This window comes from Cellulosimicrobium sp. GQ32 (assembly GCF_059758455.1).
This window is the reverse complement of sequence record NZ_JCAXEP010000005.1, coordinates 57672-113943: the sequence shown is the minus strand read 5'-3', so window position 1 is coordinate 113943 and position 56272 is coordinate 57672. Positions and strand designations below refer to the sequence as shown.

Sequence of the window (56272 nt, the reverse complement as noted above, 5' to 3'; positions counted from 1 at the left end):
TGCTCACCGACGCCTTCCGCGCACGCCTCGCGGTCCTGCGTCCCGACGTGGAGCTCGTCGACCCGGCCGGCACCCCGCTCGACGGCGCGCTGCACCTGGCCGCGCGCCTCGCGACCGACCCGGGCTCCGTCGCCGGGCACGAGCCGTGGCTCACGCTCGGCGGCCCCGCCGCGGCCGCGCCTCACGACCCGAGCGACACCCGGCACCGGACCGATCTGCAGAGCCCGACCCACCCGCAGCACCCGACCACCACCGAGGAGGACTGAATGGCCGCCGACGGTCTCGTCCGCATCCGCCAGTCCCTGCCGAACCTGCGCCCCGCCGAGGCGCGCATCGCCGAGGTCGTGCTCGCCGACCCGGCGGCCGTCGTCGGCAAGACGATCACCGAGCTCGCGGCGCTCGTCGGGACGTCGCAGGCGACGGTCGTGCGGTTCTGTCGCGCGGTGGGGTACGCGGGATACCCGGAGTTCCGGATCGACCTCGCGCAGGCGACGAGCCGCCGCGCGGTCGAGCAGGAGCGCGCCAACGTCGCGCACGGCGAGATCGACCCCGACGACGCGCTGCAGGACGTCGTCACCAAGATCGCGTTCCACGAGGCGCGGACCATCGAGGAGACGGCGCGCATGCTCGACCTCGACGCGCTCGAGCAGGTCGCAGACGCCGTCGCGCAGGCGCCGCGCATCGACCTGTTCGGCGTGGGGTCGAGCGGGCTCACCGCGCAGGACCTCGCCCAGAAGCTCCAGCGCATCGGGCTGCTGTGCTTCGCGTCGCCCGACCCGCACGTGCAGCTCCAGTCCGCCGCGCTCCTCGGGCCGGGGGCGGTCGCCGTCGGCGTGTCGCACAGCGGCCTGACGGTCGAGACGAACGACGCGCTGCGCATCGCGCACGACCGCGGCGCGACGACCGTCGCCGTGACGAACTTCCCCGAGTCGCCGCTCGTCGCCCACGCCGACGTCGTGCTCACGACGACGGCGCGCGAGACCCAGTTCCGGTCGGGCGCACTGTCGAGCCGCATCGCGCAGCTCGCACTGGTGGACTTCCTCTTCGTGCGCGTCGCCCAGCGACGCTACGACAGCACCACCGAGAGCCTGCGCGCGACGTACGAGGCGGTGCAGCCCCACCGCCTCGGCTACGACCGCAAGGCGCGCCCGTGAGCGCGCGCCGGCCCGCCGAGACCGGAGGATCCGGGCGTGAGACGCGCGAGTCCGGGGCGCACGTCCCCGTCTCGGCGGACCGTGACCCGGGGTTCGAGCTGCGCACCGACCTGTTGACGCGGGTCGCGCAGGCGCACGACGCGTCGCACTACCTGTTGCGGCCCGAGGTCGTCGTGCGCGCGCACGACCGGGACGGCGTCGTCGCCGCGATGCGCGAGGCGACGCGGCGGGGCCTGCCCGTGACGTTCCGCTCGGGCGGGACGAGCCTGTCCGGGCAGGCGTCGGGCGCCGGCGTGCTCGTCGACACGCGCACGCGCTTCACGCGCGTCGAGGTGCTCGACGGCGGGGCGCGGGTCCGGTGCGAGCCCGGCGCCACGCTGCGGCTCGTCAACGCGCACCTGCTGCGGCACGGCCGACGGCTCGGCCCGGACCCGGCGAGCGAGATCGCCTGCACGATCGGCGGCGTCGTCGCGAACAACTCGTCGGGCATGACGTCGGGCACGACACGCACGGCGTACCGGACCGTCGAGGCGATGACGGTCGTGCTGCCGAGCGGGACGGTCGTCGACACGGGCGCGCCTGACGCCGACGCGCGCCTGCTCGCGACCGAGCCGGAGCTGCACCGTGGCCTCGTGGGGCTACGTGACCGCGTGCGGGGCAGCGCGACGATGCGCGCCGAGATCGAGCGGCAGTTCGCGACGAAGAACACCATGGGCTACTCGGTCAACGCGTTCCTCGACCACGACGAGCCCGTGAAGGTCCTCGAGCACCTGATGATCGGCAGCGAGGGCACGCTCGGCTGGGTCGCGGACGTGACGTTCCGGACCGTCCCGCTGCTCACGCACGCCGCGACGACGCTTCTCGTGCTCGACTCGCTGGAGCACGCGACGGACGCGCTCGTGCCGCTCGTCGCGTCGGGCGCCGAGGCGATCGAGCTGCTCGACGCGGCGTCGCTCCGGGTCGCCGCCGCGGACCCCGCGGCGGACACGTCCATGCGTACCCTCGCGCGCGGGGACGGCATCCGGAACCAGACCGCGCTGCTCGTCGAGTACCGCGCGGCGACCGAGGACGGGCTCGCGCCGTTCCAGGGCGCGGCGCGCGACGTCGTCGGCTCGCTGACCGGGTCCCTCGTCGTGCCCGCCACGGTCACCACCGACCCCGCGACGCGCGAGCGCCTGTGGCGCGTGCGCAAGGGCCTGTACACCGCCGTCGCGGGAGCGCGCCCCGCGGGCAGCACCGCACTGCTGGAGGACGTCGCGGTCCCCGTCGCCGACCTCACCGCGACGGTCCGCGACCTCGGCGGCCTGTTCGCGCGCCACGGCTACGGCGACGCCGTGACGTTCGGGCACGCCAAGGACGGCAACCTGCACTTCATGATCACGCCGCGGCTCGGCGACCGCGCCGAGCTCGACCGGTACGCCGCGTTCAGCGACGATCTCGTCGACCTCGTGCTCGGGCACGGTGGCACCCTCAAGGCCGAGCACGGCACGGGCCGCATCATGGCGCCGTTCGTGCGACGGCAGTACGGCGACGACCTCTACGACGTCATGCGCGAGGTCAAGCGACTGTTCGACCCGCGCGGGCTGCTCAGCCCGGGCGTCCTGATCACCGACGACGACCACGAGCACCTGCGGAACCTCAAGGTCGAGTCCTCGGCGGGCGGGGACGACGCCCCGCTCGTCGACCGGTGCGTCGAGTGCGGGTACTGCGAGCCGGGGTGCCCGTCACGGACCGTCACCACGACCCCGCGACAGCGCATCGCGCTGCTCAAGGAGATGGCTGCCGCACCGCCCGCCGAACGGCGCGAGCTCGAGCGGCAGTACCGCTACCAGGGCGTCGAGACGTGCGCCGCAGACTCGCTGTGCGTCGAGGCGTGCCCCGTCGGCATCGACACGGGCGTCGTCATGAAGGGCCACCGCGCGCGGTCACGGCCGGGGGTCGTGCAGCGTGGGGGAGCGGCGGTCGCCGAGCGCTGGGGACCCGTGGTCACCGGGCTGCGGGGCGCGCTCCGGGTGGCCCACGCGCTCCCGACGCCGCTCGTGCACGTCGCGTCGCAGGTCGCGCGCGGGGTGGTCGGGGCCGACGTCGTGCCGCGCGTCGATGCGGACCTCCCCGGTCCGGGGGCGCGCCGCGAACGGCGAGGCGCGCCAGGGGCGGGCGGTGCGGACGGGCCGGTCCGCGCGGTGCTGTTCGCGTCGTGCATGGGCGAGCTCTTCGCACCTGCGGCCGGTGGCCTGCCCGCGGGGATGGGCGGCGGTGCGGAGGGCGACGGGAGCGGGAGCGCGCACGCCCGGGCGAACCGGCCTGTCGGCGCCGAGGCGGCGTTCCGCGCGCTGTGCGAGCGTGCCGGCGTCGGGCTCGCCGTGCCCGAGGGCGTCGGCGGCCTGTGCTGCGGCACACCGTGGACGTCCAAGGGTCTGCCCGACGGCGCGGCGGCCATGGCGCGGAAGGTCGTCGACGCGCTGTGGGCCGCGACGCGCGAGGGCGAGCTCCCCGTCGTGTGCGACGCGTCGAGCTGCACGCACGGGCTCGTCGAGACCGCCCGCCACCTGAGCGGCACGGGAGCGCGCGCCGTGGCCGAGCGAGGTTCCGGTGAGCCCGGTGCGCCCGGCTCGCCGGAAGGGCCGGACCTCGACGCCGTGGCTCGAGAGCGCTTCGCGCGGCTGCGGATCGTCGACGCGGTGACGTTCGTCCGCACCGACGTGCTCCCCGGCCTCGCCGCGCGGGGGGTCGATGTCGAGAAGGTGGGCGACGTCGTCCTGCACCCCACGTGCGCGACCGTGCACCTGGATGCCGTGGACGACCTGCGCGCGGTCGCGGAGGCCGCCGCGGACCGTGCGACCATCCCGGCCGCGTGGGGCTGCTGCGGCTTCGCCGGCGACCGCGGGATGCTGCACCCCGAGCTCACCGCCGGTGCGACGCGCGCCGAGGCGGCCGAGGTCGCTACCAGGGCCGCCGGGCTCCCGCACGACGCGTTCGACGCCTACGTGTCGAACAACCGCACGTGCGAGATGGGCATGTCCCGGGCGACCGGCCGCGACTACGTCCACGTCCTCGAGCTCCTCGAGGCCGCGACCCGCCCGACACCGACACCAGCAGCCGCGAGGTAGAACCGCATCGCCCCCTCGCTCGCACGGCACGCCGTCGCGCGCGCACGAGGCGGCGAGGGTGCGGGCCTCGGGCAGGAGGGAGTCCTGGTCCCCGACGGCGACGCGTCGGCACGGGTCGTCCTGCAGCTCGAGGTCGCCGAGCAGCCCGTACCCACCGTGCAGGAGCACGACCGCCGCCGCAGGGTCGTGGCCCGCGGGTGCGTACGACCGCACCGCGCGCCCGTCGACCCAGCGTCGCCCACGGCCGGACGGCTGTCCACGGCGGTGCGGAGAGCGACCGGGCGAGGCGCGTGCGGAGGGGCGACTCCTCACGCTCGCGGTGCGGGAGCCGTCGACCTCACGGGGCGGACGGCGCCCGCGACCGCAAGGCTCAGCACCGTGGCGGCGCAGATGACCAGGAGCATGTGGCGAGCCCCCACCTGGTCGACGAGCAGGCCCAGCAGCGGCGGCGCGGTGAGCATGGCGACGGTCGAGAACGACGTCGCGACCGCGACGCGCGGGGCGGCGTGAGCCGGGTCGTCGGACGCCGCGGCGATGGCGACGGGGTTGGCGAGCGCGGCTCCGCAGCCCCACAGCACGATGCCGACCCAGGCGAGCGGCAGGCTCGGCGAGAGGCCGAAGACGAGCAGGCCGACGAGCGCGGAGACGCCCGACGCGCGCAGCACCGACACGCGCCCGAACCGGTCGATGAGGCCCGTCCCGGCGAACCGGAACACCGTCATCGCGCCGACGAACGTGCCGTACGCGACGGCGCCGAGCGCCTCGCGCACCTCGAACCCGTCGACGACCGCGATGGAGAGCCAGTTGCCCGCGGACCCCTCGGACAACGACGACGCGAGGAGCACGAGCCCGATGAGCAGCGTGCGCGGCTCGCTCCAGGCCGCGAGCGCGGCGCGGACGCCGGCCCCGCGGCGGGGCGAGGTCGCGGCCGAGGGTGCGGCGCCGTCGTCGGCCAGGTCCGTGGTGCCCGACGGCGCGGCGGCGCCGGGCGCGACCCGGTCGGGCGCGAGCGCGGTCGCGGGGGCGATGAGCACGGCGCGCGCGACCGTGACGGCGAGCGTCACGACGAGGATCTGCGCGGTGATGCCGACGTGCGCCCACGAGAACGCGGCCGCGACGAGCGCGCCGCACGCGGCGCCGATGGAGAACGCGGCGTGGAAGTGGGGGAGGATCGCCCGCCCCACGTGCTGCTCGACGGACGCCGCGCAGATGTTGATCGGCACGTTGGTCAGGGCGCCGCACACGCCGTTGAGGAACGCCCCGACCGCGAAGAGGACGACCCCGCCCGTCCCGGTCCCGAGAGCGACGAGCCCGAACCCGACGACGTTCCCCACCGTCGCGACGACGAGCGTCGTGCGGCTGCCGAACCGTGCCACGACCGCGCCTGCGGACACCACGGACACGAGCGACCCCAGGCCGCCGACGACGAGCAGCAGGCCGAGCTGGCTGGCGCTGATCCCGAGCGCCTCCCGCACCGAGGGCAGGCGGCTCATCCAGGACGCGCCGACGACCCCGAACAGCCCGAACTGCACCATGAGCGCCCAGCGGGCGCGCGCGACCACCGCGCGGTCCGTCAGGGCGCGGTCGGAGAGAACTGGTGGGGTTGTTGACACTTGCCCCAGTCTACGGAGAGCGCGACCCGCTGAGCCCAGGAATATCGCCGGGATCGAGCGCCGGGCTCGGAGATGTCGCCGGGTCCGCGGCGGGGTCTCCTCCGGTCACCGGCGCGGGGTCAGAGCCGGACGGTCCCCGCGACGCACGTGACGCTCGCGCCGCCGACCCAGACCGTCCCCGACCCGTCGCGCTCGACGTGCACGCGGCCGGCCCGGCCGAGCGCCGCGCCCTGGGCCGCGACGTAGCGGTCCGGGAGGCGACCGTCCCGCACGAGCCACTGCCCGACGACGGCGTTGAGGCTCCCGGTGACGGGGTCCTCGGGGATGCCCATGGCGAGCGCGAACCCGCGGACCTCGACCGCCGCGCCGTCGGGACCGGCGTCGTCCCCGTACAGCCCGGCGACCCCCACGGAGAGGTCGGGGTGCTCGACGCGCAGGCGCGACCAGTCGGGTGCGAGCCCGGCGACGCGGTCGGCGGAGTCGAGCAGCACGACGCGCCAGCCCGGCCCGTTGTCGAGGACGCGGTGGTCGAGCACGGCGTCGTCCGGGACGCCCAGCGCGGCGACGATCGCGGCGAGGTCGTCGGCCGGGACCGGCTCGTCGGTGAGCAGGTCGGGCGCGGCGAACGCGAGCCTCCCGGTGTCTTCGGGCTCGTCGTCCGGCCCGGCGGCGGCGCGCACCTCGCGGCGGATCGTCACGAGGCCGACACCGCACTCCTGGACGACGGCGCCGCCCGCCCGGGGCGCGCCGCCCGCCTCGAGCCACGCGTGGCACGAGCCGAGCGTCGGGTGCCCGGCGAAGGGGAGCTCACCGCCGGGGGTGAAAATCCGCAGGCGGTAGTCGGCGCCGGCGGCGGCCCCCTCCGGGCTGGGCGGGAGGAGGAATGTCGTCTCCGAGAGGTTCGTCCAGCGGGCGAACGCGGCCATCTGCCCGTCCGTGAGCCCGTCGCCGTCGAGCACGACCGCGACGGGGTTACCGAGGGTCGGGACCTCGGTGAACACGTCGACCTGCGCGAACGGCCGGGACGCGGTGCTGTCGGCGATGTCGCCGTGGCGTGCGCTCATGCCTCCGAGCGTACGTCCGGGCAGGCCAGAGCACTTTTGTCGATTGCAAGTCGGAAGTTGTAGACACATCGATAGAACGAGGGCTAGCCTGTCCAGCGTTGTCATCGACGGAGCCAGGCAGGGGTTACGCTCCGTGGACTCGAAGTCCGACCGAGTATTAGGGAGCAACGATGCTCGAACGCACCAGCCTGCCGGTGTCCCGCCGGATCAGGTACCGACGCGGCGCGGCCGCCCTCACCCTCGGCGCCGTGGTCGTCGCGGGCTGGGCCGTCCCCGCCGCGGCCGACCTTCCCGAGCAGGAGCCCGGCGTCACGCTGCGCACCTTCCAGCTCGCGCAGAACCCCGGGGCCGTCTGCACCCTCAAGTCCGGCCAGACGCCCAACGTCGACAAGCTCATGCCGACCATCGACTGGTCGACGGCCGAGCAGTTCGGCGCGGAGGACAACTTCATCTCGCAGGTGAGCGCGAACCTGCACGTCCCCGCGGACGGCCAGTACCAGTTCCGCGTGACCAACGACGACGGCGCGCTCGTCTACATCGACGGCCAGCTCGTCCTCGAGAACGACGGCCCCAACGACTCGACCTCCGTCGAGGGCAGCGCGACGCTCACCGCGGGCGTGCACGACCTGCGGATCGACTACTACGAGGGCAGCGACAAGCAGCGCCTCACGCTCGCGTGGAAGACGCCGGGCAGCTCCTCCTTCCAGGTGATCCCGACCTCGGCGCTCAGCACCGAGGCCGGCGTCGTGCGCGTGACCGCGCCCGGCTACAAGTACTGCGAGGGCGCGACCGACACGGCCGGCGACGGCCTGCGTCTCGACACGGTCAACCCGAACTACGACCTCGTCGACCTGCGCCCTGCGGGCTTCGAGCCCAAGGTCTCGGGCCTGGCGTTCACCCCGGACGAGAAGCTCGCCGTCGTGACGACGGGCGAGGTCAGCTCCGGCGGCTGGCGCCCCGACCCGGTGTCCGGCGAGGTGTACTTCCTCGACGGCGTCACCACGGCCGACGGTCCCGAGGACGTCACGGCGACCAAGGTCGCGGACGAGCTGCTGAACCCGATGGGCATCGAGGTCGTCGAGGACTCGATCTTCGTCTCCGAGCGCTACCAGCTCACGCAGCTCACCGACCCCGACGGCGACGGCTTCTACGACACGCACACGAAGATCGCGGAGTGGCCCGACGGCGGCAACTTCCACGAGTTCGCGTTCGGCCTGATCCACGACGAGGACTACTTCTACGTCAACCTCTCCGTGGCCATCAACAACGGCGGCGCGACGACCAACCCGCAGCCTGCGGCGAACCGCGGCACGTCGATCAAGATCGACCGCGAGACCGGCGAGGTCACCTACGTCGCGGGCGGCCTCCGCACGCCCAACGGCATCGGCTTCGGCCCCGAGGGCGAGATCTTCGCGACGGACAACCAGGGCGCCTGGCTGCCGTCGAACAAGCTCATCCACATCCAGCAGGACAAGTTCTACAACCACTACACGAACCCGGCCGGGCCGTTCGACTCGAACCCCGTGGCCCCGCCGGCCGTGTGGCTCCCGCAGAACGAGATCGCCAACTCCCCGGGCAACCCGATCCTCGTCCAGGACGGCGAGTTCGCCGGCCAGATGCTGCTCGGCGACGTGACGTACGGCGGCATCCAGCGCGCGTTCCTCGAGAAGGTCGACGGCGAGTTCCAGGGTGCGGTCTTCCGCCACACCGCGGGCCTCGAGGTCGGCGTGAACCGCGTCATCTACGGCCCCGACGGCGCGCTCTACGCCGGCGGCACCGGTGAGGGCGGCAACTGGGGCGAGTCCGGCAAGCTCCGGTTCGGCCTCCAGAAGCTCGTGCCCGCGGGCGAGGACTCCTTCGACATGAAGGAGATGCGCGTGGTCGAGGGCGGCTTCGAGATCGAGTACACCGACCCGGTGTCCGACGAGGTCGTCGAGAAGCTGGCCGACGCCTACCAGGTCAAGCAGTGGCGCTACGTGCCGACGCAGCAGTACGGCGGCCCGAAGGTCGACGAGCAGCCGCTCTTCGTCACGGACGCCCAGGTGTCCGAGGACCGCACGACCGTGACGCTGAAGATCGACGGTCTCAAGCCGGGCCACGTCGTCTACATCCGCTCGCCGCGCCCGTTCGCGTCCGCGGAGGGCACCGAGCTCCTCAGCACCGAGGCCTGGTACACGCTCAACTCGCTCCCCGGCTACGTCGCTCCGGCCGACCGCGGCTGGTACGAGGCGGAGCTCGCGCAGCCCCTCGGCAGCTCGAGCATCGGCTCGGACCACAGCAACTACTCGGGCTCCGGCTTCGCCGCGGGCATGACGAACGTCGGCGCCGGCCGCACGTTCTCCGTGACCGTCCCCGAGGCGGGCACCTACCCGGTCAACGTGCGCTACGCCAACGGCATCCACCCCTACACGTCGCTGCGCGCGAAGAACGTCTCGCTGCACGTGAACGGCCAGGACCTCGGTCAGTGGAACTTCCCCACGACGGGCAGCTGGAAGGACTGGGGCGTGCAGACGCGCGACCTCGACCTCCAGGCCGGCGTGAACACCATCACGCTCGCCTACGAGGCCGGCGACGAGGGCAACATCAACATCGACGTGCTCTCGATCGGCGAGAACCCGGACATCTGCTCGCCGGGTGAGGTCGAGGACGGCTACACCGCCCTCTTCGACGGCACCCTCGCGAGCCTCCAGGAGGGCTGGCGCATGGCCGGTCCGGGTGGCTTCGGCCGCCAGGACGACTGCTCGATCCAGGGTGCCGGCGGCATGGGCCTGCTCTGGTACAACCAGGAGCTCGGGGACAGCTATAGCCTGAAGCTCGACTGGAAGCTCCTCAAGGACGACAACGGTGGCGTGTTCGTCGGGTTCCCGAACCCGGGCGACGACCCGTGGGTGGCCGTCAACAAGGGCTACGAGATCCAGATCGACGCGACCGACGCCGACGACCGCACCACCGGCGCGATCTACACGTTCCAGGGTGCCGACGAGGCAGCCCGGGACGCCGCCCTCAAGCCGGTCGGGCAGTGGAACGCGTACGACATCCGGGTCGAGGGAGACCGCATCCGCATCTACCTCAACGACGTGCTCGTCAACGACTTCACGAGCACCGACCCGGCCCGTCTGGTGAACAGCTTCGTCGGCATCCAGAACCACGGGAGCGGCGAGATGGTCAACTACCGGAACATCCGGTTCAAGGAGCTGACCGACGAGCCGGTCGAGGAGCTCGCGATCTCGACGACGGTCCAGACCCGCTGCATGGCGGGCAAGGTCTACGTCGCGGTCCGTGCCACGAACGACGACACGGTGCCGGCCGACATCACGCTGACGACGCCCTTCGGGACGAAGACGGTGACCGGCGTCCAGCCGGGTGCCTCCGCGTACCAGTCGTTCGCGACGCGTGCTACGTCGGTCGAGGCCGGCGCCGCGCAGGTGTCCGCGACGGGCGGCGACCTGACGTTCCAGGCGGACGTCGCCTACGAGGCCGCGAGCTGCGGCTGAGCTGAGACCCCGGGGCGGGCGGCGTGAGCCGTCCGCCCCGGGAGGGACCGGGCGGGGGCGGCAGCACGAGCCGTCCCCGCCCGTCCCGTCTCATCCCATCTCCGCCTCGGTGAGCCCGAGGCGCGCCCATCGCACGGGCGGAGCGTGGTCCGACGGCGCTCCCACCCTCGCGTAGGGTGCTCACCTCACGTTCCGCGCAGGGCTCGCAGGAGCGCTTGCGCGACCCGCTCTCCGCACGACATCCCTCGACGAGGAGGACAGGCCATGGCGCTCGGACGCCTCCTGCACCGCACCGGGCGGTTCGCCGCGCGCCGCCGCGCCGTCGTCCTCGGCGTCTGGGCCGTCCTCCTCGTCCTCGGTGCGGTGCTCGGCGGCGCCGTCTTCGACAAGACGACGGACGTCGAGCCCGCGCCGCCCGGCAGCGCCTCCGCGCTCGCTGCAGAGCGCCTCGACGAGCTCGAGCCCGAGGGCGAGACCGTCGTCGCCGTGCTGTCCGGGCGCGACTACTTCTCCACGGAGCTGATCGCCCAGGCGAGCGAGGTGATGCACGGCATCCGCGCGATGCCGGGCGTCGTCGAGCTGTTCGACGCCTACACGGGCGGCGGCCTGATCGCCGACGACGGCCAGGGCTCGCTCGTGATCGTCGAGCTCGACCCCGCGCTGTCGGACGACGAGGCCCTGGCCCTCGCGCACCAGGTCGCCGACGCGCTCCACACGGTCGACACCCCCGAGGTCCTCGTCGGCGGGGCGCTGCTCGCCGAGGAGGCGTTCGTCGAACAGGCGATCACCGACGCCGCCGTGGGCGAGGGCGTGGCGATCGCCGTCCTGCTGGTCGTGCTCGTCGTCGTCCTCGGCGGCCTGCGCGCCGGCCTGGTCCCGCTGCTGTCCGCGCTCGCCGCGATCGCGGTCGCGCTGCTCGTGCTCAGCGGCCTGCTGGGGATCGTGCCCGTCAACGAGTTCGCCGTGAACGTCGTGACGCTGCTCGGCCTCGGCCTCACGGTCGACTACTCCCTGCTCGTCCTCGCGCGCTTCCGCGAGGAGCGCGCCGAGAACCCGGGCCTCCCGCTCGACGAGCTCGTCGGGCGCACGCTCGCGACCGCCGGGCGTGCCGTGCTCGCGTCGGGGCTCGCCGTCGCGATCGCCCTCACCGGCCTGCTCCTGCTCGGCGACTCGCTGCTCTCGGGCATGGCCGTCGGGGGCGCCGTCGTCGTGCTCGTCGCGACCGCCGCGGGGCTCACGCTCGTGCCCGCGCTCGTCGCGACGTGGCACCGCGCCATCCCTGCCCCGGGCGCCCGCACCTGGTCCCACCCGTGGACCGGGCGCGGCGGCGCCGGCACGCTCGGCCGCCTCGCGCGCACCGCGCAGCGGCACGCCGTGCTCGTCACGCTCGGCGCGACGGCCCTCCTCCTCGCGCTCGCCGCGCCGCTCGGCTCGATGACGCTCGGCAGCTCCGAGGTCCACTCCCTGCCCGCCGACGCCGAGGCACGCCTCGCCGCCGACGCGTCCACCTCGCGCTTCGCCGACCTCGGCGTCACCCCGATCACCGTGCTCGTCGAGGCACCCCGCGGCGACGAGGCCGCCTCCGCCTACCTCGACCGCGTCGCGGCCCTGCCCGGCGTCGAGGACGCGATGCAGGACACCGACTACCCGCCCGAGGTCCTCGTCGTCGACGTCACCCCCGACGTCGGTGAGGGCGGCGACGCGACCGCCGCCGAGGCCCAGGACCTCCTGCGCGCGATCCGCGCGATCGACACCGGCGACCTCGACGTGCACGTCGCCGGCCCGGCCGCCGAGGTCGTCGACACCCAGGAGCACCTCGCGCAGCGCCTCCCGCTCGCCGCGGGCGTCGTCGTGCTCGCGACGTTCGCGCTCCTCTTCCTGCTCACCGGCTCGCTCGTCGTGCCGCTCAAGGCGCTCGTGCTCAACCTGCTCACGCTCGCCGCGACGCTCGGCGTGCTCGTCTCGGTGTTCCAGCACGGCGTGGGGGCCTCGCTGCTCGGGTTCGAGCCGTGGGGAGCGCTCGACGTCACGACGCCCCTGCTCATCGGGATGCTCGTGTTCGGCCTGTCCACCGACTACGAGGTGTTCCTCCTCGCGCGCACGTCCGAGGAGTGGCGCGCCCGCACGCCCGGGGAGGACCCGCGCGCCGCCAACGACCGGGCCGTGCTCCGCGGCATCACCGCGACCGGCCCGGTCGTCACGACGGCGGCCGTCGCCATCGGCATCGTGTTCCTCGGCTTCGCGGCGGGAGAGCTCGTCGCGATGAAGGAGGTCGGCGTCGGCATGGCCGTCGCCGTGCTGCTCGACGTGACCGTCGTCCGCGGGCTCCTGCTCCCCGCGACCATGACGCTGCTGGGGCGGTGGAACTGGTGGCCGTCGTGGCGCGACGGGGGGAGTTCGGGGCCGGGGCGGGCGAGGGCTCCGCGGGGGCGCGACGGGTCTACCATCCGCCGCTCGTCCCTCGCGGCTCCCGCCAGGCCCGCCACGACCCGCCCCACCCCCGCTCCGCCCTCGCCCTCGGCGTCCGGCTCGCCCTCCGCTCCGCCGAGGTAGAGCCCTGGTGGGCCGAGGTAGAGCCCTGGTGGGCCGAGGTAGAGCCCTGGTGGGCCGAGGTAGAGCCCTGGTGCGTCAGACGTCGCGCATGACCTCGGTGACGAAGCGGGCGGAGCGCTCGCGGAGGCCGTCGACGCGGAGCTCGACGAACAGCTCGCGCATCGACTCGTCGTCGCCGATCTCGGTGCGGGTCGGGGCGCGGCGCACGTTCTGCGAGCACAGGAACTGCGTGCAGATGAGGGTGCCGACGGTGTTGCCGCGGCGCCCGGCGGCGCCGGCGCGCCGCGCGACGTAGAGGCTGACGTCGTCCGTCACGACGACGTCCTCGCACCACGCGCAGACGGCACGCTTGCGCATGCCGCCCGTCTTGGCGTCGGTGGAGCGCAGCAGGACGCCGCGGGGCTCGCCGTCGACCACGACGACGGCGTACGCGAGCAGCGGCGCCTTGCGGTCGCGCCACCCCAGGTAGTCGAGGCGGTCCCAGTCGAGCGCGTCGAGGTCGGGGAGGGTCGCCTGTGCGGCCTCGCGCTTGGACGCGTTGACGAACGACGCGCGGATCTGCTTCTCGGTCAGGGGGATCATGGGTTCAGGGCTTCCGTGTCGGTACGGTCCCACCCTGCCCGACGGCGCGCCGCGGCGCAGACGGTCGGCTCACGACGACGCAGGGTCGCCGGGGCGCACGACGGCGCCGCTCGCTCGGGGCGGGGCGGGGATGACGGCATGCCCGCGACCGTCGTCGCCAAGACCTGCTGAGCGCGGGTCATCTGTCGTCGGGGAGATGACGACGAATGCCCAGCGCTCGACGGGGCGGGGCGCCGGGTCGGCGTCCGGCTGAAGGGCTCAGCGGGTGACGGTGCGGGAGGGGAGGGCGCCCGAGCAGGCCGCCATGGCCACCTCGCAGCCTGCGGTGCCGTGCATCCGCGTCTCCTCGTCCCGTGCGGTGCGCCGTCCGGCGCGACCTGATCCGTTGAAGTGCCCGTCCGGCACGACGAACGGCTGCCCTCGGCAACCGTCACCCTCGATGGTGCGCCTCGCTCACCGTCGCCGTCAACGTGATTCCGGTCGCGCCGGGAATGTCCGACCGCCCGACCCGGGGCTCTTCCCCAGGAAGCGCTCCGCGTGGGGAGCGACCCCGGGCTCGGCACGTGCGTCGTGCCCGGTGACCTCCGGCGACGGGGAAGGGACGAAAGGCGGCGGGTCCGGAGCGCGCTCGGGCACGAGACTCGGAGGCTCCGCCACCCGTCGTAGAGGAGGATCCTCCGTGCCCGTCGCGCCGTCACCGTCCGAGACCGCCGCACCCGTGGGGGAGCGCCTGGTGTCCGTCGAGGTGGTGGTGCCGTCCGGGGTGTTCTGGTCGGGCCCGGCGCGCAGCGTCACGGTGCCGTCGGTGTCCGGGACGCTCGGGATCCTCGCGCGGCACCAGCCCGTCGCGGCGACCCTCAAGGCGGGGCGCGTGCGGCTGCGGACCCCGGACCGTCCGACGGCGGAGCTGCGCATCGGCGGCGGCTTCCTCGTGGTCGACGACGACGAGGTGACGATCCTGGCCGACGACGCGACGTGGGTGCAGGCCCGGTAGCCCCTACGCGGGGTCGCGCACCGGACCGAGCTGCACGACGACGACCCGGTGCCCGTCGGGGTCGTTGACGTGCGCGAACCGGTCGCCGGACTCGGCGTCGGCGTCGGGGCCGACGAGCGGCTCGACCCCTACGGCGGCGAGCCGCCCGAGGGTCGCGTCGAGGTCGTCGACGTAGAGCACGAGGTTCGGCAGCCCGTGGCGCACGAGGGGCGCGCCGCCGTCGGGGAGCGGGACGAGCCACAGCCCGGGCTCGTCGACGCGGCCGGGGCCGACGTGCAGCAGCGGGAACCCCTCGGTCTCGCCGCGGAACAGCGTCCCGAACCCGAACCCGTCCGCCCAGAACGCGGCGCTCGCGTCGAGGTCACGGCAGAGCAGGACCGTGCGGCCGATCGTCGTCGTCATGCGGCGAGCCTAGGCCGTGCCGCCGACGCCACGCCCGCGCGGCGCCCGATCTCCCGGGCGCACGTGCGGCGTCGGGCATACCGTGGACGCATGGCGACCGACGGCGGCATCCGCAGGACGATCAGCGACCTCGTGGCGCAGGAGCGCGAGCTCCGCGAGCAGCTCGCGCAGGGGGAGATCACCGGGGGACAGGCGCACGAGCGGTTGCGCGCGATCGAGGTCGAGCTCGACCAGTGCTGGGACCTGCTGCGCCAGCGTGACGCGGCCCGCGAGTTCGGGAGCGACCCGGATGCGGCGACCGTGCGCGACCCCGGTACGGTGGAGAACTACCTGGACTGATCGTCGCCGACGACGACGTCCGGGCTTACGCACCGACCTCAGAAGGAGAACGCCATGACCACGACCAGCGAGCAGGCGGCCGACAGCCCCCTCCCCACCGGGACGGAAGGCCGCGACATCCCCGGGCACGCGGGCGCGCTGGCGCGGTTCGTCGTCTCGTTCGCCCTGTTCGCCGGAGGCCTGGTCCTCATGGGGTCGGGCATGTCCGGCGTCGACGGCGGAGTGTGGCTCTTCGTCGGCGGTCTCCTCGCCTCGACGCTCGCCTTCGCCCTCCCGATGGCCGGGACGGGCACGACCGAGCGCTGACCCGCGCGACGCGGAGGCCGGGTCCCGACGGGACCCGGCCTCCGGCGTGTCCGGGGTCAGCCGAGCGTGGCCCGCACGGCCTTCGCCGCCGCGACGACGTGCTCGAGCGACGGCACGGTCTCCTCGTAGCGGCGCGTCTTCAGCCCGCAGTCGGGGTTGACCCACACGACCTTCGGGTCGATCGACTTCACGGCGAGCTCCAGCAGCTCCGTGACCTCTTCGGCGGACGGCACGCGCGGGCTGTGGATGTCGTAGACGCCCGGCCCGATGCCGCGCGCGTACCCGGCGTCGCGCAGCTCCGGCACGATCTCCATGCGCGAGCGCGCCGCCTCGACCGACGTCACGTCGGCGTCGAGGCCGTCGATCGCGCCGATGACCTCGCCGAACTCCGAGTAGCACAGGTGCGTGTGGATCTGCGTCGCCGCCGCCACGCCCGACGTCGCGAGCCGGAACGAGCCGACCGACCAGTCGAGGTACGCGGGCTGGTCGGCCTTGCGCAGCGGCAGGAGCTCGCGCAGCGCGGGCTCGTCGACCTGGACGATCCCGATGCCGGCGGCCTCCAGGTCCGCGATCTCGTCGCGCAGCGCGAGGCCCACCTGGTTCGCCGTGTCGCCGAGCGGCTGGTCGTCGCGCACGAACGACCACGCGAGGATCGTCACCGGTCCGGTGAGCATGCCCTTGACGGGCTTCTCGGTGAGCGACGCCGTGTAGGCCGACCACTCGACGGTGATCGGCGCGGGCCGCGTGACGTCGCCCCACAGGATCGGCGGGCGGACGCAGCGCGACCCGTACGACTGCACCCAGCCGTTCGCCGTGACCGCGAACCCGTCGAGGTGCTCCGCGAAGTACTGCACCATGTCGTTGCGCTCCGGCTCGCCGTGCACGAGCACGTCCAGGCCCAGCTCCTCCTGGAGCGCGACGACGCGCGCGATCTCCTCGCGCATCGCGGTCGTGTAGTCCGCGTCCGAGAGCTCGCCCTTCGTCCACAGCGCGCGGGCGCGGCGGATCTCCGGCGTCTGCGGGAACGAGCCGATCGTCGTCGTGGGCAGCAGCGGCAGGTTCAGGCGCTCCTGCTGTGCCGCCGCGCGCTGGGCGTAGTCGCCGCGCGCGAAGTCCGCGTCGGTCAGGGCGGCGGCGCGCTCGCGCACCGCGGGCACGACGACGCCGCTCGCCTCCGCGCGCGACGCCACCGCCGCGCGGGACGCCTCGATCTCCGCCGCGACCGCGTCGCGACCCTCGGTGAGCGCACGGGCGAGCGTCGCGACCTCGCCGACCTTCTGGTCCGCGAACGCGAGCCAGTCGCGCAGGCGCGGGTCGAGCGTCGTGCCCGACGCCGTGCCGGGCTCGGCGAACACCTCGTCCTCGACGTCGTGCGGCACGTGCAGCAGCGACGTCGACGTGCCGACCGAGACCGCGCCGGCACCCAGTCCCTCGACGGCGTCGACGACCTCGAGCTTCGCCGCAAGGTCCGCGCGCCACACGTTGTGCCCGTCGATCACGCCCGCGACGAGCGTCTTGCCGGCGAGGCCGGGGATGCCGCGTTCGGCCGCGGCAGGGACCGCGCCCTTGACGAGGTCGATCGCGATCGCGTCGACGTCGGTGCCGGCGAGGAGCGCAAGCCCGTCCCGGGCCGCCTCAGCGGCGGTCTCGGCACCGGCCTGGAGCGCGCCGAACGGCGCGGCGACGAGGATCGCGGGCCGCGCGTCCTGCGCCGAACCCGGGGTTCCGGGCGATGCGGAGGCCAACGTGGCGTCCAACCCCGGGTTCGGCACGGGGCGGAGGTCGGTCGCGAGGGCGCGGTACGCAGACTCCACCGCGGCGGCGAGGTCGGCGAACGGCACGTCGACCGAGTCGGTGACGAGGATCGGCTCGTCGAGCTGGACCCACGGCGCGCCGGCGGCGGCGAGCGCGCGCAGCAGGTCGGTGTAGGCGGCGACGACGTCGTCCAGGCGGTCGAGCGGCGAGTACCCCGCGGGTGCGTCGTCCGCGGCCTTGGACAGCGCGAGGAACGTCACCGGCCCGACGACGACGGGCCGCGTCACGACGCCCGCCTCCTTGGCCTCGACGAACTCGCGCACGACGCGGTCGTCGACGAACCGGATCGGGGTGTCCGGGCCGATCTCGGGCACGAGGTAGTGGTAGTTCGTGTCGAACCACTTGGTCATCTCGAGCGGGGCGTCGTCACCCTGACCGCGCGCCACGGTGAAGTAGCCCGCGAGGTCGAGGCGGCCGGCGGCGTCGGTGAGCGACGCGAACCGCGACGGGACCGCCCCGAGGGCCGCGGCGACGTCGAGCACCTGGTCGTAGAAGGAGAACGAGCCGGGGACCGAGGCGTCGTCGGCGCCGAGGCCGAGGTGGACGAGCCGGCGGACGGTCGCGAGGCGCAGCTCGCGGGCCGTGGCCTCGAGCTCGTCGGTGCTCGTGCGCCCGGCCCAGAACGCCTCGACGGCCTTCTTGAGCTCGCGACGGCGCCCGATGCGCGGGTAGCCGAGCACGGTGCCGGCGGGAAAGCCGGCCTGAATCTGGGTAGGGGAGGGTACGGAAGTGGCCATGATCGAAACCTCTTGCTGGTCCGGAGGACCGGTCAGACGGGCGTGCCGTGCGTGGCGGTGCTCGTCGTGGGCAGGGAGGTGCCGGTGACCCACGGCCCGCTGGCCAGGTCCGGGACGAGCGGGGCGGCGGCAGCGCTGGCGCTGCTTCCCGTCCCGGCCGACCCGCCGCCGAGGTGGACACCCTCGAGCAGGTCAAGAGCGGCGCGGTGCTTGTTGAACGTGTACACGTGCAGACCGGGCGTGCCCGCGTCGAGGACGCGCTGCGCGAGGTCCACGGTGTACGCGATCCCGTAGGCGTGCTGCGCCTCCGGGTCGGGGAGGGCGTCCAGCGCGTCCAGCAGGTGCTGGGGCGCGCGCACGCCCGTGAGCTCCTCGACGCGACGGAGCCGCGCAGGCTCCGTCGTGGGCAGCAGCCCGGCGAGGATGGGGATCGTCACGCCGGCCGCGCGGGCCTCGGCGACGAAGTCGGTGTACGACGACGCGTCGTAGAAGAGCTGCGTGATCGCGAAGCTCGCGCCGGCCTGCTGCTTCTGCCACAGGCGGCGCACCTCCTGGGTGCGCGTGGTGCCGGCGGCGGGGTTGCCGTCGCAGAACGTCGCGACGGCGATCGTCAGCGGCCGGGCCGCGCCGCGCAGCGCGACGGCCGGGTCGGACGCGCAGCGCGACGCCTCGACCTCGCGCAGCAGGGCGACGAGCTCGGTCGACGACCGGACGCCGTCCGGCGCGGGCTGCCAGTCCGGCTGATCGCGCGGCGGGTCGCCCCGCAGCGCGAGGAAGCTCCGCACGCCCTCGTCGAGGAAGTCGGTGATGACCGACTCCACGTCCTCGCGCGACGCCCCGACGCACGTGAGGTGCGCGATCGGCAGCACGGGCGTGCCCTGGAGCAGGCGCCCCACGACCTGGCGCGCGGTCGCGCGGTCGGTCCCGGCGGCGCCGTACGTCACGGACACGAAGTCGGGGTGCGTCGCGACGAGGCGCCGCGCCGTCTCCCAGAACTTGGGCGCCGCATCCGGGCGCCGCGGGGGCATGAGCTCGAACGAGACCGTGGGGCGTGCGGCCCCACCGTGGGCCTGCCCGACGGCGTCCGCGACGCTCACGACGTCGCCCCGGACGGGGTGCGTGCGTGCGCGACCGCCGTCGGGCACGTGCTGCCCGGACGGTGCGCGAAGGGTGCCTCTGAGACCATTAGTCGCTCCATCGACCCTGGCGTTAGCACCTTTGTCCTCGGGAGGCTTCCGTCGGCGGGTTGCTGCGGTGTCGTCGAGCCAGGACTCTCGACCGCTCTGGATGGTTGGCACGATCCTACGACCCATCCGACATGCGGTCGAGCGTGCCCGTCAGGTGAGACGCCCGGGAGGTGGGGGGTGTCTCGCCGGTGGCCCCCGGGGGTGCGTCGCGACCCTTCGACCGAAGCCGAGCACGGGGCCCGCCGTGTCCGCGACTCCGACCCGCCCGACCGGTGGCTCGCGCTGTGGGACGGCGGCCACGCCGCCTCGCACCGTCGTCAGCGGCGTCGGAGCTCCGGGACGTGCAGGCGCCGCAGGAACCGGTCGGTGCGCAGCGGCGGGCCGTGGCGGTCGAGGAGCGACACGACGACGACGGTCGCCGTCGCGAGCGGGATGGTCCAGGCCGCGGGCTGGGCGAGCAGGGCGCGCACGACGCCGGGAAGGCCGTCCGCCGTCGCGCCTGACGAGCCCGTCCCGTAGCCCGCCGCCACGAGCGCGGACGAGGCGAGCAGCGCCGTCGCGCACAGGACGGAGCCCACGACCATGCCCGCCACCGCGCCGCGCGCGGTGAGGCGGCGCCACCACACGCCGAGCAGGATCACGGGCGACAGCGCGGAGGCGGCGAAGACGAACACCGTCCCGACGCTCGTCACGAGCCCCTGCGGGATGGTGACGAGCGCGAACGCGAGCGGGATGAGCGTGCACGCGACGGCCGACCACCGGAACGACCGGACGGTCCCGCCGAACAGGTCCTGGCTCACGACGCCCGCCAGCGCGACCACGAGCCCCGACGACGTCCCGAGGAACGCCGCGAACGCCCCGGCGACGACGAGCGCGGCGAGGAGCTCGCCGCCGAGTCCGGGCACGAGGCGGGTCGGCAGGGTGAGGACCACGGTGTCCGCGACCCCGGGCTCCGCGAGGTCGGGCGCGACGACCCGCGCCACGAGCCCGAGCGTGCTCGACACCATGTAGAACACGCTGATCATGACGAGCACGACGACGGTCGTGCGGCGGGCCGAGCCGCCGTCGGGCGAGGTGTAGAAGCGCACGAGGACGTGCGGCAGGCCGGTCGTGCCGAGCAGGAGGGCGAGCAGGAGCGAGACGGTCGCGTACGCGTCGAGGCCGCCCGGCCCGGCCTCGTGGGGGAACACTGCGGCGGGGTCGAACGTGACGACGGCACCGCCGGGCTCGAACGCCCCGCCGAGCGCCATGAGCACGAAGACGAGCGGCACCGCGAGGGCGGTGAGCTTGACCCAGAACTGGAACGCCTGGACGAACGTGATGGAGCGCATGCCGCCCGCGGCGACCACGGCGCTCACGACGACCGCGATCCCGACCGAGCCGACCCACGGCGGGACGGGCGCGACGCTCGTGATGACGAGCGCCGCGCCGTGGAGCTGCGGCACCACGTAGAGCCACCCGATGACGAGCACGAGGACGCTCGTGACGCGGCGCGCGACGACGGAGTCGAGCCGGGCGTGGACGAAGTCGGGGATGGTGTACGCGCCGCTGCGCCGCAGGGGGCCCGCGACGAACAGCAGGACGAGCAGGTAGCCCGCCGCGTACCCCACGGGGAACCAGAACGCCTCCGCGCCGGACAGCAGCACGAGGCCGGAGAGCCCGAGGAACGTGCCCGCGGACAGGTACTCGCCGCTGATCGCCGACGCGTTCCAGACCGGCCGCACGGTGCGCGACGCGACGAAGAAGTCGCTCGTGGTGCGCGAGATCCGCAGGCCGTAGAACCCGATGAGCCCGGTCGCGAGCAGGAGCAGCGCGATCGCGACGAGGGGCAGCGCGCTGGTCACGGCCCACCGCCGTCGTCGGGGCCGGGCTCGTCGGTCGCGCCCGCGCCCTCGGCGAGCGCGCGGTACCGGCGCTCGTTGCGCGCCGCTGCGACCGCGAAGACGACCGCGAACGCGACGATCACCGGGTAGAAGCCGTACGCGTGCACGAGCCATGGCAGCGGCACGCCGAGCAGCACGACGTCGTCCAGGGCGGGCACGCCGCTCATCGTCACCGTGAGCAGCGTGACGACGGCGAGGAACGACACCACGCACGCCAGCCCGAGCCGGAGCTGGGCCCGCACGAGCCCGCGCGTGTAGTGGGCCGCGTCGTCCTCCGGCTCCTCGGGGCGATCTCGCGAGGTGTCCGACGGCGGCCCGCCGCTCGGGGCGACGGCGGCACCACCGGTGTCGGGCCGCGCGTCCGTCGACCGGACGCGCACGCGCCCCGGTCCGAGCGCTGCGTCCGCGGCCGAGTGCTGCGTCCCTGGACGCAGCGCTGGAGCGGGAACGCACCCGTCGCCGGACGAGGTCGGGTCCGACGAGGGTGCCGGGTCGCTCACGACGGACCCCGGTGGGGGCCGAGCAGCGCCTCGCGCACCGCCGGGACCATGCGGCGGCTCACCGGGACCTCGTGGCCCGCGACGACGAGCGCGGGCTGCGCGCCCCCGAACCGCGCCGCGGTCACGGCCGCGCGGTCCACGAGGTACGACCGGTGGACGCGCAGGAACCCGGCCGGGGCCCACCGCTCCTCCAGGTCGGACAACGGCTCGCGCACGAGGAACTGCTCGGTGTCCGTCACGAGGCGCGAGTAGTCGCCCTGGGCCTGGACCCACCGGACGGCGCTGCGCCGGACGAGGCGCGTCGTCGTCCCGACGGTCACGACGAGCGTCTCGTCCTCCGGCGCCTCGGGGCCCGGCCGGGAGGAGGCGTCCGTCGGGGCCCCGCCCGTCGGCGGTGTCGACGCGCCGTCCGGTACGGCGCCGGGAGCGCCGCCCCGCCCGGCGCGGTCCGCGACGCGCTCCACGACACGGTCGACAGCACGCGCCAGGCGCTCGCGGCGCACGGGCTTGAGCACGTAGTCGACCGCCTCGACGTCGAACGCCTCGAGTGCGCGGGCCTCGTCGGCGGTGACGAAGACGACGGCGGGCCGGTCGGCAAAGCGCGAGAGCGCGCGCGCGAGGTCGAGGCCGGTGAGGCCGGGCATGTGGATGTCGAGGAACGCCGCGTCGACCGTGCGCGAGGAGAGCTCGCGCAGCGCCTCCGAGCCGGTCGCGACCCCGAGCACGGTCCGCACGCGCGGGTCGCGCCGCAGCAGGGCGACGAGCTCGTCGAGCACGGGCCGCTCGTCGTCGGCGACGAGCACGTCGAGCCCGACGTCGGCCGGGTCCTCCTCGGTCACGGCACGCTCACCTCCGTCTCGTGCAGCGGCTGCGACCGTGGGACGCGCAGGCGCACGAGCGTGCCCGAGCCGGGCGCGGTCTCGATGTCGAGCGCGTGGTCGTCGCCGTAGAGCTGGCGCACGCGGGTGTCGACGTTGCGCAGGCCCACGTGCGTCGTGTCGCGCGACGTGAGGAGCTCGCGCACGACGGCCGGGTCCATGCCGACGCCGTCGTCCTCGACCGTGATCTCCGTCTGGGTGCCCTCGTCGCGCGCCGTGATGACGATCGTCCCGCCGTGCTCGCGCGGCTCCAGGCCGTGGCGCACCGCGTTCTCGACGAGGGGCTGCACGGAGAGGAAGGGGATGACGGCCGTCAGCGACTCCGGCGCGATCTGCAGGGTGACGGCGAGGCGCTCGCCGAACCGGGCGCGCTCGAGCTCGACGTACGAGTGGATCGAGCGCAGCTCGTCGGCGAGGGTCGTGAAGTCGCCGCGCCCCCGGAACGAGTAGCGCGTGAAGTCGGCGAAGTCGAGCACGAGGTCGCGCGCCCGCTCGGGGTCCGTGCTGATGAACGACGCGATGGCGCCGAGCGCGTTGTAGACGAAGTGCGGGCTGATCTGGGCGCGCAGCGCGCGCAGCTCGGCCCGCGCGAGCGCGGTGCGCGACGCCTCCAGCTCGCTGAGCTCGAGCTGCGCCGAGCACCACTGCGCGACCTCGCCCGTCGCGCGCACGAGCGGCGGGCGGACCGTGCCCGCGAACGCGACGACGACGCCCGCGACACGACCGCCCGCGACGACCGGGGCCCCGACGGCGTCCGCGACGTCGCCACCCTCGTGCCCGGTGGCCGCGCTCTCGACGTGCCGCCGACCGGTGGCGAGCACCCGCTCGGCGACCCGGCGCGCGTCGGGCTCGAGGGTCGTGCTGCCGTCGAGCGCGACCGCGCCCTCGGCGGTGACCACCGCGAGCGCGTCCGCGCCGAGGAGCTGGCGCAGCGAACGGGCAGCCCGGCCGACGTCGTCGCCGTCGAGCCCGCCCCGCAGGTGCGTCGCGGCGCGCGACGCGAGGTGCAGGGTCCGGAACGTGGCGCGGTCCGAGTCGCTCCCGAGCTCGCGCGACCCGCGCGCGAGCCGCCAGGCGAGCACGAGCCCGAGGGTGAGCAGCACGCCCACGACGAGACCGGCGACGGCGCCGGCGAACACGGGCCCGGACATGCAGCGATCGTAACCAGCGTCACGTCGTCCTCCACCTTCGCCGCCAGGTAAGGTGAGGCAAACCTACTCGTGATGAAGGAAGCCCCTGTGCCGATCTCCCGGACCGCATCGTCCAGCCTCCGCGTGCGCCGCGGCGCCCTCGCTGGTGCGCTCGTGCTCGCCTCCGCCCTGCTCGCCGCCTGCTCGTCCGGGCCGGCTGAGCCGGCGCCGACCGCGACGGCGGACGCCGCCGCCGCGGGGTACGCCGTCGAGCACGCGCGGGGGACCGCCGAGCTCGACGCGGCGCCGCAGCGCGTCGTCACGCTCGAGCCCGTCGAGACGGACACCGCGGTCGCGCTGGGCGTCGTCCCGGTCGGCGCGGCCGTGCTGAGCGTCGAGGCCGGCGTGCCGGCGTACCTCGGGGAGGACGCGCAGGCGATCGAGGTCGTGGGCACGGTGCCCGAGCCGAGCCTCGAGGCCATCGCCGCCCTCGAGCCGGACCTCATCCTCGGCACGGAGTCGCGCCACGCCGACCTGTACGACCAGCTCGCGGGGATCGCGCCGACCGTCTTTATTGCGACGCAGACCGACCCCTGGCAGGAGAACGTGCTGCTCGTGGGTCGCGCGCTCGGCCGTGAGACCGACGCGCAGGCACTGCTGGACGCCTACGACGAGCGGTGCGCCCAGCTCCAGGAGGACTACGACGTCACCGGGACGGCGCAGCTCCTGCGCCCTCGCGACGGCATCGTGTCCGCCTACGGCCCGCGGTCGTTCGCGGGCAGCACGCTCGAGTGCGTCGGGTTCACGACGCCGGAGCAGGACTGGGGCGAGGACATCTCGGTCGACCTGTCGCCCGAGCGCGTGACCGAGGCTGCCGCCGACCTCGTCCTCGTCTCGGCCGCCGACCCCGCCGACGCGTCCGCGGTCCCCGCGGAGATCCCGCTCAACGCCGCGTCGTTCCCCGACGTGCGCGTCGTCGACCAGTCGTACTGGATCAGCGGCGTCGGGCCGCTCGGCGGGCAGGCCGTGCTCGACGACGTCGAGCAGTTCCTCCAGGACCGTGCCGGGTCCTGACCGTCCGGCCGGGCGCTCGGCCACGGTCGGGAGCGCGGCCGGGAGTGCGGCCGGGTGCCGGTTCCACCGGTCGCCCAACGTGCTCTTCCCGACGACGGTCGCGCGCGTGCACGACGTCGGCCCGCGCCTCGTGCGCGTGACCCTCGCCGGCCCGGACCTGGCGGGGTGCGCCGACGTCGGGCTCGACCAGCGCGTGAAGATCCTGCTCCCCGGCCCGGGGGCGGACGAGCTCGCCCGGCGTGCGGGGCTCGCGGTCGAGAGCGCGTGGCGGCGCGAGTGGTCCGCGCTCGACGACGACGTGCGGCCGGTGATGCGTTCGTACACGCCCGTGGCTGTGCGGCCGGAGGCCGCCGAGGTCGACCTCGACCTGTACCTGCACGAGCCCGCGGGCCCGGCGAGCGCCTGGGCGCGGCGGGCAACGGTCGGGGACCGCGTCCTGCTGTCCGCGCCGCATGCGCGGTTCGGCGTCACCGACCACGGCACGCAGTGGGACCCGGGGCCCGCCCTCGGGCACGTGCTCCTCGTCGCCGACGAGACCTCCGCGCCCGCGGTGCGCGGGATCCTCGCGAACCTGCGCCCCGACGTCCGGGTGCACGTGCTCGTGGAGGCCGACGACCCGGCGGACGCGCCGGTCGGGGACGTGCCCGGGACCGTGCGCGTCGAGCACGTGCCCCGCGCACGACGCCGCGGTGCCGAGCGGGCGGTGCTGGGCGCCGTCCGCGGCTGGGTCGCGGAGCACGGCCGGTCCGCGGCCTCTGCGGGCGACGGCTTCTACGCGTGGTGCGCGACGGAGAGCGCCACGGTCGCGCGTGCACGCTCAGGGCTACTGGCACGACCGCGCCCGACCGGACGCGACGGTCAGACGAGGAACGCGACCATGACGACGAACGCGACCAGGAAGAACAGCAGCACCCCGAGCCCGACGAGCAGGCCCAGCGCGACCGGGTGCGCCTGACGCCACGGCACGAGCCGGGGGTCCATCGCCCGCAGCTGCACGGGCGTGACCGGCTGGTGGATCGGGTTGAGCGGGACGCCGCGGTGCGCGAGGTCGAGCGCGACGGCCGAGAGCTGGTCGCGGTCCCACATCTGCCCGACGAGCAGGGCGAGGCGCTTCGTCGGCCCTACGACGATGAGGTGGTGCGTCGGCGTCATGCCCCCGAACCCCATGCTGTCGACGGTGACGACGCGCTCCATCTCGGCCACCGTGAACCGTCGCGGCCGCCCCCAGCCCTGGACCGTCACGGACCCGTCGCCGAACGTGACGCGGGAGCGGTCGGTGAAGCGGCGCGCGAGCACGTACGTCAGCGGGACCATCGCGAGCACGACGCAGGCGTAGCCCAGCGCGAGGGCGAGGTTGCGCGTGCTGATCCCCACGGAGAGCGCCGTCAGCCCGAGGATCGGCACGAGGACCGCGGCGAACGTGAGGTTGGCGCGCACCACGCGGCGCTTGGCGTCGTCGTGCAAGGTCAGCTCCGTCACGGGCGGCATCGTCCCACGGCACCCCACCCTCGCGTCGGGTGGCCCGCCCGGCCGGTGCAAGGTTCGCCCACCGGGCGACACGATCGAGACATGACCCGACGACGTCCCCTGCGCAGGACGACTGCCCTCCCGGTGCTCGCGGTGGCGCTCCTCGCCTCGTGCGCCGGGCCGGGCGCCGACGCGGCCCTCCGCCCGGGGGAGACGGCCGGGCCGGCGCCGACGACGGCCGCACCCTTGCCCGACGGCACGGCGCCCGCCACCACGGGCGACCTGGTCGGCCGCTGGCAGCCCGGCACCGACTATGCGACCGACCCGCACGTCGTCCTCGCGGAGGACGGCTCGTGGACCGGGACCGACGGGTGCAACGTCGCGGACGGCACCTGGCGAGTCGGCGCCGAGGGGCGCCTGATCGTCACCGCGGGCGGGCACACCGAGATCGGCTGCGAGGGCGAGCCGGTGCCGGATCTCCTGGCCCGCTCCTCCCGCGCCGGGCTCGACGGTGCCGTGCTCGTGCTGGTCGACCACGACGGCGTCGAGCTCGCGCGGCTCGAACGGGGATGACTCTGGTACCGCCCGTCCTGGGCTATCGGTAGGCGTCGGCGCGGTAGGCCATCCGCATCACGGTGACCAGACGCTGGTCGTCGTCGATGCGGACCAGGACGCGGAACCCGATCCCGACGTACCCGGCACGCTGGCCGGCGAGCTCGGCCCCGAGCGCCTTCGTCACCCGGTAGGGGTTCGACGCGAGTGGTTCGTCGCAGAAGCGGATCACGGCGTCGGCCAGGCGTGGGGGGAGCTGGTAGAGCGTGCGCGCGGCCGGTGGGCTCAGGCGCACCTCCCACCCACCGTCGACGTCGGTCACCGTCGCGAGGCCAGCTGCTCGCGCACCTCGGCGAGGCTCAGGGTGCGGCCCTGCGCCACCGCCTCCTCGGCCTCGGCCATCTCGGCCCCGTGGTCAGGGTCGGACAGCCATGCCAGCGTCTCCATGAGCGTCGCCAGGTCTTCCGGCGCGATCAGCACCGCCGCCGCCTTCCCGTGACGGGTGATCGTCACCGGTTGGTGGGTGCTCTCCACCTCGTCGACCAGTGCGGACAGGTTGGTCTTCGCTTCGCTCATGGGATAGGTCTGCACCCCATGATTCTAGTCTCTATTCAGAGTCGAATTCTAGTCTGAAGATGAGGCGCTTCGCCGTGTCCATCTAGTCGGTGCGGGTGCTCAGGAGCCGCGGAACAGGCGCTTGCGCGACCGCGGGTCGCCGGGGGAGCCGGCGGGCAGGTCGTAGGCGCTCGTCCACACCGGGATGTCCTCGGGCGGGAGCGCCCCGGCGCGGACCGCGGCCTCGTGCAGGTGCCGCGCGACGGCGCCGAAGCTCTCGCGGCAGGAGAGCTGGCCCTCGACGAGGGAGAGCGTGACGACGGTACGGTGTGCGGCGCCGTCGGGCTGGATCGTCGCGACGCCCCGCCCGTGGGAGAAGAACGCCGCCGTACGCGGGGTGACGAGGCGGAGCACGTCGAGGTCGTCGAGGAAGAACGCGCGGGCCGCGCCCCCGACCTCCCACAACGACGCGCCCTCGCGGTGCGCGGTGTCGGACGCCCGCCGCTTCCAGCGCAGCGCGCCGAACGCGGCGGCGACCCACCCCGCCGCCGTCTCGGGGTCGGCGGCGAGCACGAGGGTGCACGCGGAGAACGTCCCCCGCGGCGGGTCGGACGTGATGGGGGCGGGAGGGCGGGCCACGCCCGTCACCGGAGCCCGCGGGGGTCGAGCCCCTCACCGAGGCCGGCGAGCGCCCGCAGCAGCACGTCGTGACCGGACCGGGCGGCCTCGGGCAGCCACGCGGCGAAGACGGCGCCGAACGCGAGCGGGAGGAGCGCGACGAGCCACGCGACCCCGTTCTGGTAGACGGCGCCGAGCGTCGCGATCCCGGCGGCGGCGGCGAGCCAGATCGCCACCAGCACGAGGTCCAGCCCGCTCGGCGCGACCGCACCGCGCACGCGGACGCCGTCGGGCTCCTCGGTGAGCCGGGCGCGCAGCACGCTGTGCCCGCTCGCGTGCGCGCCGGGAGCCCAGCGGCGCGCGACGAGCACGTCGTCGCGCACGCGGACCCGGACCTCCTGCCCGCGGCGGGGCAGCTCCGCGGCGCGCTGCCGGACGTCGGCGGTCGAGACCCGCGGCAGGAGCAGGTCGAAGGGGACGCGGAGCACGGCGCCGAGCCTAGGCCGTCAGCAGCAGCGCGACCCCGGGTTGGCGTCCTGCTCGGCGTGCCGCACGCGCCAGAACTCGCGCTCGGTCATGACGACGCCGCCCGGGTGCGCCGCGCGCTGGTGTGCCGCATAGGTCGCGTACGCGTCGTCGCCCATCACCTGCCGCACGTACCAGCGGACGTGGGTCGCGCCGTCGTGCACGCGGGCCGCGGCGGCGCGGAGCCCCGCCACGACGGTCGCGCGGACCGTCGTGGCGGGACCCTGCGTCCCCTGCCGCACCGTCACCGGTGCCCCGTCGCGGCAGGACGCTTCTCGGGCGGCAGGGCCGCCCACTCCTTCTGGATCTCCTTCTCGGCCTTCGTCGCGAACAGGTCGGCCGGGGCGAAGCGGCGCGACGCCACGGGCGGGTCCTCGTGGTTCGTGCCGCCGCCGACGCGCAGCGCCTTCGCGGTCACGAGGACCGAGGCGACGATGACGACGATCGCGAGCACGACGAACACGATCGAGAGCGTGCCCTGGACGAACGTGTTGCGGACGACCGCCTCCATCGCCTCGACCGAGCCGGCCGTGCCGAACGACGTCTCGCCGGCGGCGAGCGCGTCCTTGAACGCGTTGTGGTTGGCCCAGTACCCGACCGCGGGGACGGGGGAGAAGATCTTCTCGATCGACGCCCAGATGGTGATGACCGCGGTGAACGCGAGCGGTGCCGCGACGATCCACAGCCAACGCTGGTAGCTGCGCCCGCGCTTGGCGACGATCGCCAGCACGACGGCGAGCGCGATGGCCGCGAGGAGCTGGTTCGCGATGCCGAACAGCGGGAAGAACGTGTTGATGCCGCCGAGCGGGTCGGTCACGCCGAGGTAGAGGATCGATCCCCACCCGGCGACCATGATCGCGGTGCACAGCCACACGCCCGGCCGCCACGTCACGTCCCGGAACTTGGGCACCACGTTGCCGAGGGTGTCCTGGAGCATGAACCGCGCGACGCGCGTGCCGGCATCGACGGCGGTGAGGATGAACAGCGCCTCGAACATGATGGCGAAGTGGTACCAGAAGCCCATCATCGCGGTGCCGCCCACGAGCTGCTGCATGATGTGCGCGAGCCCCAGGGCGAGCGTCGGGGCGCCGCCCGTGCGGGACACGATCGACGGCTCGCCGACGGCCTCGGCGGTCGACGTGAGCATGTCCGGCGTGAGGTTGACCCCCATGAGGCCGAGCCCGTTGACGAACGCGACCGCGCCCTCGACCGTGCCGCCCGTGGCGGCGGCGGACGAGTTCATCGCGAAGTAGATGCCACGGTCGATGGAGATCGCGGCGACGAGCGCCATGATCGCGACGAACGACTCCATGAGCATGCCGCCGTAGCCGATGAAGCGCGTCTGGCGCTCCTTCTCGACGAGCTTCGGCGTCGTACCCGAGGCGATGAGGGCGTGGAACCCGGACAGCGCGCCGCACGCGATGGTGACGAAGAGGAACGGGAACAACGCCCCGGACACGACCGGGCCCGTCTCGCCGCTCGCGAACTCGCTGATCGCGGGCACCGTGATCTCGGGCCGCACGACGATCACCGCGACCGCGAGGACGACGATGACGCCGACCTTCATGAACGTCGAGAGGTAGTCGCGGGGTGCGAGCAGGAGCCACACGGGCAGGACGGCGGCGACGAAGCCGTAGACGATCACGCCGACCGCGATGGTCGTCCGGTCGAGGTGGAAGAGCTCGGCGCCCCACGACGTGTCCGCGATCCAGCCGCCCGCGACGATCGCGGCCAGGAGCAGGACGAACCCGATGATCGAGACCTCGGTGATCTTCCCGGGGCGGATGTAGCGGAGGTAGACGCCCATGAAGAGCGCGATCGGGATCGTCATCGAGACGGAGAAGACGCCCCACGGGCTCTCGCCGAGCGCGTTGACGACCACGAGCGCGAGGATCGCGACGATGATGATCATGATGAGCAGCGACGCGACGATCGCGGCGGTGCCGCCCACGCGGCCCAGCTCCTGACGCGCCATCTGGCCGATCGTCCGGCCGCCGCGGCGCATGGAGAAGAACAGGACGAGGTAGTCCTGCACCGCGCCCGCGAGCACGACGCCGACGATGATCCAGATCGTGCCGGGCAGGTAGCCCATCTGCGCGGCGAGCACAGGCCCGACGAGCGGGCCCGCGCCGGCGATGGCGGCGAAGTGGTGGCCGAACAGCACGTGGCGGTCGGTCGGGACGTAGTCCTTGCCGTCCTCGCGCACCTCGGCCGGGGTCGCCCGGCGGTCGTCGGGGCGCGTGATGTAGCGCTCGATGACCTTGGAGTAGAAGCGGTACCCGATGAGGTAGGTGCAGACGGCCGCGAACACGAACCAGATCGCGTTGACGGTCTCGCCGCGGACGACCGCGAGCATGACCCAGGCGACGCCACCGAGCAGCGAGATCGCGGCCCAGAGGGCGATCTTCTGCGGCGTCCAGCGGGTCCGCGTCTGCGCTCCGGGGACGGAGTCGGGCACTGCGGTGGGGGGCAGCGACGGGTCCGGCACGATCTCCGGCTCGTCGGGGGCGGCGTTCCGCGCCGCGCGGGTGTCTGTCGTCATCGAGCCTCTCCAGGGTCGCGTCGTTGCGGTCCGACCACGGAAGGCTAGGGAGGCCGCGAGGGGGTGATCCAGGTCACGTCGACCGGCGGTCGAGGTGTGCGACGAGCGGTGGTCCGTGTGCGACGAACGGCACCGCGCCGGACCGTCGCCGCGACGGAGTCCTGCGCGCGCTGCGACGGCGCCGCGCGTGACGACGCGGGCTGACGCGGGCTGACCGCCCCGAGGCCCGGGTGCCGCGGTCGCCGCGCGCGACGGCGGCACCCGGGCTACGGTCCTGCCGTGGCCGACGAGGAAGCGGACAGCAAGGGCGGACGGTCGTGGCGCGAGACCGTGACCGTGGTGCTGCTCGCGGTGACGGCCGTCCTCACGGCGTGGAGCGGGTTCGAGGCGAGCAAGTGGGGCGGCGAGATGTCGATCGCCTTCTCGCGCGCGTCGACCCAGCGCATCGAGGCGTCCACGGAGCGTGCGCACGCCGACACCGCCCGGTCGATCGACCTCCAGGTGTTCAGCCTGTGGCTCGAGGCGTACGCGACCGGCGACACGGAGCTGGAGGAGTTCACGCGCGCGCGGTTCACGCCCCACTTCCAGCCCGCGTTCGAGGAGTGGCTCGCCTCGCGCCCGCTGCAGAACCCCGACGCCGCCCCGAGCCCGTTCGCGCTCGACGCCTACGTCCCGCCGGGTGCGGTCGAGGCGGTCGAGGCCGACGAGCGGGCCGACGCCCTCTTCGCGCAGGCTCTCGTCAACAACCAGCGGGGCGACAACTACACGCTGACCACCGTGCTCTTCGCGCTCGTGCTGTTCTTCGGCGCGTTCGCCGGTCGGTTCCGCTCGGAGCGCGCCTCGTGGGCCATGGTCGGCCTCGCGTGCGTGGTCCTCGCGGTCGGCATCGTCTTCCTGGCGACCTTCCCCAAGATCATCTGACGCCGCGGTCCCCAGGCACCTGCGGGCCTCGTAGCCTGGGGCGATGCAGACCTTGACGACACCGCGGCTCACCCTCCGCCCGTGGCAGCCCGGCGACGCCGACGCCGTCCTCGACATCTACTCGCGCTGGGACGTCATGCGATTCATCGGCGCGACGCCGCGCGTCCTGGAGCACCGCGACGAGGCGCTGGAGCGGGTCGAGCGCTGGGCCGCCGCCGACGACGGCACGCACGGGGTGTGGGCCGTCGTCCCGCGTGAGGGCGAGGGCCTCCCCGACGCCGCGCCCGTGGGGACGATCCTGCTCAAGCTCATCCCGGCGTCGGGCACGGGCGACCCGCTGCAGCCCTCGGACGACACGGAGATCGGGTGGCACTTCCACCCCGACGTGTGGGGCCGCGGGTATGCGACCGAGGCGGCCGCCGCGGTGCTCGCGCACGCGTTCGGGCGCGGGCTCGACCGCGTCGTCGCGGTGACGCATCCCGACAACGCGGCGTCCCAGGCGGTGTGCCGTCGGATCGGCATGACCCACCGCGGCACGACCGACGCGTACTACGACACGACGTGCGAGCTGTTCGACGTGACCGCGCCCTGACGCGAGCGCCCCGTCAGGGCACCCGCGTGAGGCGCCGGACCGCGCCGAGGACGTCGACGTCGTCGTGCGGCTCGGTGTCGAGCGCGCGGTGGATGGTCATGCCCTCGATGAACGCGTCGAGCACGCGGCACGTCGCGGGGTCGAAGTGGCGCCCGAGGGCGTCCCGGCTGCGGCGCATCCAGTCGTTCGTGAGCGTCCGGTACGCGGGGTCGCGCGCCGCGAGCGTGTAGAGCTCGTGCGACAGGACGAGGTCGCGCTGGGTCGCGAACACGTCGTGCGTGATGAGCGTCGTGACGGCCTGCACGGCCTCCTCGGGCGTGCGCGCGTCGCTCATGCGGCGCTCGAACTGCGCGGCGGCGTCGCGCGTGAACCGGCCGAACGCCTCGCGCAGCAGCTCGTCCATCCCGGCGAAGTGGTAGGTCATCGACCCGAGCGGGACGTCGGCCGCGACCGCGACGCGCCGGTGCGACGTGCCCGCCACGCCGTGCTCGGCGACGACGTCGAGGCACGCGTCGATGATGCGGTCGCGCCGCTCCGGGTCGTGGCGGCGGGCGCGGGGCGGCGGCCCGCTCGGGGCCTCGGGGACGCTCATGGTCAGATGTTCTCGCGGATCACCCGGGCCGGGTTGCCCACCGCCACGACGTTCGCGGGCAGGTCGCGTGTCACGACGGAGCCCGCGCCCACCACCGTGTTGTCGCCGATCGTCACGCCCGGGCACACGATCACGCCGCCGCCGAGCCACACGTTGTCGCCCAGCGTGATGGGCTCGGCCGCCTCGAGCTTGTCGCGCCGGGGCTGCGGGTCGACGGGATGGGTCGGGGTGAGGAGCTGGACGTTCGGCCCGAGGAGGCAGTCGTCGCCGATCGTGATCGCCGCGACGTCGAGCGCGGTGAGCCCGGAGTTGACGAACGTCCGGTCGCCGAGGTGCACGTTGCTGCCGAAGTCCACCGCGAGCGGGGGCTTGACCCACGACTCCTCGCCGAGCGACCCGAGCAGGTCGGCGAGGATCTCGCGGGCGTGCGTGTCGTCGCCGTCCCCGTCGAGGACGGCGCGGTGGAACGCGTCGACGAGGCGCATGCCCCGGTGGACGCCGCGGGTGATCTCGGGGTCGTCGGCGACGTACAGGTCGCCTGCGGCCATGCGCTCGTAGCTCGTGCGGTCGTCGCCGGCGAAGTAGTCGGTGGTCATGCGGTGGCCTCCTCGGGGGCGGGGGTCGTGCGACGGTCGCGATCATCGTTCCGGTCGGCGGAGTCCGGCCGGCCCGCGGGCCGACGCGGGGCGAGCACGCCGGCCAGGAGCACGACGACGAGGCCCGCGAGCGGCAGGACGAGCAGCCCGGCGCGCAGGCTCGTGGCGTCCGCGACGAGGCCGACGATGGGCGGGGACAGGAGGAACCCGAGCCGCATGAGCCACGACACGAGCGTGAGGCCGGTCCCCGCGCGCAGGCCCGGGAGCTCGTCGGCCTGCTGCATCGCTGCCGGGACGAGGGTCGCGACGCCGAACCCGGCCGCGGCGAACCCGGCGATCGTGCCGGGGACGGACGGGAACGCGAGCGCGAGCCCGGTGCCGACCAGCACGAGCGCGCCACCGGTCCGGGCGACGGCGCGCTGTCCGAACCGGTCGACGAGCCGGTCGCCCACGAGGCGCCCGACGAACTGCGCGCCCACGAGCGCGACGAACCCCGCCGCGGCGATCGTCGCCGGGGCGCCGAGCGAGCCGGAGAGGTAGACCGCCGCCCACGTGCTGCCGGCGTCCTCGACGAGGGTCCCAGCGACGGCGACCAGGACGAGCGCGGCGAGGACGGCGGCCGTGCGCGCGCGGGAGGTGAGTGCCGGAGCTGCGGCGCCGGCTCCCACGAGGGCTGGGCCGGCGGAGGCGCCGGGTGAGGCGCTCGCCTCGGCCTCCGCCGCGGCGGCGTCGGACACCTCGCCGTCGAGCCCCGGCAGGCACCAGCGCAGCGCGACGAGCGCGACGACCGCGAACAGGCTGCCCGTGATCGCCAGGTGCACGCCGAGCGGCAGGTCGAGCGCGATCGCGGCGGCGGCCATGCCGCCGCCGACCACGGCGCCGACCGACCACAGCGCGTGGAACCCGTTGATGATCGAGCGGCCGTAGCGGCGCTGCACCCGCAGGCCGTGCGCGTTCTGCGCGACGTCGGTGAACGCGTCCATCGCGCCCGCCGCGAACAGCGCGACGACGAGCAGCGGCAGGGCGGGCGCGAGGCCCGCGAGCAGCAGCCCGGCCGCGGTGAGCACGGTGCCGGCGACCGCGACGCGCGCCGACCCGAACCGGCGCACGAGCGCCGCGGCGGCGAGCCCCGCGGTGATGGCCCCCGCGGGGAACGCCGCGACGGCGAGCCCGTACGTGGCGTTGCCGAGGTCGAGCCCGGCCTTGATCTCCGGATAGCGCGGCACGAGGTTCGCGAACAGCGCGCCGTTGGTGAGGAACAGCACGGCGACGGCGACCCGGGCACGCCGGACGTCCGGCGCCGGGCGCGCGAGGGTGGGGGACGACATGCGGACGATCGTACACAGGATGTGTACGGCCGTACACATCGCGGGTCAGCGCCCGGCGAGGAGCCTCTCGGCGAAGGCGTCCCACTCGGCGACCAGGTCCACCGTCGTGGGGGAGCGCAGCCAGCGGAGCTGGAGCCCGTCCATCGCGGCGAGCGTCTCGCGGGCCGTCGTCACGACGGCGGCGCCCGGGGCGCGGTCGGTGCGGGCCGCGCGGGAGAACAGGTCCATGACCCATTCCTCGCGCTGCTGGAAGTAGGCGTAGGCCGGGTGCGATTCGTCGAGGGACTCGCCCTGGAGCACCGTGTAGAGGCGCACGATCTCCGGTTGGGTGGCGTTGCGGGCGACGAGCGCGGCGCACAGGTCGCGGAGCCCGACGGGCAGCGGGTCGTCGTCGATGGCGGTCACGGGGATCGCGAGGCGCTCGGCGAGCGCGGCCATGTCGACCGCGTCGCGGTGCTCGAGCACCGCGACCAGCAGGCCGTCCTTCGACCCCGCGTGGTGCAGGACCCCGGCCTCGGTGATGCCGCAGTCGAGCGCGACGTCGCGCAGGGTGAGGCCCCAGAACCCGCGCTCGGCGATGAGCCGGCTCGCGGACGCGAGGATCTGCGCGCGGCGGTCTGCCGCGGCCATGCGCGTGCGGGGTCGTGCGCTCCAGGGGACTGTGGTCATCGCTCCTCGTCGGGTCGTCGTCCGCCACTCTACGCCGGGGCGTCGCGGCAGGTCAGGCGAGTGGGAGAGCCCGCGGCGGTGGGCCGGATCGCGCCCGGGACGAAGGGCCCCTTGCCCGGGCGGCTGCCACGATCTATCTTACCTAACACCTACTAGGTACTCAGTAACACTCACGACTCACGGACGAGGTGTGCAGGATGACGAGCGACGACGCCGCCGGGACGACGACCGTCCCGACCGACACGGGGGCCTTCGGCCTCGCGACCGACGAGGTGCGCGCAGGCGCGGACCCCGTCGCCCAGGCCCAGGGCCTGTACGACCGACTCACGGAGGACGAGCGGCTCTGGCTCCTCGACGGGGACCTGGAGTTCTGGAAGGGGATGCGCTCGTTCGTCGAGGACGGCTACAACGTCTTCCCCTACGTGATGGGCGCCGTGGACCGCCTCGGCATCCCCGGGATCCGGTTCGTCGACGGACCGCGCGGGTGCGTCGTCGGCCGTTCGACGGCGTTTCCGGTCTCCATGGCGCGCGGTGCCACGTGGGACGTCGAGCTCGAGGAGCGAGTGGGGCGCGCGATCGGGGCGGAGATCCGCGAGCAGGGAGGTAACTTCTTCGGCGGAGTGTGCATCAACCTGCCACGCCACCCGGCGTGGGGCCGCTCGCAGGAGACGTACTCCGACCAGCCCGTGCTGCTCGGCGCGCTCGGGGCCGCGCTCACGCGCGGCGTCCAGCACCACGCCATGGCGTGCATGAAGCACTACGCGCTCAACTCGATGGAGAACGCGCGCTTCACCGTCGACGTCACCGTCGACGAGGCCACGCTCCACGAGGTCTTCCTCCCGCACTTCAAGCAGGTGTCGGACGCGGGCGTGGCCGCCGTCATGAGCTCCTACAACTCGGTGAACGGCGAGTGGGGCGGGCAGAACCCGTACACCCTCACCACGGTCCTGCGCGAGGACTGGGGCTTCGAGGGCACCGTCGTCACGGACTTCATCTGGGGCATGCGCGACGGGGCGAAGGCGCTCGCCGCCGGGCTCGACGTCGAGGCGCCGTTCCACCAGCAGCGCGGCGCGTGGCTGCGCGACGCCCTCGACGACGGCCACGCCACCTGGGCGGACGTCGAGCGCGCGGGCGTGCGCATCCTCGCGACACAGCTCCGCCACCACGCCGGGCGTGACGCCGCCGAGCCCCGCGGCACCGTGGTGAGCGCCGAGCACGTCGACCTGGCGCGCGAGGCGGCGCGGCGCGCCGTCGTGCTCCTCAAGAACGACGAGGCGTCCGGTGCGCCCGTGCTCCCGCTCGACCCGGCCGCCCTGCGTCGCCTGGCCGTCGTCGGCCGTCTCGCGGACGTCGCCAACACCGGGGACCACGGGTCGTCCGACGTGCGGGCGCCGTACGTCGTCACCGCGGTCGAGGGCCTGCGCGCCGCGATCCCCGGGGCCGAGATCGTCACGGCGGACCCGCAGCGGGGTGCCCCGGCGGCTGCGGAAGCGGCCCGCGGTGCCGACGCGGCCGTCGTCGTCGTCGGGTACACCGCCGCCGACGAGGGCGAGTTCGTCGACGGCTCCGTCGCGACGCGCGAGGACCTGCTACGCCTCTACCCGGACCCCGTCGACGACGCCCAGCGCGCCGATCGCGACGCCGTCATGGCCGCGATGGGCCAAGGCCTGAGCGTCGTGGGCAGCGGGACCGCCGGCGGCGACCGCCGCGACCTGCACCTGCGGCCCGAGGACGTCGAGACGGTCCGCGCCGTCGCGGCGGCCAACCCGCGCACCGTCGTCGTCGTGGTCAGCGCCGGTGCCGTGCTCATGGAGGACTGGGTCGACGACGTCCCGGCCGTCCTGCTCGGCTGGTACGCCGGCATGGAGGGCGGCAACGCGCTCGCCGACGTGCTGCTCGGCGCCCACAACCCGTCCGGGCGTCTGCCCTACCCGATCCCGGCGTCCGCGGACCACCTGCCGCCCCTCGACATCGACGCGACCGCGATCACGTACGACCGCTGGTACGGGCAGCGGCTGCTGCAGCGCGACGGCGTCGACGCCCTCTTCCCCCTGGGCCACGGGCTGGCGTACACGACGTACGAGGTGACGCGGATCGACGTCGGCACGGTCGACCGCGCCGCGGGCCGCGCCGAGGTGCGCGCGACCGTGCGCAACACGGGCGACCGCGACGGCCGCCACGTCGTCCAGGTGTACGGCTCGCGGGCCGACGGCGACCGTGCGGGCGAGCGCGAGCTGCTGGGCTTCGCCGTGGCGGACGTCCCGGCGGGGTCGAGCGTCACGGTGCCGGTGGCGCTCGACCTCACGCCCTTCGGGCGTTGGGACGAGCGCACCCGAGCGGTCGTCGTCGCGGCGGGCCCGGTCGTGCTCGAGGCGGCGTCGTGCTGGGGCGACGCGGGCGCGGCACGGGCGGAGGCGGAGCTGTGACCGCGACCGGACCCGGCGCCGTCGCGCCCGAGGTCGTCAGCGAGTGGTCCGGCACCGTCGAGGACGGTCAGCAGCCGCGCCGGCCGCTGCGCGTCGGCGTCGCCCTCGCGCTGGGCGTGGTGCTGTGGCTCGGCCCCTACCTGGGCGTCAACGCCGTCCTGCTCCCCGCGCGCGTCGCAGAGATCGCTCCGGCGAACAAGGAGGCGGTCGTCGCGCTCCTCGCCACGAGCGCGATGGTGGTCGCCACGATCGCGAACATCCTGTTCGGCGCGCTCTCCGACCTCACACGCTCGCGCTGGGGGCGGCGCACGCCGTGGATCGTCGTCGGGTCGGTCGCGTCCGCGGCGATGCTGCTCGTCGTGGGCTCGGTGCGCAGCGTCGGGCTGCTGGTCGTCGCGTGGTGCGTCTACCAGTTCTTCCTCAACGCGATCGTCGCGCCGCTCATCGCCGTGATCTCCGACCGTGTCGCCCCGCGTCACCGCGGCACGATCTCGTCCGTCTACGCCCTCGGGTACTCCGCGGGCCTCTACGGCGGGCAGATCGTGGGCGCGCAGTTCCTCGGCTCGCTCACCGGCGGTTTCACGGTCCTGGCCGCCCTGACCCTGCTCTCGGGCCCGGTCGCCGCCCTGCTCATGCGCGAGGGCTCGAGCCTGGGTATGGCCCGGCGCCGTCTCGACAAGCGGATGCTGCTGGACAACTTCTCGTTCCCCCGGCGCGGTGCGCGCGACTACTACCTCGCGCTGTTCGGGAAGTTCCTCATCATCGCCGCGACGTTCGCGATCTCCGGCTACCAGCTCTACATCCTCACGGACTACATGCGTCTCGGCGAGGACGAGACCTCGCGGTACGTATCGCTGGTGTCCTTGTTCCTCATGATCACGGCGCTCGTGATGTCGGCCGTGGCGGGCCCGGTCTCGGACCGCCTGCGGCGACGGCGGCTGCCCGTCGTCGTGGCGGCCGTGCTCGTCGCGATCGGCGCGTTCGTGCCGTTCGTGTCCGCCGAGCCCTGGACGATGCTCGTCTACGGGCTCGTCGCCGGCATCGGCATGGGCGCCTTCAACGCCGTCGACCAGGCGCTCAACGTCGAGGTGCTGCCCAATCCGGAGACTGCCGCGAAGGACCTGGGCATCCTCAACCTCGCCAACACGGGCGGGCAGATCCTCGGACCGGTCCTCGCGGCCGCCGCGATCACGGCGCTGGGCTACCACGCGATGTTCCCCGTCGCGGCCGCGCTGGCCCTCGTCGGGGCGGTGCTCATCCTCCTCATCCGCTCGGTCCGCTGAGCGGGGCAGCCTGACGGCCCGGGTCGTGCGCCGCGTGCGGTGGCACGTGACGCACGGCCCCGGGGTGCGGCGGCGGCGCGTCGTGGTCTGCGCCTAGGCTGGCGGGCATGGACACCGAGGAGCGCCTGGCCGTCTTCATCGACTACGAGAACCTCGCCCTGGGGGCGCGCGAGCACCTGGGCGGCATGACGTTCGACTTCGGCCCGATCGCCGACGCGCTCGCCGTGCGCGGGCGCGTGGTCGTGCGGCGCGCGTACGCGGACTGGTCGTACTTCGACGAGGACCGGCGCTCGCTCACGCGGCACCAGGTCGAGCTCATCGAGATGCCGCAGCGCATGGGCGCGTCGCGCAAGAACGCGGCCGACATCAAGATGGTCGTCGACGCGATCGAGATGGCGTTCGAGCGCGACTACATCTCGACGTTCGTCATGTGCACGGGGGACAGCGACTTCTCCCCGCTCGTCCACAAGCTGCGCGAGCTGAACAAGCGCGTCATCGGCGTGGGCGTCGAGAAGTCGACGTCCCGCCTCCTGCCGCCCGCGTGCGACGAGTTCCTCTTCTACGACAGGCTCGAGGGCGTCGACGTCCCGGACGAGCCGGAGCCCCGCTCGGTCCGCGGCTCGCGCACGTCCGGTGCGACGGCGTCGGGCGGGGCCAAGGCGAAGCGTTCCGGCGGGCGCACGTCCGGACGTCGCAAGGCGACCGAGATCGCCGAGCCGGAGGTCGAGACCCCGGCCGCGGCGGCGCTCGCGGAGCTCGGCGAGGCCGTCGGGCGCTCGTCCCGGCGGGGCGAGCCCGTCGTGACCGAGAACGCCGAGGTCGACGGCGAGACGACGCCCGTCGAGCAGCCGGCCGACGAGCCCGCGCTCGCCGCGACGACCCCCGAGGGCGACGACGACGCGCCGTCGGGCGAGGACGTCCCCATGGAGGTGCGCGTCGCGCAGACGCTCGCGGACCTCGAGGCGTCCACGAGCGGACCCGTCACCGCGTCGGTGCTCAAGCGCACGCTCCTGCGCAAGGACCCGACGTTCAGCGAGGCCGACTACGGGTTCCGCAACTTCGGCGAGTTCCTGCGGTTCCTCGCCGACCGGAGCTTCGTGGAGCTCGCGCCGGGACCCGCGACGGGCGACCCGGAGGTGTCGCTGCCCGCGCAGGGCGACACCGACCAGGCGTTCGCGCTCGTGCGCGACGTGGTCCGGGAGGAGGGCGGCTCGACCGTCCTGTCCGGCCTGAAGAACGCGATCCGCAAGAAGCGCCCCGACTTCAGCGAGAAGGCGCTCGGGTACCGCGGCTTCCTCCAGTTCTGCAAGGCGGCGCAGGCCGCCGGCGCCGTCGACCTGGCCTGGGACGACGACGCCGACGACTACCGCGTGTCGGTCGCCTGACGCTGAGCCCGACGACGGCCCGGGCGCCGGTCTCCCGGCGCCCGGGCCGCGAGGGCCGCCGCGGTGATCAGCGCCCGACGAAGGCGAGCAGCGCCTCGTTGACCTCGGCCGCGTGGGTGACGAGCAGGCCGTGGGGCGCGCCCTCGACCTCGACGTACTCGGCGTCCGGCACGAGCTCGCGGAAGCGGCGCCCGGTCGCGTCGATCGGGAGGATGTTGTCCTTCGTGCCATGCAGGATGAGCGTCGGCTTGCCGGCCGCGCGGACCGCCTCGACGTCGGCCCGGAAGTCCTCGATCCACGTGGGCACGACGGCGTACGCGGCGACGGGGGCGGACCCGATCGCGGTGATCCAGCTCGCGCGGACGGTGTCCTCGCTGATGCGCTTCCCGAGGTTCTCGTCGAGGTTGTAGAAGTCCTTGTAGAACTGCGTGTACCAGGCGTACCGGTCGGCGCGGGCCGCCTCGGCGATCCCGTCGAACACGGACTGCGGGACGCCCTCGGGGTTGTCGTCGCGCTGGACGAGGAACGGCTCGAGCGACGCGAGGAACGCGAGCTTGGCGACGCGCTCGTGCCCGTGGTTGTGGACGTAGCGGGCGAGCTCGCCCGTGCCCATGGAGAACCCGACGAGGATCACGTCGCGCAGGTCGAGCGTCTCGAGGACCGTGTTCAGGTCGGCCGCGAACGTGTCGTAGTCGTACCCGCTGCCGACCTTGCTCGACGCGCCGAACCCGCGGCGGTCGTAGGTGATCACGCGGTAGCCGGCGTCGAGGAGCTCGCGCTTCTGGAGCTCCCAGCTGTGCCCGTCGAGGGGGTAGCCGTGGATGAGGACGACCGGCTGCCCGGCGCCCTGGTCCTCGTAGTAGAGCTCGATGTCGGTGGAGTTCTCCTGCCCGACGGTGATGTACCCCATGGTCGTGCTCCCTTCGCGGAAGTCGGGAGAACGAGCGTTCTCCCGTTGGTCGCTACACTAGAGAACGATGGTTCTCAGCGCAAGTGGCGCGACGTGAACAGGAGATGACGATGCTCGACGACGTGAGCGCACGCACGGCGGTCATGGCCGCCGCAGACCGGCTGTTCTACGCGCGGGGCGTCCAGTCCGTGGGGATGGACGCGGTCCGCACCGAGGCCGGGGTGTCGCTCAAGCGCATCTACTCGCTGTTCCCGTCCAAGGACGACCTCGTGGTCGCCGTGCTGGCGCGCCGCACCGAGCAGTGGGACGCGGGGATCGCCCGCGCGGCGGCCGGCGCGACCACACCACGCGACCGGTTGCTCGCCGTGTTCGACTTCCTCGACGCGTGGTTCCGCGAGGACGGGTTCCGCGGGTGCGCGTTCATCAACTCGTTCGGCGAGCTCGGCGCGACGTCGCCCGCCGTCGCCGCGGCCGTGCGCGAGCACAAGGAGTCGTTCCAGCGGTACGCGCGCGACGTCGTGCGCGAGGCGGGGCTGCCCGACGACGTCGCGCTCCAGGTCGTGCTGCTCGCCGAGGGCGCGCAGACGACGGCGGCGATCACGCAGGACGTCGACGTCGCGTGCCAGGCCCGCCGGGCGGCGGAGGCGATCCTCGACGCGGCGGTCCCGGCGACGGCCTGACGCTCCCGGCGCTCTCGCCGACCGCCGTCGGCGCGCAGGGCCCCGCTGTCGGCCCGCGTCAAAGTGGGAGCGATCCCACGACACGCCGAGAGAGCGCTTGCTCGGCGTCTTCCCGCCACCGTAGGGTCGCGGACGGAGGGCCGAGGAACGGCCCCCGCCCGGTGCAGAGTCGCGCCGAGAGCACGTCGCGCACCGTGGCGAGACGCAGGCGGCACCGCCGCCGGACTGGAGGATCGATGGACCTCGCACGTCAGCGCTCCCTGCCCACCACCCCGCCCGTCGACCCACCCCGGACCCGGGACCGCACCACTCCTCGCGCGCGCCGCAGGGTCGCGGGCGCCGTCGTCGCCGCGCTCACCGCTGCCGCTGCGGCGCTCGCCGTGGCCGTCCCGGCGACGTCGGCCGCCGCCGCGCCGGGCGACATCATCTGGTCGGACGAGTTCGACGGCGCCGCCGGCTCGGCCCCGAGCCCCGCTCGCTGGAACCACGAGACGGGCGCCGGCGGCTGGGGCAACGCCGAGCTCCAGAACTACACGACCTCCCGCGCGAACTCGGCTCTCGACGGTCAGGGCCACCTCGTCATCACCGCACGTCGCGAGGCCGACGGGTCGTACACGTCCGCGCGCATGACGACCCAGGGGAAGTACCAGCCGCAGTACGGGCGCGTCGAGGCACGCATCCAGATCCCGCGGGGCCAGGGCATCTGGCCGGCGTTCTGGATGCTCGGCGGCAACCTCCCCGGGGTGGGCTGGCCGACGTCGGGCGAGATCGACGTCATGGAGAACGTCGGCTTCGAGCCGCACCGCGTGCACGGCACGGTGCACGGGCCGGGGTACTCCGGCGGCGCCGGCATCACGGGCATGTACCAGCACCCGCAGGGCTGGTCGTTCGCCGACGACTTCCACACCTTCGCCGTGGACTGGAAGCCCGGTGAGATCACCTGGTTCGTGGACGGCCAGCAGTTCCACCGCGTGACGCGCGCGAGCGTCGGCGCGAACGCGTGGGTGTTCGACCAGCCGTTCTTCCTCATCCTCAACGTCGCCGTCGGCGGGCAGTGGCCCGGGTACCCCGACGGCACGACCTCGTTCCCCCAGCAGATGAAGGTGGACTACGTCCGGGTCTACGACAACGGCTCGGGAACCTCGAACCCGCCGAACCCCGGGGGCGGCCTCCCGACCGGGACCGGGACGATCCGGATCGCGAACGGGTACTGCCTCGACGTCCCCTGGGGCCAGACGCACGACGGCAACCGCGTGCAGATCGTCCCGTGCAACGGCAACGTCGCGCAGTCGTGGACGCGGGGGAGCGACGGGACGATCAGGGCGCTCGGCAAGTGCCTCGACGTGAGCGGCAGCGGCACGGCGAACGGGACGGCGGTCCAGCTCTGGACCTGCAACGGCACGAACGCGCAGAGATGGGCCTACGACGCGGGGTCGAAGACGCTGCGCAACCCACAGTCGGGCCGGTGCCTGGACGCCGAGGGCGGCAACCCGCTCCACGAGGGCCAGCGGTTCGTGATCTGGGACTGCCACGGGTCGACCAACCAGCAGTGGACCTTCTGACCCGTCCGCAGCCGAGCGATGCGTCCGTGTCCGAGCGCTGCGTCCCCGGACGCATCTCTCGCCCGCGGACGCATCGCTCGCCCGGCGAGTCATCCGCCGGCGCGTTCCTCCGTCGGCGGGGGTGCGGACTCGCCGGCCTCCGGGGGGCGTGGGCCCAGCCGGCTCGCGACCATCGGGAGCACGATCACCGAGAGCACGCCCGCGCCCACGAGCGCCGCGCCGACGCGCGACGTCATCGCGCCCTGCTCGACCGCGATCTCCGTGAGCGCGACGAGCAGCGGCAGGGCGGTCGCGGCGTACAGCGCGGTCTGGACGCGCTCGACCGACGGCAGCTCGCGCCGGAACCACAGCAGCACGGGCCCGCCCCGCACGACCACCATGAGCATGAAGAACGTCAGCGGCAGCAGCGGCGACGCGACGATGGAGTCGATGTCCAGGCCCATGCCGGAGCTGACGAAGAACACCGGCACGAACACGCCCCACGCGACCGCGTCGAGCTTCTTCTCCAGCGCCTCGACGTCGCCCGGCGCCCAGCGCCGCAGCACCATGCCGCCGACGAACGCGCCCAGGACCGCGTCGAACCCGAGCCCCGCGGCGAGCGCGAGCAGCGTGACGAGCAGCAGCACCGTGAGGCGCAGCGTGCTCTGGCCCGTCCCGTGCTCCGCGGCGCTGAAGAGCCGGTCGCCGCCGAGCGCCTTGAGGCGCCCCAGCCGGCCCGGGAGCGCGGACAGCGCGATCGCGACGACGGCGAACAGGACGAGCAGGATCGCCGCGACGCCGCTCTCGCGCGTCCCGAGCAGCACCGCCATGGCGACGATCGGACCGAGCTCGCCCACCGCCCCGACCACGAGCACCGCGCGACCGAGCCGCGAGCCGAGCTGACCGCCGTCGCGCAGGATCGGCAGCACGACCCCGAGGGCGGTGGTCGTGAGCGCGATCGCCCCCGCTGCGACGGCGTGCGGCGAGTCGTGACCCACGACCACGAGGACGAGCAGCGCCCCGACGACGAGCGACGTCAACCACGCGGCTCCCGCCCGCCGCCCGACGCGCTCGCGCAGCAGGCTCGGCTCGAGCTCGTACCCGGCGAGGAGGAACAGGAAGCCCATGCCGAGGTCGGACAGGAGCGTGACGTCGTCGGGCGTCGCGAGGTCGAGCGCGGACGGCCCGATGAGGATGCCCCCGAGGAGCAGCACGACGACCTGCGGCACGCGCGACCGCACCGGCATGAGGCCCGCGAGCAGGGGTGCGAGCAGCGCGACCACGAACACCGGGACGAGCGGGGCGTAGACGTTCACGGGCGGGTCTCCGGGTGTCGGCGGGCGGCGGGTCCCAGGATCCCGCAGCGCCGCAGGTCGCGCGCGGCGGAGGTCCGCGTCGTCGTCCGCCGGGGTTGACGGTCCCTCGCGGCCCGGCCTACGGTCGGCCCAGCCGCGGTTCCCGCGGCACCTGGATCGGCAGACAGGACCACTGAGCCGGCGCACCGTGGCGCCGGAGCCGCGCCTCGGTGAGCACGAGCCACCAGGAGGCACCATGACCAGCACCCGCACCTGGGTCCGTGACCCGCTCGGCGTCTTCACCGCGGACGACTCCCCGGACGCGCCGGACGCGCGCGGCGGGGTCGTCGTCGAGGACGGGGTGATCGCCGAGGTCGTCGCGGCGGGCGCGCAGCCGTCCGCCCCCGTCGACGCGACGTTCGACGCCTCGCAGCACGTGCTCACGCCCGGGCTGATCAACACGCACCACCACTTCTACCAGACGCTCACGCGCGCCTGGGGGCCGGTCGCCGACGCCCCGCTCTTCCCCTGGCTCCAGCGCCTCTACCCGGTGTGGGCGCGCCTGACCCCGCGCGACCACGAGCTCGCGACGACGGTCGCGCTCGCCGAGCTGCTGCTCTCCGGCTGCACGACGGCAGCCGACCATCACTACGTCTTCCCGGCCGGTCTCGACGACGCGATCGACCTCCAGGTCGCCGCGGTCAAGCGCCTCGGGATGCGCGCGACGCTCACGCGCGGGTCCATGACGCTCGGCCAGGACGACGGCGGTCTGCCGCCGCAGTCGGTCGTGCAGAGCCTGGACGTGATCCTCGCCGACTCGCAGCGCCTCGTGGAGCGCTACCACGAGCGGGGCGCCGGGGCGCAGGTCCAGATCGCTCTCGCGCCGTGCTCGCCGTTCTCGGTGACCACCGACGCGATGCGCGAGAGCGCGGCGCTCGCGGAGGACCTCGACGTCCGCCTGCACACGCACCTCGCCGAGACGATCGACGAGGAGGACTTCTGCCGCGAGCGCTTCGGGATGCGCACGGTCGACTACCTGGAGTCGGTCGGCTGGCTCACGGACCGCGCGTGGCTCGGCCACGGCATCCACTTCGACGACGAGGAGGTGCGCCGCCTCGGGGCGGCGGGCACCGGCGTCGCGCACTGCCCGACGTCGAACATGCGCCTCGCGTCCGGGATCGCGCGGGCCGTGGAGCTCGAGGACGCGGGCGCGCCCGTCGGGCTCGGGGTCGACGGCTCGGCGTCGAACGACGCCTCGACGATGATCCTCGAGGCGCGCCAGGCGCTCTACCTCCAGCGCCTCAGGTACGGCGCCGACATCCCCGTGACCCGCGCGCTCGGCTGGGGCACGCGCGGGTCGGCGCGCGTCCTGGGCCGGGACGACGTCGGCGTGCTCGCCGTCGGCAAGCAGGCGGACCTCGCGCTGTGGCGCCTCGACGAGCTGCGCTTCTCCGGCTCCCACGACCCGGTCGCGGCGCTCCTGCTGTGCGGGGCCGACCGCGCGGACCGCGTCATGATCGGGGGCGAGTGGCGCGTGGTTGACGGCGCGATCCCGGGCCTCGACCTCGGCGCCCTGGTCGCGGAGCACTCGGCGGCGGCCCGCCGCCTCGTCGCGGGCTGACCCACCCACGAGGTGTCAGCGCCCGGTCGTGCCACAGGCCCGTGGGGTGCTGAGACCTTCGCGACAGCCTGAGCCGTGACCGTTCGGGCTGGCCACGCGCGAGTTGCCGGGAGGGACTTGACACACGTCACACATGGCGTTCGAATAGTGGAAGTAGTTTTCCGCCAAGCGGAACGATAGCTGACGAGGAGGTCCGCTATGAACGCGCGAGCCACGAGGGCCACGGACGGCGCCGAACGTCGTCCGGTACGCCCCGAGGACGAGCGGCTGCCCATCGGGTCGACGTTCGGGTACGGGTTCCAGCACGTGCTCACGATGTACGGCGGCATCATCGCCCCGCCGCTCATCGTGGGCGGCGCCGCCGGGCTGACCGGCGCCGAGATCGGGACGCTCGTCGCGGCGTCCCTCTTCATGGGCGGCCTCGCGACGATCCTCCAGACGCTCGGCATCCCGTTCTTCGGGTCGCAGCTCCCGCTCGTGCAGGGCGTGTCGTTCGCGGGCGTGTCCACGATGGTCGCGATCGTCAACGGCGGGGGAGGGATCCCGGGGGTGCTGGGCGCGGTGCTCGTCGCGTCGGCGGTCGGCCTGCTCATCACGCCGTTCTTCGCGCAGATCATCCGGTTCTTCCCGCCGGTCGTCACGGGCGTCGTCATCACGACGATCGGCCTGACGCTCATGCCCGTCGCGGCGAACTGGGCGATGGGCGGCAACGCGAGCGCGCCCGACTACGGCTCGGTGAGCAACATCGGCCTCGCCGCGCTGACGTTCGCGATCGTGATCCTGCTGTCGAAGGTGGGCAGCGGCACGATCTCGCGCCTGTCGATCCTCATCGCGATCGTCGTCGGCACGCTCATCGCGCTCGCGCTCGGCAAGGCGGACTTCTCCGGCGTGGGCGACGGTCCGGTCGCCGCGTTCCCGTCGTTCCTCGGCTTCGGCGCCCCGACGTTCGAGATCGCCGCGATCATCTCGATGCTCATCGTCATCCTCGTGACCCTCACCGAGACGACGGCGGACATCATCGCCGTGGGCGAGATCGTCGGTACCAAGGTGGACCGCAAGCGCATCGCCAACGGCCTGCGCGCCGACATGGCGTCGTCCGTCGTCTCGCCGTTCTTCGGCTCGTTCACGCAGTCGGCGTTCGCGCAGAACGTCGGGCTCGTGGCCATCACGGGCGTGAAGTCGCGGTTCGTCGTCGCGGCGGGCGGCGCGATCCTCGTGGTCCTCGGCCTGCTGCCGGTCCTGGGCCGCGTCGTGGCCGCGGTGCCGACGCCGGTCCTCGGCGGTGCGGGCGTCGTGCTGTTCGGCTCGGTCGCCGCGTCGGGCATCCGCACGCTCGCGAAGGTCGACTACTCGCGGCCGATGAACCTCATCATCGTGGCGGCGTCGATCTCCTTCGGCATGATCCCCATCGCCAAGCCCGACTTCTACGACCAGTTCCCCACGTGGTTCGGCATCATCTTCCACTCGGGCATCAGCTCCGCCGCCGTCATGGCGATCCTGCTCAACCTGCTGTTCAACCACGTCAGGCTCGGCAACCCGCCCGACCCGTCCGTGTTCGCCGCGGGCGCGGAGCACGGCGCGAGCTCCGTGGACGAGGACGACCTCGACGACCTCGAGGACGACGGCGTCATCAACGGCTCGACCCGACGCCCCGTGGCCGGCGACGCGACGCCTCCCGAGCCGGTGGCCCCGGCCGCCCCGGGCGACGGCCAGGACCGTGACGGCCGACCGGCCGACGGCAGCACCGGCGCCACGCCACAGCCCGCACCGCCCGCCGGGGCGACCGGCGGTGAGAGCACCACGCCGCGGCACCACGCCGTCGCGCCGCTCCCGCGGACCGCGACCCCGTAGTCGCAGGCACAGCGTCGTGCCCGACGCCGCCCCGCACCCGAGCGATCCCTCGCGCCGGCTGCGGGGCGCCGTCGTGCCCGGGCGGAACATCCGGGCCGGAGCGTCCCCGGAACGGGACTCCGCGGGCGGAGGGCGGCGACGGGCCGTGTAGCGTCGTGGGTCGGCGTCGAGCACGGCGACCGGGACTCCGACCGCAGGACCGCACCATGAGCACCCCCATGCCCGAACCCTCGGCACCGACCGGGCACCCGTCCCCGTCGGAGCGACCGCCGGCGTCCGACGGCGCGACCGGGTCCGCGACCTCCGCCGACCACCTGGGCACCGGGCTGCGGACGCGGCACCTGACGATGATGGGGCTCGGCTCCGCGATCGGCGCGGGCCTGTTCCTCGGCTCGGGCGTCGGGATCGCGACCGCCGGCCCCGCCGTGCTCGTGTCCTACGCGATCGCGGGCGTCGTCGTCATCCTCGTCATGCGGATGCTCGCCGAGATGGCGAGCGCGCGGCCCGCGAGCGGGTCGTTCTCCGTGTACGCGGAGGAGGCGCTCGGGCCGTGGGCCGGGTTCCTGCTGGGCTGGCTCTACTGGTTCATGCTGGTCATGGTCCTCGGCGCGGAGATCACCGGCGCGGCGCGCATCGTCACCGGCTGGTACCCGGACGTGCCGCAGTGGGGCGTCGCGCTCGCCGTGGTCGTCGTCTTCGCGGTGATCAACCTGTGGGGCGTGCGGCAGTTCGGCGAGCTCGAGTTCTGGTTCGCGTTCGTCAAGGTCGCGGCGATCGTCGGCTTCCTCGTGGTCGGCGTCCTGCTGGTCCTCGGGCTGCTGCCGGGGACCGACCCCGTCGGCACCTCGAACCTCCTGGGCCACGGCGGCTTCGCGCCCGAGGGCTGGGGCGGGATCGCCGCGGGGCTGCTCGTCGTCGTCTTCGCGTTCGGCGGCATCGAGATCGTCACGATCGCCGCGGCCGAGGCGCGCGAGCCGCGCACGGCCGTCGCGCGCGCGACCCGCAGCATCGTGTGGCGGATCCTCGTGTTCTACCTGGGATCGGTCGCGATCATGGTGCTCGTCCTGCCGTGGGACTCGCCGCTGCTCGCCGAGAGCCCGTTCGTCGCGGTGCTGGACCTCGCCGGGCTCCAGGGCGCCGCGCGCGTCATGGAGGTCGTCGTGGTGGTCGCGCTGCTGTCCGCCTTCAACGCGAACGTCTACGGCACGTCCCGCATGGCGTACTCGCTCGCCGGGCGCGGTGACGGGCCGCGAGCCCTACGGCGCGTGTCGCGCCGTGACGTGCCGTGGGTCTCGGTGCTCGTGTCGGTGTTCTTCGCGCTCGTCGCGGTCGGGCTCAACGGGCTCCTGCCCGAGGCGCTGCTCGGCATCCTGCTCAACGCGGTGGGCGCGGCGCTGCTCGTCGTGTGGGTGCTCGTGGCGGTGTCGCAGCTCCGGCTGCGCCGTCGGATCGAGGCGCAGGCGCGCGCGTCGGGCGAGCCCATGACCCTGCGCATGTGGGGCTTCCCGTGGCTCACGTGGGCCGTGCTCGCCGGGCTCGCGGCGCTGGCGGTCCTCATGCTGACAGACGACGCCGCGCGCGCCCAGCTCCTGTCCACGGCCGGTCTGGTGGTCGTCATCCTGGCCCTCTACGCGGTCACGCGCGGGGGCCGTGCACGTCGCGTCGCGTCGACGGAGGCGCGCCGGGACGCGTGAACCGGAGGTGACGCCGGACGACCTGCGAGGACACCGGGGGCGAACGCCGCGTGCACGGACGTGCGCCGACGAGAGTGCACAATGAACGAATGACCTATCGCGTCCTGAGGCTCATCCTGTCGCTGCTCGCCTACGTGCTGCTGCGGCCACAGGTGACCGGACGCAACAACATCCCGCGCAACGGGGCGGTCATCCTCGCGAGCAACCACCTGTCGTTCATCGACTCGATCCTCATCCCGATCGTCGCGCCGCGGCACGTCACGTTCCTCGCCAAGGCCGAGTACTTCACCGGCCGCGGTCTCAAGGGCCGCCTGTCGCGCTGGTTCTTCACGACGATCGGCATGATCCCCGTCCAGCGCGACGACCCGCGCGCCGGTCAGCGCTCGCTCGAGGACGCCCTCGAGGTGCTCCAGCGCGGCGGCGCGTTCGGCATCTACCCCGAGGGCACGCGCTCGCGCGACGGCAAGCTGCACGCGGGCCGTACGGGCGTGGCGTGGCTCGCGCTCGCCGGGCACGCCCCGGTGGTCCCCGTCGCGGTGCGCGGCACGGACAAGGTCCAGCCCATCGGCAAGCGGATCCCGCGCCTGCACCGCGTCGAGGTGCACTTCGGCAAGCCCATCGACCCGCAGCGTCAGATCACGGCCGGCACCAAGCCCGCGCAGGCGCGGCGCGAGCTCACGGACGAGGTCATGGCGTCGATCCACCGCATGAGCGGCCAGGACCTCGCCGCCTGACGCTCAGAGCGAGCTCAGCCCGAACGCCGTCGCGAAGCCCAGCACCGTGACGAGCCCGGTGACCGGGCCGCCGAACTCCGTCGCCTCGGGGATCATCGTGTCGACGAGCATGGTGAGCAGCGCCCCGGCGGCGAACGCCTGCGTAATCGCCACGACCGCGGGCGACGCGCCGTCGAGCGCGACGTAGCCGATCCCGGCCGCGAGCGCCGAGACCAGGGTCGTCGACCCCCACAGCACCCAGAGCCGAGAGGGCTTCGTGCCCGCTTTGAGCAGCCCGGACGTCGCGGACATCGCCTCGGGCAGGTTCGAGACGAACACGGCGGCGAGCATCGCGACGCTCACCCCGCCGCCGCCGATGAGGGTCGCGCCGAGCACGACCGACTCGGGGATGCCGTCGAGCACCGTGCCGAGCGCGATCGCCGCACCCCCGGTCCCGCCCGCCGCCTGGACGGACTCCGCCTGCACGCCCGTGGACCGCTTGCGGCCCCCGCCGCCCATCCGGTCGATGATGCGGTCGCCGACGAAGAACGTCAGCGCACCGCCCGCGAGGCCCGCGAGCAGCACGAGCCCGCTCGCGTGCGTGGACGCGTCCTCCACGAGGTCGTACGCGACCGCGCTGATGAGGACGCCCGAGCCGAACGCCATGATGAGCCCGACGAGCCGCTGGCCCGGCGGTCGCCAGAAGACCAGCGCCGCGCCGAGGAGCAGCGACGACGCGCCGACGAGGCCCCACCAGAAGCCGACCATGCGCCCATTGGACCAGCGCTCGCGCGGGACCGCGCGGGCACGTGCGGCGGGAGCCGAGCGCGGGCGTGACCGGGGTTGCGGATCCCCCGGCCGGGGGAGGCGCGCCCTGCCCGGTCCCGCGAGACTGGGGCCATGACGCCCGACGACGCCCGACCGTCCCGCGCGGCGACCGCGCCGGGGCGGAGCGGGTGGGACCGGGCCGTCGCGCCGCTGCGCAGCGCGGCCACCGTCCGGGCCGGGGTCTACCTCGTGGTCGGCGGGGTGGTCGCCGGAGCGTACGTGACGCTGGTCGCCGGGTTCGTGCAGATGTTCGCCTCGCTGCAGACGCCGCGCGTCGCGACACTCGTCCTCGCGCTCGTCTCCGCGGTCCTCGTGAGCACGCCGCCGTTCCTCGCCCCCGTCCGCGCGCTCGAGATCGCGGCCGCGCGGACGTTCCTCGACGTCGACGTGCCCGTGCCGGCGGGTGCCTCGCCCCCGGGTGCGGCCACCCGATGGCGCGCCGCTGCCTGGTACGGGCTGCACCTCGCGCTCGGCGCCGCGGTGCTCGTCGTGGTGCTGTTCCTCGTCCCGGTCGCGACGCAGCTCGTGCTCTCCGCGACGGGGGTCGAGCCGGTGCTCCTCACCGACTGGCGGCCGTGGGAGGCGCTGCCCGCGTGGACGTGGCTGGTCACCGCGGTGCTCGCGCTGCTCGCCGTCCCGTACGCCGTCGCGCTCGCGCGCGCGGTGCTCCGGCAGGCGGCCCTCCCGCTCCTCGGCCCCGACCAGTCGGAGCGCATCGCGGAGCTCGAGGCGGCGGCCGACCGCGACGCCGAGCGGGGCCGGCTCGCGCGCGAGCTGCACGACTCGGTGGGGCACGCGCTGACCGTCACGACCCTCCAGGCCGCCGCGGCCGCCCGCCTCCTCGATCGAGACCCGGTCGCCGCACGAGCCGCGCTCGCCGCGATCGAGGAGACGGGCCGTACCGCGATGGCGGACCTCGACCACGTCCTCGGGCTGCTCCGCGCGGAGGCGTCGCCGGCCGAGGCTGGCGGACCGCGCGCGCCCGTGCGCAGCCCGGCGCGCACGCTCGCCGACCTCGACGCCCTGCTCGACGACGCGCGCCGCACGGGCGTCGACGTGCACCTTGCGCAGGGCGACGACATGCTGCCGGACGTGCCGCGCGCGGTGTCCCGGGAGGCGTACCGAGTCGTCCAGGAGGCGCTCACGAACGCGCTCCGCCACGCCCCGGGCGAGGCGGTCGCCGCCGCTGTGGCGCGGGGTCCGGGCGGCGCGCTCGTCGTCGAGGTGCGCAACTCGCTCGGGCCAGGCACGCGTCGTCGGGCACCCGACGGTCCCGGCCGTGAGGGGCACGGCCTCGCGGGCATGCGGGAGCGGGCCCAGCTGCTGCGCGGTGAGGTATCGGCGGGTCCCGTGCCCGACGGCGGCGCGTGGGTCGTGCGCGCGACGTTCCCGCTGGCAGGATCGGGCGGATGAGCGGCGGGACGACGCGTGTGGTGCTGGTGGACGACGAGCCGCTCGTGCGCGCGGGGCTGCGCGTCATCCTCGACGCGGAGCCGGACCTCGAGGTCGTCGGCGAGGCGGGGGACGGCGCGGAGGTGCCGGGGGTCGTCGCGCGGGCGCTCCCCGACGTCGTGCTCATGGACGTGCGCATGCCGCGGGTCGACGGCATCGCCGCGACGCGCGCGCTCCTCGCGCGCGCCGACGCACCGCGCGTGCTCGTCCTCACGACGTTCGAGAACGACGACCACGTGCTCGACGCGCTCCGCGCGGGCGCGCACGGGTTCCTGCTCAAGCGCGCGCGGCCCGAGGAGGTCGCACAGGCCGTGCGGGTCGTCGCGCGGGGCGAGTCGCTCCTGTTCCCCGACGCCGTCCGCCGGCTCGCGACGGCACGACCCCCCGCGGGCGACGAGCTGCGCGCCGCGCGGCTCACCGAGCGCGAGGGCGAGGTGCTGCGCCTCGTCGCGCGGGGGCTCTCGAACGCGGAGATCGCGGGCGAGCTCTATCTCGGTGTCGAGACGGTGCGCACGCACGTGGGCAACGTGCTCGCCAAGCTCGGCGTGCGCGACCGCACCCAGGCCGTCGTCCGCGCGTACGAGTCCGGGTTCGTGCGGGCCGGCTGACGGGCGGGCCGGCACGCAACGCTGCGGGTGTCCCGGCCCGGTGCGACGATCGCGCCATGGACCTCTCCGTGCTCACCCGCCCCGCACCGCCCGTCCCGCCCGTCGCGACGCTCGCTCGGGTCGCGCTCGGGCTCGCCCTCGTGGGTGCGGGCGTCAGCCACCTCACGGTCGCGCGGGAGGAGTTCCAGGCCCAGGTGCCGTCGTGGTTCCCGGTCGACGAGGACGTCACGGTGCTCGCCTCGGGGGCCGTCGAGATCGCGCTGGGTGGCGCGCTCGTCGTGCTGTCCCGCTGGCGGGTCGCGGTGGGCCTGGTCGCCGCCGCGTTCTTCGTCGTCATCTTCCCGGGGAACGTCGGCCAGTGGCTCGAGGGCAAGGACGGGTTCGGCCTCGACACGGACGCCAAGCGGTTCGTGCGCCTGTTCTTCCAGCCCGTCCTCGTGGCGTGGGCGCTGTGGTCCACGGGCGCGCTCCGGGCTCTGCGTCGCGGGCCCGCGCGCGACTGATCCCCCGCGCGGGGGAGCGTCGTCGTCGCCGCGGGGGATCCGGCGCGGCCTGCCGGACGCGAGGGTCGAGTCATGAGCACACGAACCCCGCCCCCGTCCTCTGCTGCACCGTCCGGCCCGCGCACGGTCGCCGTCGGGTCCCTCGCCGGAGCGCCGCCCGGTCCCGGGACGCACGCCGCCCGTGGTCGGTGGATCGCCCCGACCGCCGCGGCGTGGTGGGCGGTCGGGGGAGTCGCGGCCCTCGTCGTCACCCTGACCGGCGGCACGCTTGCGGTGGGCGACGCGAACGACCTGTCGTTCGGCGCCCTGAGCGGGGTCGCGGGCGCGACGCTCACGCCGTGGGTCGCGGTCCTCGCCCTCGTCGGCGCGGCGACCGCGCTGCGGGCGTGGCTCGGGGCCCGGCACGGCCCCGTCGCCCGGGCCGACCGCGCGCTGACCGTCGCGGCGACCGCGGTCGTCTCGGCCGGGGTGCTCGCGCTCACCGACGCGTCGATCCTGGCGCGGCTCGGGTACCTGCCGGTCACGCTCGTCATGGCGCCGTTCGACCCCGTGATCCGGGCGGCGTTCGAGGACTTCCTGGGCCCAGGCCCGCTGACCCAGCTCGCGCTCCTGGCCGGCGCGGCCCTGCTCGTCGCCTCGACGTGGCGGTTCGTGCGCCGCGGGGCCGGGGCGTGCGCGTCCTGCGGGCGCCGCCACGACGGGCACGACCCCGCGTGGACCGCGCCCGCCGCCGCGGCGCGCTGGGGCCGGACGGCCGCGCTCGTCGCCGCCGCGATCCCGACGTTCTACGCGGTGACGCGCATCGCCTGGGTCCTCGGCATCCCGCTCGGCTTCTCGCCCGACGACGTCGCGCAGCTCGCCGGGGACGACGGCTGGGTCGCGGCGCTCGGGCTGGGCGGGTTCGCGCTCGTCGGTGCCGTGCTCACGCTCGGCCTCTTCCAGCGCTGGGGCGAGGTCTTCCCCCGGTGGATGGTCGGGCTCGCGGGGCGCAGGGTCCCCGTCGGGCTGGCGGTCGTCCCCGCGACGATCGTCGCGGTCGCGGTGCTCCCCGCGGGGCTCTCGCTCATCGTCCTCGGGTTCGGCGAGAGCCGGCTGGCCCTGACCGCGGACTCGTGGGGCGCCGTCGGGCCGACGCTCCTGTGGCCGGTCTGGTCGCTCGCGCTCGGCGCCGCGACCTACGCCTACTGGCTCCGGCGCCGTGGCACGTGCCGGGTGTGCGGGCGCGGGTGAGCCGGGCGGTGTTGGCCTGGAGCGCGCACCAGGACCCAGAATCAGGGGCGGGTACCGATCGCGCAGAGAGAGGCTCCTCATGTCCGACACGCTCACGCCGCAGGCGGCCGCCGCCCGAGCAGGCGTCAGCCTCGACACCCTCCGCTACTACGAGCGGGAGGGGCTCATCGGGCCGATCGCCCGGACGGTCGGCGGCCACCGGGCCTACGACGGCGACGACCTGTTCTGGATCGGGCTGGTCACGTGCCTCCGGGACGCCGGGCTGGGGATCTCCGAGCTGCGCGAGTTCACGTCGCTCCTGCGCCGCGAGGGGAGCCCCGCGGACCGCGTCGCGTTCCTCCAAAGCCATCGGCGGGAGCTGCACGAGCGCAGGGCGCGGATCGACCTCGCGCTCGGCGTGCTCGACGAGAAGATCGCGTACTACCGCGAGCAGGCCGGAGCGAGCCCGGGCCCGGGTGACGAGGGGGAGTCGGCTCCGTC

General features: G+C 74.3%; 51 protein-coding genes and 1 riboswitch (2 of these 52 only partly in view). Of the genes, 27 read left to right on the top strand and 24 right to left on the bottom strand.

The annotated features are described in order from the left end of the window. The 3 genes in view from AC6CH9_RS10140 to AC6CH9_RS10130 are tightly spaced (each overlapping or abutting the next) and all read left to right on the top strand, a layout consistent with a single transcriptional unit that may run on beyond the window. On the top strand, positions 1–266 hold the 3' portion of the coding sequence (locus tag AC6CH9_RS10140; protein ID WP_498154770.1) for an N-acetylglucosamine kinase. 838 nt of this gene lie to the left of the window's left edge; only the last 266 of its 1104 coding nucleotides appear in the window; its start codon lies off the left edge, out of view; it ends in the stop codon at positions 264–266. Then, complete coding sequence (locus tag AC6CH9_RS10135; protein ID WP_498154769.1) at positions 267–1154, top strand: MurR/RpiR family transcriptional regulator; 888 nt, start codon at positions 267–269, stop codon at positions 1152–1154. Continuing rightward, positions 1151–4264 (top strand): FAD-binding and (Fe-S)-binding domain-containing protein, encoded by a 3114-nt coding sequence (locus tag AC6CH9_RS10130; protein WP_498154768.1) that lies wholly within the window; start codon positions 1151–1153, stop codon positions 4262–4264. The genes AC6CH9_RS10135 and AC6CH9_RS10130 overlap by 4 nt, the downstream gene beginning before the upstream one ends. 308 nt (positions 4265–4572) lie before the next feature. Here the strand turns inward: AC6CH9_RS10130 and AC6CH9_RS10125 are convergent, their stop codons facing one another. Next, complete coding sequence (locus tag AC6CH9_RS10125) at positions 4573–5877, bottom strand: MFS transporter (RefSeq protein ID WP_498154767.1); 1305 nt, start codon at positions 5875–5877, stop codon at positions 4573–4575. A gap of 119 nt (positions 5878–5996) precedes the next feature. After that, positions 5997–6941, bottom strand: a complete 945-nt coding sequence (locus tag AC6CH9_RS10120) for a PhzF family phenazine biosynthesis protein (RefSeq protein ID WP_498154766.1) — start codon at positions 6939–6941, stop codon at positions 5997–5999. 170 nt (positions 6942–7111) lie between these two features. On the opposite strand from AC6CH9_RS10120, the gene AC6CH9_RS10115 reads away from it, so the two are divergent. Both AC6CH9_RS10115 and AC6CH9_RS10110 read left to right on the top strand, forming a co-directional pair. Beyond that, entirely contained in the window at positions 7112–10435 is a 3324-nt protein-coding gene (locus tag AC6CH9_RS10115) for a 3-keto-alpha-glucoside-1,2-lyase-like domain-containing protein (protein ID WP_498154765.1), read from the top strand. A 264-nt stretch (positions 10436–10699) separates the two neighbouring features. Beyond that, positions 10700–12988 carry an MMPL family transporter gene (locus AC6CH9_RS10110; protein WP_498154764.1) on the top strand — a complete coding sequence of 763 codons (2289 nt, stop codon included), beginning with the start codon at positions 10700–10702 and terminating at the stop codon, positions 12986–12988. Positions 12989–13063: 75 nt separating this feature from the next. Here the strand turns inward: AC6CH9_RS10110 and AC6CH9_RS10105 are convergent, their stop codons facing one another. Next, positions 13064–13570 (bottom strand): FBP domain-containing protein, encoded by a 507-nt coding sequence (locus AC6CH9_RS10105; RefSeq protein ID WP_389274127.1) that lies wholly within the window; start codon positions 13568–13570, stop codon positions 13064–13066. Between the two features lie 679 nt (positions 13571–14249). On the opposite strand from AC6CH9_RS10105, the gene atpC reads away from it, so the two are divergent. After that, positions 14250–14564 carry an ATP synthase F1 subunit epsilon gene (atpC, locus tag AC6CH9_RS10100; protein WP_172820027.1) on the top strand — a complete coding sequence of 105 codons (315 nt, stop codon included), beginning with the start codon at positions 14250–14252 and terminating at the stop codon, positions 14562–14564. Between the two features lie 3 nt (positions 14565–14567). On the opposite strand, the gene AC6CH9_RS10095 is transcribed toward atpC, so the two are convergent. Continuing rightward, on the bottom strand, positions 14568–14966 hold the full coding sequence (locus tag AC6CH9_RS10095) for a VOC family protein (RefSeq protein ID WP_498154763.1): 399 nt from the start codon (positions 14964–14966) through the stop codon (positions 14568–14570). Positions 14967–15056: 90 nt separating this feature from the next. Here AC6CH9_RS10095 and AC6CH9_RS10090 point away from each other — a divergent pair, with 90 nt between their 5' ends. Both AC6CH9_RS10090 and AC6CH9_RS10085 read left to right on the top strand, forming a co-directional pair. Then, positions 15057–15305: a DUF2630 family protein gene (locus tag AC6CH9_RS10090; RefSeq protein WP_313662280.1), complete on the top strand. Its 249-nt coding sequence runs from the start codon at positions 15057–15059 to the stop codon at positions 15303–15305. Between the two features lie 54 nt (positions 15306–15359). Further along, a complete protein-coding gene (locus tag AC6CH9_RS10085; protein ID WP_498154762.1) occupies positions 15360–15611 on the top strand; it encodes a hypothetical protein in 252 nt (83 codons plus the stop codon). Positions 15612–15667: 56 nt separating this feature from the next. On the opposite strand, the gene metE is transcribed toward AC6CH9_RS10085, so the two are convergent. The 6 genes from metE to AC6CH9_RS10055 all read right to left on the bottom strand — a co-directional run bounded on the left by metE (position 15668) and on the right by AC6CH9_RS10055 (position 23762). After that, positions 15668–18163 carry a 5-methyltetrahydropteroyltriglutamate--homocysteine S-methyltransferase gene (metE, locus tag AC6CH9_RS10080; protein WP_498154761.1) on the bottom strand — a complete coding sequence of 832 codons (2496 nt, stop codon included), beginning with the start codon at positions 18161–18163 and terminating at the stop codon, positions 15668–15670. A 32-nt stretch (positions 18164–18195) separates the two neighbouring features. After that, positions 18196–19191, bottom strand: a complete 996-nt coding sequence (locus tag AC6CH9_RS10075; RefSeq protein ID WP_498154945.1) for a methylenetetrahydrofolate reductase — start codon at positions 19189–19191, stop codon at positions 18196–18198. Positions 19192–19354: 163 nt separating this feature from the next. Continuing rightward, positions 19355–19457: riboswitch (SAM riboswitch) on the bottom strand. Positions 19458–19667: 210 nt separating this feature from the next. Further along, complete coding sequence (locus AC6CH9_RS10070; protein ID WP_498154760.1) at positions 19668–21194, bottom strand: sodium/solute symporter; 1527 nt, start codon at positions 21192–21194, stop codon at positions 19668–19670. Further along, on the bottom strand, positions 21191–21733 hold the full coding sequence (locus tag AC6CH9_RS10065) for a hypothetical protein (RefSeq protein ID WP_498154759.1): 543 nt from the start codon (positions 21731–21733) through the stop codon (positions 21191–21193). The genes AC6CH9_RS10070 and AC6CH9_RS10065 overlap by 4 nt, the downstream gene beginning before the upstream one ends. Next, positions 21730–22572: a LytR/AlgR family response regulator transcription factor gene (locus tag AC6CH9_RS10060; protein ID WP_498154758.1), complete on the bottom strand. Its 843-nt coding sequence runs from the start codon at positions 22570–22572 to the stop codon at positions 21730–21732. Before AC6CH9_RS10060 ends, AC6CH9_RS10065 begins: the two co-directional genes overlap by 4 nt. Continuing rightward, a complete protein-coding gene (locus AC6CH9_RS10055; RefSeq protein ID WP_498154757.1) occupies positions 22569–23762 on the bottom strand; it encodes a sensor histidine kinase in 1194 nt (397 codons plus the stop codon). Before AC6CH9_RS10055 ends, AC6CH9_RS10060 begins: the two co-directional genes overlap by 4 nt. Before the next feature lie 72 nt (positions 23763–23834). Between AC6CH9_RS10055 and AC6CH9_RS10050 the strand changes: the two genes are divergently transcribed. After that, positions 23835–24815 carry an ABC transporter substrate-binding protein gene (locus AC6CH9_RS10050; protein WP_498154756.1) on the top strand — a complete coding sequence of 327 codons (981 nt, stop codon included), beginning with the start codon at positions 23835–23837 and terminating at the stop codon, positions 24813–24815. A 79-nt stretch (positions 24816–24894) separates the two neighbouring features. After that, positions 24895–25770: a siderophore-interacting protein gene (locus tag AC6CH9_RS10045; protein ID WP_498154755.1), complete on the top strand. Its 876-nt coding sequence runs from the start codon at positions 24895–24897 to the stop codon at positions 25768–25770. On the opposite strand, the gene AC6CH9_RS10040 is transcribed toward AC6CH9_RS10045, so the two are convergent. Beyond that, positions 25674–26294: a hypothetical protein gene (locus tag AC6CH9_RS10040; RefSeq protein WP_498154754.1), complete on the bottom strand. Its 621-nt coding sequence runs from the start codon at positions 26292–26294 to the stop codon at positions 25674–25676. The two genes, AC6CH9_RS10045 and AC6CH9_RS10040, sit on opposite strands and share 97 nt — an antisense overlap. A gap of 90 nt (positions 26295–26384) precedes the next feature. On the opposite strand from AC6CH9_RS10040, the gene AC6CH9_RS10035 reads away from it, so the two are divergent. Then, the gene (locus AC6CH9_RS10035; RefSeq protein ID WP_498154753.1) at positions 26385–26855 is read left to right on the top strand and encodes an META domain-containing protein; all 471 of its coding nucleotides are present in this window, start codon (positions 26385–26387) and stop codon (positions 26853–26855) included. Positions 26856–26877: 22 nt separating this feature from the next. Here AC6CH9_RS10035 and AC6CH9_RS10030 read toward each other — a convergent pair whose 3' ends face one another. The 6 genes from AC6CH9_RS10030 to AC6CH9_RS10005 form a co-directional block, all read right to left on the bottom strand. After that, the gene (locus AC6CH9_RS10030) at positions 26878–27156 is read right to left on the bottom strand and encodes a type II toxin-antitoxin system RelE family toxin (protein ID WP_021483657.1); all 279 of its coding nucleotides are present in this window, start codon (positions 27154–27156) and stop codon (positions 26878–26880) included. Next, positions 27153–27425 (bottom strand): type II toxin-antitoxin system Phd/YefM family antitoxin, encoded by a 273-nt coding sequence (locus tag AC6CH9_RS10025; protein WP_498154752.1) that lies wholly within the window; start codon positions 27423–27425, stop codon positions 27153–27155. The genes AC6CH9_RS10030 and AC6CH9_RS10025 overlap by 4 nt, the downstream gene beginning before the upstream one ends. 84 nt (positions 27426–27509) lie before the next feature. Next, complete coding sequence (locus AC6CH9_RS10020) at positions 27510–28028, bottom strand: hypothetical protein (protein WP_498154751.1); 519 nt, start codon at positions 28026–28028, stop codon at positions 27510–27512. A 5-nt stretch (positions 28029–28033) separates the two neighbouring features. Continuing rightward, on the bottom strand, positions 28034–28495 hold the full coding sequence (locus AC6CH9_RS10015) for a hypothetical protein (protein ID WP_498154750.1): 462 nt from the start codon (positions 28493–28495) through the stop codon (positions 28034–28036). 18 nt (positions 28496–28513) lie between these two features. Continuing rightward, entirely contained in the window at positions 28514–28780 is a 267-nt protein-coding gene (locus tag AC6CH9_RS10010) for a YbdD/YjiX family protein (protein ID WP_498154749.1), read from the bottom strand. After that, positions 28777–31074 (bottom strand): carbon starvation CstA family protein, encoded by a 2298-nt coding sequence (locus AC6CH9_RS10005; protein ID WP_498154748.1) that lies wholly within the window; start codon positions 31072–31074, stop codon positions 28777–28779. Before AC6CH9_RS10005 ends, AC6CH9_RS10010 begins: the two co-directional genes overlap by 4 nt. Before the next feature lie 279 nt (positions 31075–31353). On the opposite strand from AC6CH9_RS10005, the gene AC6CH9_RS10000 reads away from it, so the two are divergent. After that, complete coding sequence (locus AC6CH9_RS10000; protein WP_498154747.1) at positions 31354–31995, top strand: hypothetical protein; 642 nt, start codon at positions 31354–31356, stop codon at positions 31993–31995. Between the two features lie 43 nt (positions 31996–32038). After that, positions 32039–32587 carry a GNAT family N-acetyltransferase gene (locus tag AC6CH9_RS09995; protein WP_498154746.1) on the top strand — a complete coding sequence of 183 codons (549 nt, stop codon included), beginning with the start codon at positions 32039–32041 and terminating at the stop codon, positions 32585–32587. A gap of 13 nt (positions 32588–32600) precedes the next feature. Here the strand turns inward: AC6CH9_RS09995 and AC6CH9_RS09990 are convergent, their stop codons facing one another. The 4 genes from AC6CH9_RS09990 to AC6CH9_RS09975 are packed head-to-tail and all read right to left on the bottom strand — an operon-like array spanning position 32601 to position 35772. Further along, positions 32601–33179 (bottom strand): TetR/AcrR family transcriptional regulator, encoded by a 579-nt coding sequence (locus AC6CH9_RS09990; RefSeq protein ID WP_498154745.1) that lies wholly within the window; start codon positions 33177–33179, stop codon positions 32601–32603. Between the two features lie 2 nt (positions 33180–33181). After that, the gene (locus AC6CH9_RS09985) at positions 33182–33775 is read right to left on the bottom strand and encodes a sugar O-acetyltransferase (RefSeq protein ID WP_498154744.1); all 594 of its coding nucleotides are present in this window, start codon (positions 33773–33775) and stop codon (positions 33182–33184) included. Next, positions 33772–35103 carry an MFS transporter gene (locus AC6CH9_RS09980; RefSeq protein ID WP_498154743.1) on the bottom strand — a complete coding sequence of 444 codons (1332 nt, stop codon included), beginning with the start codon at positions 35101–35103 and terminating at the stop codon, positions 33772–33774. The genes AC6CH9_RS09985 and AC6CH9_RS09980 overlap by 4 nt, the downstream gene beginning before the upstream one ends. 45 nt (positions 35104–35148) lie before the next feature. Next, complete coding sequence (locus tag AC6CH9_RS09975; RefSeq protein ID WP_498154742.1) at positions 35149–35772, bottom strand: TetR/AcrR family transcriptional regulator; 624 nt, start codon at positions 35770–35772, stop codon at positions 35149–35151. A gap of 197 nt (positions 35773–35969) precedes the next feature. On the opposite strand from AC6CH9_RS09975, the gene AC6CH9_RS09970 reads away from it, so the two are divergent. The 3 genes from AC6CH9_RS09970 (at position 35970) to AC6CH9_RS09960 (ending at position 40866) form a co-directional block, all read left to right on the top strand. After that, on the top strand, positions 35970–38198 hold the full coding sequence (locus AC6CH9_RS09970; RefSeq protein ID WP_498154741.1) for a glycoside hydrolase family 3 protein: 2229 nt from the start codon (positions 35970–35972) through the stop codon (positions 38196–38198). Continuing rightward, positions 38195–39481 (top strand): MFS transporter, encoded by a 1287-nt coding sequence (locus AC6CH9_RS09965; protein ID WP_498154740.1) that lies wholly within the window; start codon positions 38195–38197, stop codon positions 39479–39481. The genes AC6CH9_RS09970 and AC6CH9_RS09965 overlap by 4 nt, the downstream gene beginning before the upstream one ends. A gap of 107 nt (positions 39482–39588) precedes the next feature. Continuing rightward, positions 39589–40866 carry an NYN domain-containing protein gene (locus AC6CH9_RS09960; RefSeq protein WP_375823365.1) on the top strand — a complete coding sequence of 426 codons (1278 nt, stop codon included), beginning with the start codon at positions 39589–39591 and terminating at the stop codon, positions 40864–40866. Positions 40867–40933: 67 nt separating this feature from the next. Here the strand turns inward: AC6CH9_RS09960 and AC6CH9_RS09955 are convergent, their stop codons facing one another. Then, the gene (locus AC6CH9_RS09955; RefSeq protein ID WP_498154739.1) at positions 40934–41776 is read right to left on the bottom strand and encodes an alpha/beta fold hydrolase; all 843 of its coding nucleotides are present in this window, start codon (positions 41774–41776) and stop codon (positions 40934–40936) included. Positions 41777–41886: 110 nt separating this feature from the next. Here AC6CH9_RS09955 and AC6CH9_RS09950 point away from each other — a divergent pair, with 110 nt between their 5' ends. After that, entirely contained in the window at positions 41887–42456 is a 570-nt protein-coding gene (locus AC6CH9_RS09950; RefSeq protein WP_498154944.1) for a TetR/AcrR family transcriptional regulator, read from the top strand. 236 nt (positions 42457–42692) lie between these two features. Further along, entirely contained in the window at positions 42693–44018 is a 1326-nt protein-coding gene (locus tag AC6CH9_RS09945) for a ricin-type beta-trefoil lectin domain protein (protein ID WP_498154738.1), read from the top strand. A gap of 89 nt (positions 44019–44107) precedes the next feature. Here AC6CH9_RS09945 and AC6CH9_RS09940 read toward each other — a convergent pair whose 3' ends face one another. Further along, a complete protein-coding gene (locus AC6CH9_RS09940; protein ID WP_498154737.1) occupies positions 44108–45313 on the bottom strand; it encodes a cation:proton antiporter in 1206 nt (401 codons plus the stop codon). 235 nt (positions 45314–45548) lie between these two features. Between AC6CH9_RS09940 and AC6CH9_RS09935 the strand changes: the two genes are divergently transcribed. The 4 genes from AC6CH9_RS09935 (at position 45549) to AC6CH9_RS09920 (ending at position 51192) form a co-directional block, all read left to right on the top strand. After that, positions 45549–46913, top strand: a complete 1365-nt coding sequence (locus tag AC6CH9_RS09935; protein ID WP_498154736.1) for an 8-oxoguanine deaminase — start codon at positions 45549–45551, stop codon at positions 46911–46913. 198 nt (positions 46914–47111) lie between these two features. Continuing rightward, positions 47112–48764 (top strand): nucleobase:cation symporter-2 family protein, encoded by a 1653-nt coding sequence (locus AC6CH9_RS09930; protein WP_498154735.1) that lies wholly within the window; start codon positions 47112–47114, stop codon positions 48762–48764. A 206-nt stretch (positions 48765–48970) separates the two neighbouring features. Continuing rightward, on the top strand, positions 48971–50458 hold the full coding sequence (locus AC6CH9_RS09925) for an amino acid permease (protein WP_498154734.1): 1488 nt from the start codon (positions 48971–48973) through the stop codon (positions 50456–50458). Between the two features lie 89 nt (positions 50459–50547). Continuing rightward, positions 50548–51192 carry a lysophospholipid acyltransferase family protein gene (locus tag AC6CH9_RS09920; RefSeq protein ID WP_047230993.1) on the top strand — a complete coding sequence of 215 codons (645 nt, stop codon included), beginning with the start codon at positions 50548–50550 and terminating at the stop codon, positions 51190–51192. 3 nt (positions 51193–51195) lie between these two features. Here AC6CH9_RS09920 and AC6CH9_RS09915 read toward each other — a convergent pair whose 3' ends face one another. After that, on the bottom strand, positions 51196–51939 hold the full coding sequence (locus AC6CH9_RS09915; RefSeq protein WP_498154733.1) for a ZIP family metal transporter: 744 nt from the start codon (positions 51937–51939) through the stop codon (positions 51196–51198). Positions 51940–52071: 132 nt separating this feature from the next. Between AC6CH9_RS09915 and AC6CH9_RS09910 the strand changes: the two genes are divergently transcribed. The 5 genes from AC6CH9_RS09910 to AC6CH9_RS09890 form a co-directional block, all read left to right on the top strand. Then, positions 52072–53412, top strand: a complete 1341-nt coding sequence (locus AC6CH9_RS09910; protein ID WP_498154732.1) for a sensor histidine kinase — start codon at positions 52072–52074, stop codon at positions 53410–53412. Next, entirely contained in the window at positions 53409–54059 is a 651-nt protein-coding gene (locus tag AC6CH9_RS09905; protein ID WP_498154731.1) for a response regulator, read from the top strand. Before AC6CH9_RS09910 ends, AC6CH9_RS09905 begins: the two co-directional genes overlap by 4 nt. 56 nt (positions 54060–54115) lie before the next feature. After that, positions 54116–54562, top strand: a complete 447-nt coding sequence (locus AC6CH9_RS09900) for a DoxX family protein (protein WP_498154730.1) — start codon at positions 54116–54118, stop codon at positions 54560–54562. A gap of 72 nt (positions 54563–54634) precedes the next feature. Beyond that, on the top strand, positions 54635–55792 hold the full coding sequence (locus AC6CH9_RS09895) for a hypothetical protein (protein ID WP_498154729.1): 1158 nt from the start codon (positions 54635–54637) through the stop codon (positions 55790–55792). 79 nt (positions 55793–55871) lie between these two features. After that, positions 55872–56272: the 5' portion of a MerR family transcriptional regulator gene (locus tag AC6CH9_RS09890; protein WP_498154728.1), read on the top strand. It continues 16 nt past the right edge of the window; the window shows 401 of its 417 coding nt (coding positions 1–401); it begins with the start codon at positions 55872–55874; the stop codon falls past the right edge of the window.

Bases quoted from the DNA above. Each gene is read 5' to 3' on its own strand.
- AC6CH9_RS10135 (WP_498154769.1), top strand. From the start codon at position 267: ATGGCCGCCGACGGTCTCGTCCGCATCCGCCAGTCCCTGCCGAACCTG.
- AC6CH9_RS10120 (WP_498154766.1), bottom strand. From the start codon at position 6,941: ATGAGCGCACGCCACGGCGACATCGCCGACAGCACCGCGTCCCGGCCG.
- AC6CH9_RS10115 (WP_498154765.1), top strand. From the start codon at position 7,112: ATGCTCGAACGCACCAGCCTGCCGGTGTCCCGCCGGATCAGGTACCGA.
- AC6CH9_RS10110 (WP_498154764.1), top strand. From the start codon at position 10,700: ATGGCGCTCGGACGCCTCCTGCACCGCACCGGGCGGTTCGCCGCGCGC.
- AC6CH9_RS10105 (WP_389274127.1), bottom strand. From the start codon at position 13,570: ATGATCCCCCTGACCGAGAAGCAGATCCGCGCGTCGTTCGTCAACGCG.
- AC6CH9_RS10095 (WP_498154763.1), bottom strand. From the start codon at position 14,966: ATGACGACGACGATCGGCCGCACGGTCCTGCTCTGCCGTGACCTCGAC.
- AC6CH9_RS10090 (WP_313662280.1), top strand. From the start codon at position 15,057: ATGGCGACCGACGGCGGCATCCGCAGGACGATCAGCGACCTCGTGGCG.
- AC6CH9_RS10085 (WP_498154762.1), top strand. From the start codon at position 15,360: ATGACCACGACCAGCGAGCAGGCGGCCGACAGCCCCCTCCCCACCGGG.
- metE (WP_498154761.1), bottom strand. From the start codon at position 18,163: ATGGCCACTTCCGTACCCTCCCCTACCCAGATTCAGGCCGGCTTTCCC.
- AC6CH9_RS10075 (WP_498154945.1), bottom strand. From the start codon at position 19,191: ATGCCCCCGCGGCGCCCGGATGCGGCGCCCAAGTTCTGGGAGACGGCG.
- AC6CH9_RS10055 (WP_498154757.1), bottom strand. From the start codon at position 23,762: ATGTCCGGGCCCGTGTTCGCCGGCGCCGTCGCCGGTCTCGTCGTGGGC.
- AC6CH9_RS10050 (WP_498154756.1), top strand. From the start codon at position 23,835: ATGAAGGAAGCCCCTGTGCCGATCTCCCGGACCGCATCGTCCAGCCTC.
- AC6CH9_RS10035 (WP_498154753.1), top strand. From the start codon at position 26,385: ATGACCCGACGACGTCCCCTGCGCAGGACGACTGCCCTCCCGGTGCTC.
- AC6CH9_RS10005 (WP_498154748.1), bottom strand. From the start codon at position 31,074: ATGACGACAGACACCCGCGCGGCGCGGAACGCCGCCCCCGACGAGCCG.
- AC6CH9_RS09995 (WP_498154746.1), top strand. From the start codon at position 32,039: ATGCAGACCTTGACGACACCGCGGCTCACCCTCCGCCCGTGGCAGCCC.
- AC6CH9_RS09990 (WP_498154745.1), bottom strand. From the start codon at position 33,179: ATGAGCGTCCCCGAGGCCCCGAGCGGGCCGCCGCCCCGCGCCCGCCGC.
- AC6CH9_RS09985 (WP_498154744.1), bottom strand. From the start codon at position 33,775: ATGACCACCGACTACTTCGCCGGCGACGACCGCACGAGCTACGAGCGC.
- AC6CH9_RS09980 (WP_498154743.1), bottom strand. From the start codon at position 35,103: ATGTCGTCCCCCACCCTCGCGCGCCCGGCGCCGGACGTCCGGCGTGCC.
- AC6CH9_RS09975 (WP_498154742.1), bottom strand. From the start codon at position 35,772: ATGACCACAGTCCCCTGGAGCGCACGACCCCGCACGCGCATGGCCGCG.
- AC6CH9_RS09970 (WP_498154741.1), top strand. From the start codon at position 35,970: ATGACGAGCGACGACGCCGCCGGGACGACGACCGTCCCGACCGACACG.
- AC6CH9_RS09960 (WP_375823365.1), top strand. From the start codon at position 39,589: ATGGACACCGAGGAGCGCCTGGCCGTCTTCATCGACTACGAGAACCTC.
- AC6CH9_RS09955 (WP_498154739.1), bottom strand. From the start codon at position 41,776: ATGGGGTACATCACCGTCGGGCAGGAGAACTCCACCGACATCGAGCTC.
- AC6CH9_RS09950 (WP_498154944.1), top strand. From the start codon at position 41,887: ATGCTCGACGACGTGAGCGCACGCACGGCGGTCATGGCCGCCGCAGAC.
- AC6CH9_RS09945 (WP_498154738.1), top strand. From the start codon at position 42,693: ATGGACCTCGCACGTCAGCGCTCCCTGCCCACCACCCCGCCCGTCGAC.
- AC6CH9_RS09935 (WP_498154736.1), top strand. From the start codon at position 45,549: ATGACCAGCACCCGCACCTGGGTCCGTGACCCGCTCGGCGTCTTCACC.
- AC6CH9_RS09930 (WP_498154735.1), top strand. From the start codon at position 47,112: ATGAACGCGCGAGCCACGAGGGCCACGGACGGCGCCGAACGTCGTCCG.
- AC6CH9_RS09925 (WP_498154734.1), top strand. From the start codon at position 48,971: ATGAGCACCCCCATGCCCGAACCCTCGGCACCGACCGGGCACCCGTCC.
- AC6CH9_RS09920 (WP_047230993.1), top strand. From the start codon at position 50,548: ATGACCTATCGCGTCCTGAGGCTCATCCTGTCGCTGCTCGCCTACGTG.
- AC6CH9_RS09915 (WP_498154733.1), bottom strand. From the start codon at position 51,939: ATGGTCGGCTTCTGGTGGGGCCTCGTCGGCGCGTCGTCGCTGCTCCTC.
- AC6CH9_RS09910 (WP_498154732.1), top strand. From the start codon at position 52,072: ATGACGCCCGACGACGCCCGACCGTCCCGCGCGGCGACCGCGCCGGGG.
- AC6CH9_RS09905 (WP_498154731.1), top strand. From the start codon at position 53,409: ATGAGCGGCGGGACGACGCGTGTGGTGCTGGTGGACGACGAGCCGCTC.
- AC6CH9_RS09900 (WP_498154730.1), top strand. From the start codon at position 54,116: ATGGACCTCTCCGTGCTCACCCGCCCCGCACCGCCCGTCCCGCCCGTC.
- AC6CH9_RS09895 (WP_498154729.1), top strand. From the start codon at position 54,635: ATGAGCACACGAACCCCGCCCCCGTCCTCTGCTGCACCGTCCGGCCCG.